This is a genomic window from Burkholderiales bacterium, from assembly GCA_036262035.1.
Taxonomy (GTDB): domain Bacteria; phylum Pseudomonadota; class Gammaproteobacteria; order Burkholderiales; family SG8-41; genus JAQGMV01.
On the sequence record DATAJS010000020.1, the window covers coordinates 1 to 56,550 of the forward strand.

At 67.9% G+C, this 56,550-nt stretch carries 54 protein-coding genes (1 of these 54 only partly in view); 10 read left to right on the forward strand and 44 right to left on the reverse strand.

The annotated features are described in order from the left end of the window. Positions 1–140: IS630 family transposase (locus VHP37_22885; protein HEX2829213.1), on the forward strand; the 140-nt coding region annotated here is incomplete at its 5' end. Between the two features lie 6 nt (positions 141–146). On the opposite strand, the gene VHP37_22890 is transcribed toward VHP37_22885, so the two are convergent. The 4 genes from VHP37_22890 to VHP37_22905 form a co-directional block, all read right to left on the reverse strand. Further along, positions 147–560 (reverse strand): OB-fold domain-containing protein, encoded by a 414-nt coding sequence (locus VHP37_22890; protein HEX2829214.1) that lies wholly within the window; start codon positions 558–560, stop codon positions 147–149. A 114-nt stretch (positions 561–674) separates the two neighbouring features. Then, positions 675–1,874 carry a thiolase family protein gene (locus tag VHP37_22895; protein HEX2829215.1) on the reverse strand — a complete coding sequence of 400 codons (1,200 nt, stop codon included), beginning with the start codon at positions 1,872–1,874 and terminating at the stop codon, positions 675–677. A 119-nt stretch (positions 1,875–1,993) separates the two neighbouring features. Next, entirely contained in the window at positions 1,994–3,367 is a 1,374-nt protein-coding gene (locus VHP37_22900) for a CoA transferase (GenBank protein ID HEX2829216.1), read from the reverse strand. Further along, positions 3,364–4,602 (reverse strand): CaiB/BaiF CoA-transferase family protein, encoded by a 1,239-nt coding sequence (locus tag VHP37_22905; GenBank protein ID HEX2829217.1) that lies wholly within the window; start codon positions 4,600–4,602, stop codon positions 3,364–3,366. The genes VHP37_22900 and VHP37_22905 overlap by 4 nt, the downstream gene beginning before the upstream one ends. Before the next feature lie 128 nt (positions 4,603–4,730). Between VHP37_22905 and VHP37_22910 the strand changes: the two genes are divergently transcribed. Then, entirely contained in the window at positions 4,731–6,110 is a 1,380-nt protein-coding gene (locus VHP37_22910) for an MmgE/PrpD family protein (GenBank protein ID HEX2829218.1), read from the forward strand. A 25-nt stretch (positions 6,111–6,135) separates the two neighbouring features. Here VHP37_22910 and VHP37_22915 read toward each other — a convergent pair whose 3' ends face one another. After that, the gene (locus tag VHP37_22915; protein ID HEX2829219.1) at positions 6,136–6,819 is read right to left on the reverse strand and encodes a DsbA family oxidoreductase; all 684 of its coding nucleotides are present in this window, start codon (positions 6,817–6,819) and stop codon (positions 6,136–6,138) included. A gap of 131 nt (positions 6,820–6,950) precedes the next feature. Here VHP37_22915 and VHP37_22920 point away from each other — a divergent pair, with 131 nt between their 5' ends. Genes VHP37_22920 through VHP37_22930 form a run of 3 tightly spaced genes read left to right on the forward strand, consistent with a single transcriptional unit; the run spans position 6,951 to position 8,875 of the window. After that, positions 6,951–7,445: a hypothetical protein gene (locus VHP37_22920; protein ID HEX2829220.1), complete on the forward strand. Its 495-nt coding sequence runs from the start codon at positions 6,951–6,953 to the stop codon at positions 7,443–7,445. Between the two features lie 22 nt (positions 7,446–7,467). After that, positions 7,468–8,343 (forward strand): 6-bladed beta-propeller, encoded by an 876-nt coding sequence (locus VHP37_22925; protein HEX2829221.1) that lies wholly within the window; start codon positions 7,468–7,470, stop codon positions 8,341–8,343. Positions 8,344–8,374: 31 nt separating this feature from the next. Next, entirely contained in the window at positions 8,375–8,875 is a 501-nt protein-coding gene (locus tag VHP37_22930; protein HEX2829222.1) for a cupin domain-containing protein, read from the forward strand. Positions 8,876–8,922: 47 nt separating this feature from the next. Here VHP37_22930 and VHP37_22935 read toward each other — a convergent pair whose 3' ends face one another. Then, positions 8,923–10,194 carry a PilT/PilU family type 4a pilus ATPase gene (locus VHP37_22935; GenBank protein HEX2829223.1) on the reverse strand — a complete coding sequence of 424 codons (1,272 nt, stop codon included), beginning with the start codon at positions 10,192–10,194 and terminating at the stop codon, positions 8,923–8,925. Between the two features lie 93 nt (positions 10,195–10,287). After that, positions 10,288–11,238 (reverse strand): 2-hydroxyacid dehydrogenase, encoded by a 951-nt coding sequence (locus VHP37_22940; GenBank protein HEX2829224.1) that lies wholly within the window; start codon positions 11,236–11,238, stop codon positions 10,288–10,290. A gap of 162 nt (positions 11,239–11,400) precedes the next feature. Between VHP37_22940 and VHP37_22945 the strand changes: the two genes are divergently transcribed. Further along, entirely contained in the window at positions 11,401–13,191 is a 1,791-nt protein-coding gene (locus VHP37_22945) for an NAD(P)/FAD-dependent oxidoreductase (protein HEX2829225.1), read from the forward strand. Here the strand turns inward: VHP37_22945 and VHP37_22950 are convergent. The 4 genes from VHP37_22950 to VHP37_22965 form a co-directional block, all read right to left on the reverse strand. Continuing rightward, positions 13,145–13,468 carry a hypothetical protein gene (locus VHP37_22950; protein HEX2829226.1) on the reverse strand — a complete coding sequence of 108 codons (324 nt, stop codon included), beginning with the start codon at positions 13,466–13,468 and terminating at the stop codon, positions 13,145–13,147. The two genes, VHP37_22945 and VHP37_22950, sit on opposite strands and share 47 nt — an antisense overlap. 110 nt (positions 13,469–13,578) lie before the next feature. Then, entirely contained in the window at positions 13,579–14,016 is a 438-nt protein-coding gene (locus tag VHP37_22955) for a PaaI family thioesterase (GenBank protein HEX2829227.1), read from the reverse strand. 61 nt (positions 14,017–14,077) lie between these two features. Further along, positions 14,078–14,569: a hypothetical protein gene (locus VHP37_22960; protein ID HEX2829228.1), complete on the reverse strand. Its 492-nt coding sequence runs from the start codon at positions 14,567–14,569 to the stop codon at positions 14,078–14,080. Positions 14,570–14,606: 37 nt separating this feature from the next. Further along, positions 14,607–15,557 (reverse strand): tripartite tricarboxylate transporter substrate binding protein, encoded by a 951-nt coding sequence (locus tag VHP37_22965; protein ID HEX2829229.1) that lies wholly within the window; start codon positions 15,555–15,557, stop codon positions 14,607–14,609. A 69-nt stretch (positions 15,558–15,626) separates the two neighbouring features. Between VHP37_22965 and VHP37_22970 the strand changes: the two genes are divergently transcribed. Continuing rightward, a complete protein-coding gene (locus VHP37_22970) occupies positions 15,627–16,511 on the forward strand; it encodes an ABC transporter substrate-binding protein (protein ID HEX2829230.1) in 885 nt (294 codons plus the stop codon). Between the two features lie 82 nt (positions 16,512–16,593). Continuing rightward, positions 16,594–17,352, forward strand: a complete 759-nt coding sequence (locus VHP37_22975; protein HEX2829231.1) for an alpha/beta hydrolase — start codon at positions 16,594–16,596, stop codon at positions 17,350–17,352. A gap of 47 nt (positions 17,353–17,399) precedes the next feature. Here VHP37_22975 and VHP37_22980 read toward each other — a convergent pair whose 3' ends face one another. From VHP37_22980 to VHP37_23035, 12 genes are all read right to left on the reverse strand, one after another. Next, on the reverse strand, positions 17,400–19,106 hold the full coding sequence (locus tag VHP37_22980) for a PQQ-dependent dehydrogenase, methanol/ethanol family (GenBank protein ID HEX2829232.1): 1,707 nt from the start codon (positions 19,104–19,106) through the stop codon (positions 17,400–17,402). Positions 19,107–19,186: 80 nt separating this feature from the next. After that, the gene (locus VHP37_22985) at positions 19,187–19,414 is read right to left on the reverse strand and encodes a hypothetical protein (protein HEX2829233.1); all 228 of its coding nucleotides are present in this window, start codon (positions 19,412–19,414) and stop codon (positions 19,187–19,189) included. A gap of 254 nt (positions 19,415–19,668) precedes the next feature. Then, positions 19,669–20,355, reverse strand: a complete 687-nt coding sequence (locus VHP37_22990; protein ID HEX2829234.1) for a VTT domain-containing protein — start codon at positions 20,353–20,355, stop codon at positions 19,669–19,671. Further along, on the reverse strand, positions 20,355–21,701 hold the full coding sequence (locus VHP37_22995; GenBank protein HEX2829235.1) for an MmgE/PrpD family protein: 1,347 nt from the start codon (positions 21,699–21,701) through the stop codon (positions 20,355–20,357). The genes VHP37_22990 and VHP37_22995 overlap by 1 nt, the downstream gene beginning before the upstream one ends. A gap of 11 nt (positions 21,702–21,712) precedes the next feature. Then, positions 21,713–23,314, reverse strand: coding sequence for an FAD-binding protein (locus VHP37_23000; protein HEX2829236.1), 1,602 nt, complete (start codon positions 23,312–23,314; stop codon positions 21,713–21,715). Between the two features lie 110 nt (positions 23,315–23,424). Beyond that, complete coding sequence (locus VHP37_23005) at positions 23,425–24,222, reverse strand: N-acyl homoserine lactonase family protein (GenBank protein ID HEX2829237.1); 798 nt, start codon at positions 24,220–24,222, stop codon at positions 23,425–23,427. Positions 24,223–24,232: 10 nt separating this feature from the next. Further along, positions 24,233–26,248: an NAD(P)/FAD-dependent oxidoreductase gene (locus tag VHP37_23010; protein ID HEX2829238.1), complete on the reverse strand. Its 2,016-nt coding sequence runs from the start codon at positions 26,246–26,248 to the stop codon at positions 24,233–24,235. Further along, positions 26,232–27,194, reverse strand: coding sequence for a tripartite tricarboxylate transporter substrate binding protein (locus VHP37_23015; protein HEX2829239.1), 963 nt, complete (start codon positions 27,192–27,194; stop codon positions 26,232–26,234). The genes VHP37_23010 and VHP37_23015 overlap by 17 nt, the downstream gene beginning before the upstream one ends. A 47-nt stretch (positions 27,195–27,241) precedes the next feature. Beyond that, positions 27,242–28,204: a tripartite tricarboxylate transporter substrate binding protein gene (locus tag VHP37_23020; protein ID HEX2829240.1), complete on the reverse strand. Its 963-nt coding sequence runs from the start codon at positions 28,202–28,204 to the stop codon at positions 27,242–27,244. A 62-nt stretch (positions 28,205–28,266) separates the two neighbouring features. Then, positions 28,267–29,814, reverse strand: a complete 1,548-nt coding sequence (locus VHP37_23025) for a carboxyl transferase domain-containing protein (GenBank protein ID HEX2829241.1) — start codon at positions 29,812–29,814, stop codon at positions 28,267–28,269. Next, positions 29,811–31,934, reverse strand: a complete 2,124-nt coding sequence (locus tag VHP37_23030) for an acetate--CoA ligase family protein (protein ID HEX2829242.1) — start codon at positions 31,932–31,934, stop codon at positions 29,811–29,813. Before VHP37_23030 ends, VHP37_23025 begins: the two co-directional genes overlap by 4 nt. A 30-nt stretch (positions 31,935–31,964) precedes the next feature. Further along, positions 31,965–32,738, reverse strand: a complete 774-nt coding sequence (locus VHP37_23035) for an enoyl-CoA hydratase-related protein (protein HEX2829243.1) — start codon at positions 32,736–32,738, stop codon at positions 31,965–31,967. Between the two features lie 58 nt (positions 32,739–32,796). Here VHP37_23035 and VHP37_23040 point away from each other — a divergent pair, with 58 nt between their 5' ends. Next, positions 32,797–33,981, forward strand: a complete 1,185-nt coding sequence (locus tag VHP37_23040; GenBank protein HEX2829244.1) for a CaiB/BaiF CoA-transferase family protein — start codon at positions 32,797–32,799, stop codon at positions 33,979–33,981. 28 nt (positions 33,982–34,009) lie between these two features. Here the strand turns inward: VHP37_23040 and VHP37_23045 are convergent, their stop codons facing one another. From VHP37_23045 to VHP37_23060, 4 genes are read right to left on the reverse strand one after another with little or no spacing between them, the layout of a single operon-like run. Further along, complete coding sequence (locus VHP37_23045; protein HEX2829245.1) at positions 34,010–34,972, reverse strand: tripartite tricarboxylate transporter substrate binding protein; 963 nt, start codon at positions 34,970–34,972, stop codon at positions 34,010–34,012. 37 nt (positions 34,973–35,009) lie between these two features. Further along, positions 35,010–35,798, reverse strand: coding sequence for an enoyl-CoA hydratase/isomerase family protein (locus VHP37_23050; GenBank protein HEX2829246.1), 789 nt, complete (start codon positions 35,796–35,798; stop codon positions 35,010–35,012). A 59-nt stretch (positions 35,799–35,857) separates the two neighbouring features. Next, complete coding sequence (locus tag VHP37_23055; GenBank protein ID HEX2829247.1) at positions 35,858–36,580, reverse strand: GntR family transcriptional regulator; 723 nt, start codon at positions 36,578–36,580, stop codon at positions 35,858–35,860. 56 nt (positions 36,581–36,636) lie between these two features. Next, positions 36,637–37,995 (reverse strand): MmgE/PrpD family protein, encoded by a 1,359-nt coding sequence (locus VHP37_23060; GenBank protein HEX2829248.1) that lies wholly within the window; start codon positions 37,993–37,995, stop codon positions 36,637–36,639. A 70-nt stretch (positions 37,996–38,065) separates the two neighbouring features. On the opposite strand from VHP37_23060, the gene VHP37_23065 reads away from it, so the two are divergent. Continuing rightward, the gene (locus tag VHP37_23065) at positions 38,066–39,301 is read left to right on the forward strand and encodes a CoA transferase (protein ID HEX2829249.1); all 1,236 of its coding nucleotides are present in this window, start codon (positions 38,066–38,068) and stop codon (positions 39,299–39,301) included. Positions 39,302–39,329: 28 nt separating this feature from the next. Here VHP37_23065 and VHP37_23070 read toward each other — a convergent pair whose 3' ends face one another. From VHP37_23070 to VHP37_23150, 17 genes are all read right to left on the reverse strand, one after another. Then, complete coding sequence (locus VHP37_23070) at positions 39,330–40,310, reverse strand: tripartite tricarboxylate transporter substrate-binding protein (protein HEX2829250.1); 981 nt, start codon at positions 40,308–40,310, stop codon at positions 39,330–39,332. Positions 40,311–40,322: 12 nt separating this feature from the next. Continuing rightward, complete coding sequence (locus VHP37_23075; GenBank protein ID HEX2829251.1) at positions 40,323–40,838, reverse strand: acyl dehydratase; 516 nt, start codon at positions 40,836–40,838, stop codon at positions 40,323–40,325. Positions 40,839–40,849: 11 nt separating this feature from the next. Next, positions 40,850–41,377 carry a MaoC family dehydratase N-terminal domain-containing protein gene (locus tag VHP37_23080; GenBank protein ID HEX2829252.1) on the reverse strand — a complete coding sequence of 176 codons (528 nt, stop codon included), beginning with the start codon at positions 41,375–41,377 and terminating at the stop codon, positions 40,850–40,852. 45 nt (positions 41,378–41,422) lie between these two features. Further along, a complete protein-coding gene (gene leuD / locus VHP37_23085; GenBank protein ID HEX2829253.1) occupies positions 41,423–42,043 on the reverse strand; it encodes a 3-isopropylmalate dehydratase small subunit in 621 nt (206 codons plus the stop codon). Continuing rightward, on the reverse strand, positions 42,040–43,470 hold the full coding sequence (gene leuC, locus VHP37_23090) for a 3-isopropylmalate dehydratase large subunit (protein ID HEX2829254.1): 1,431 nt from the start codon (positions 43,468–43,470) through the stop codon (positions 42,040–42,042). Before leuC ends, leuD begins: the two co-directional genes overlap by 4 nt. Beyond that, a complete protein-coding gene (locus VHP37_23095; protein ID HEX2829255.1) occupies positions 43,470–44,432 on the reverse strand; it encodes a tripartite tricarboxylate transporter substrate binding protein in 963 nt (320 codons plus the stop codon). Before VHP37_23095 ends, leuC begins: the two co-directional genes overlap by 1 nt. Positions 44,433–44,562: 130 nt before the next feature. Beyond that, complete coding sequence (locus VHP37_23100; protein ID HEX2829256.1) at positions 44,563–45,321, reverse strand: enoyl-CoA hydratase-related protein; 759 nt, start codon at positions 45,319–45,321, stop codon at positions 44,563–44,565. Between the two features lie 49 nt (positions 45,322–45,370). Continuing rightward, positions 45,371–46,732: an MmgE/PrpD family protein gene (locus VHP37_23105; protein ID HEX2829257.1), complete on the reverse strand. Its 1,362-nt coding sequence runs from the start codon at positions 46,730–46,732 to the stop codon at positions 45,371–45,373. Between the two features lie 2 nt (positions 46,733–46,734). Continuing rightward, a complete protein-coding gene (locus VHP37_23110) occupies positions 46,735–48,873 on the reverse strand; it encodes an acetate--CoA ligase family protein (protein ID HEX2829258.1) in 2,139 nt (712 codons plus the stop codon). Positions 48,874–48,893: 20 nt separating this feature from the next. Then, complete coding sequence (locus VHP37_23115; GenBank protein HEX2829259.1) at positions 48,894–49,310, reverse strand: MaoC family dehydratase; 417 nt, start codon at positions 49,308–49,310, stop codon at positions 48,894–48,896. Continuing rightward, positions 49,291–49,746 carry a MaoC family dehydratase gene (locus VHP37_23120; GenBank protein ID HEX2829260.1) on the reverse strand — a complete coding sequence of 152 codons (456 nt, stop codon included), beginning with the start codon at positions 49,744–49,746 and terminating at the stop codon, positions 49,291–49,293. Before VHP37_23120 ends, VHP37_23115 begins: the two co-directional genes overlap by 20 nt. 2 nt (positions 49,747–49,748) lie before the next feature. Next, positions 49,749–50,513, reverse strand: coding sequence for an enoyl-CoA hydratase-related protein (locus tag VHP37_23125; GenBank protein HEX2829261.1), 765 nt, complete (start codon positions 50,511–50,513; stop codon positions 49,749–49,751). A gap of 4 nt (positions 50,514–50,517) precedes the next feature. Then, positions 50,518–51,885 (reverse strand): MmgE/PrpD family protein, encoded by a 1,368-nt coding sequence (locus VHP37_23130; protein HEX2829262.1) that lies wholly within the window; start codon positions 51,883–51,885, stop codon positions 50,518–50,520. Between the two features lie 19 nt (positions 51,886–51,904). Further along, positions 51,905–53,092, reverse strand: a complete 1,188-nt coding sequence (locus VHP37_23135; protein HEX2829263.1) for an enolase C-terminal domain-like protein — start codon at positions 53,090–53,092, stop codon at positions 51,905–51,907. Next, complete coding sequence (locus VHP37_23140; GenBank protein ID HEX2829264.1) at positions 53,070–55,238, reverse strand: acetate--CoA ligase family protein; 2,169 nt, start codon at positions 55,236–55,238, stop codon at positions 53,070–53,072. The genes VHP37_23135 and VHP37_23140 overlap by 23 nt, the downstream gene beginning before the upstream one ends. Then, positions 55,238–56,218, reverse strand: a complete 981-nt coding sequence (locus VHP37_23145; GenBank protein HEX2829265.1) for a tripartite tricarboxylate transporter substrate binding protein — start codon at positions 56,216–56,218, stop codon at positions 55,238–55,240. The genes VHP37_23140 and VHP37_23145 overlap by 1 nt, the downstream gene beginning before the upstream one ends. 44 nt (positions 56,219–56,262) lie before the next feature. Further along, on the reverse strand, positions 56,263–56,550 hold the 3' portion of the coding sequence (locus VHP37_23150) for an SDR family NAD(P)-dependent oxidoreductase (GenBank protein ID HEX2829266.1). Its footprint extends 630 nt past the window's final position; only the last 288 of its 918 coding nucleotides appear in the window; its start codon lies off the right edge, out of view — the gene reads right to left on this strand; the stop codon is at positions 56,263–56,265.

The window sequence follows — 56,550 nt, forward strand, 5'->3', positions numbered from 1 at the left end:
AAGACCTGATCGCGAAGATTGATTGCTTCGTGCAGCAATACAACAAACACTGCAAGCCATTCATATGGACCGCCACCGCCGACTCGATCATCCAGAAACTGGAACGGCTTTGCAGGCGAATTAACGGGACGGCACACTAGCGGGGTCTACGCGGACGGCGGTCCGAACACCGGCAGGTTGTATTCGCCGAACTTGTCTTGTCCGTCGGTCCAGCGCAGCGAAAGCACCATGCTCTCGCGCAGGTCCTCTACGGCGACGTCGACGGGATAGGAGACGAAGAGCGGTCCTTCGTCGAGCTCGAGCACGATCGTCGTGTGAGGAGCAGGGTACTCGTCGAAGTATTTGCGGCGGAAGGTCGTCCACGACAGCACCTTGCCGCGGCCGCTGACCGGAGCCCACTCGGCTTCCTCGGAGAGACACTTGTCGCACGTCGGCCCGGGCGGCCAGCGGAACTTGCCGCAGTCCGAGCATTTCTGCAGCCTGAGCTCTTTCTTCAGCGTGTAGGTCCAGAACTGCTCGGCATACGGATCCATCGAGCGAATCGGGCGCGCCGTGGCCATCGCTTCAGCCTCCTTTCTGTGCGTCATTGCGAGGAGCGGTCGCGACGAAGCAATCCCGGAGCGTCCGCTTGCGTGCGCCACGAGATCGCTTCGTCACGGCGTTCCTCGCGATGACTATTGCCGTGTATAGATGATGCTCTTGCACTTGCCGGCGACGTCGTGCACGTACTGCGCGACCTCGGCCCCTTTCACCTGTCTTTGTCCGAGACCGCCGCGCAACTGCCGCACCAGCTCGGGCTGGTGGTTCCAGCTCTGCATGTAGCTCTCGGAAAGCATGCCGCCGCTGGTGTTGCACGGCAGCTCGCCGCCGATCTCGATGCGCCCGTCCTGCACGAAAGGACCGCCCTCGCCTTCCTTGCAGAAGCCGAAGCCTTCGAGCGACGCCAGCAGGTGCACGCTGAAGCTGTCGTAGGTGGCGAAGACATCGACGTCCTTCGGCGTGAGCCCTGCCATGGGATAGACCTGCGCTGCCACACCGTGATGCGCGGTGTGATAGAAATCTTTCAGGCGCGGCCGAAGCTGAGTCGCGTCGACGTTCTCCTCGGACCAGCCGATGGCGCTCACCATCACCGGCTTGTGCTTCAGGTCCTTCGCCATGTCGGCGCGGCGCACGATGATCGCCACGCCGCCGTCGTTGATGAGGCAGTAATCGAAGAGGCGCAGCGGCTCCGCGACATACGGCGCGTTCATGTAGTCTTCGATGGTCAGCGGCTTCTGCATCACCGCGTTGGGATTCATGCACGCGTGCTTGCGGAACGCCACCGCGATCGCGCCGAGCTGCTCCTCGGTCGTTCCGTAGAGCAGCTTGTGGCGCTGAAAGAAGAGCGCGTAGAGCGCGCCCTGCGACGTGAGCCCCCACGGCGCGTAATAGAAGTACGACGTGATGCCCCCGCCCGTCACGCGCGCCCCGCCGTAGGCGGTATTCATCGAGCGCTGGGCGTTGCCGTAGACCAGGGCCACCGTCGTGCACAGCCCGGCGTTGATGGCCATGGTCGCCTCGATGATGCACTGGGCGGCATCGCCGCTGCCGCTCCACCCCGGGTTCATGCCCCAGAGCTCGCACGCGCGCTCGCTCGATAAGGTCGGGCCGGTGCAGAGGCCGTCGATGTCGTCCTTGGTCAGCCCCGCGTCGTCGAGCGCCCGTTTCAGCGCGCGCGAGGCGAGCGTGTAATGGTCGACGCGCGCCTCGCCTTTGCCCATGGCCTTGCCGCCGGCGCCGCGATAGTCGGCGCCGTAGTCGGTCTCGCCGACCCCGACGACGGCCACGGTGTCTCTCAGCCGGCCGAGCCGGTCCTGGTCGAAGCGAACTGCCATTTCTCAGGTTCTCCTGATGGATGTCATTGCGAGGAGCGCAGCGACGAAGCAATCCCGGAGCGTCCGATGCGTGCGCCACGAGATCGCGTCGTCGCTGGCGCTCCTCGCGATGACCATTCTCAAATCACTTCGCGTTCGCGCAGCGAGGCGATCTCCGCCGCGCTCATGCCGAGGAGCTCGCCGTACACATAGTCGTTGTGCTCGGCCAGCGTCGGCGCGCGCCCGTGCACGAATGCCGGCGTGCGCGACATCTTCACCGGATAGCCTTCGTACGGACACTCGCCGAGCTCGGGATGACCGATGATCGGGTGCATCTCGCGGTGCTGGAGCTGCGGGTCGTACTCGACGCGATCTTCGGCGCTCTGCACCACTGCGCAGATGATCCCCGCCGCCTGACACTTACGCATGATGTCGTAGCGCCGCCGCGCGCGCGTCCAGTTGCCGATGATACCGTCGAGCTCGTCCTGATTCGTCACGCGCGCCTCGACGGTCGCGAACTTGGGATCGAGTACGAGGCCCGGCTGTCCCATGACCGCGCACAACGACTCGAACTGCGCCTGAGTCTCGCATGCGATGAACACCCACCAGTTCTGGCCGTTGCGGTCCCTTCCCGCGCACCGGTAGGTGTTGTGCGGCGCCAGTGACGGGAAGATCGAGCGATTCCCCGGCGGGAAATCAGGACGCCGCGTGCGCCGGCCGTTCACCTGGTAGTCGAGCATGTAGGTGCCGACCATCGACATCGCGCCTTCGGTCACCGCGTAGTCGACATACATACCCTTTCCGGTCTTCTTCGCCTGGAGCAGGGCCTGGATCAATGCGAGGCCGCCCATCCAGCCGCCCATCACGTCGAGATAGGAGTAGCCCCAGCCGGCCGGCGGTTGGCCCGGCAAACCCGACGCGAGCGAAAGCCCCGATTGCGCCGCGGCGGTCGGTCCGAAGCTGCGATAGCCCTTCCAGTCGCCCGAGTGACCGAAGCCCGACAAGCTCATGTACACGGTGCGCGGATTGAGCGCGTGGATGCGCTCCCAGGTGAGCCCCCAGCTCGTCAGGACCTCGCCGCTGAAGTTCTCGACGACCGCGTCGCACAGGCCGATGAGGCGCTCGACGATCTTCAGGCCTTCGGGATTTTTGGTATTGAGGCTGATCGCGAGCTTGCCGTGATGCAGCGTGTTGAAGTACGGCGCGGCATAGAGCTTCTTCTGTCCCGGGACTTCTCCGGCCGCAGCCTTCTCTTCGCGCAGCGTGTTGAACTGGGCGTCCGCGTAAACCTTCTTCGTGCCCGGCAATTCGGCCGGTTGCGGATCGTCCCTGACGATGCTCGGCACGGCGTTGTAGCGATGGTCGTCGTAGCCGCCCGCGCGCTCGACGTGTATGACTTCCGCGCCGTAATGGGTGAGCAGCCGCGGCGCCCACGGGCCGACGGTCTTCCAGGTGAAGTCGAGCACTCGGATGCCGCTGAGGACGCCGGGCCGCGCGGGAGATTTCGCGCTCATCGTATGACTCCCGATGCCTTCAACGATGCGATGTCCCGATCGCTCAGCCCCAGGTCCTGTCGAAGCACCTGTGTCGTGTGCTCGCCGAGCCGCGGTGCCCTGCCTCGCGGCTCGATCTGCAGCGCATCGCAGGCGACCGGCCCGCGCGGATACGGAATCGTGCGGTCGATCTCGGGATGCTCGACCGGCCGCCAGTAGCCGCGCTGCTGGTAGTGCGGGATGGCGTAGTTCTCTTCGGCGGCATGCACGAGGCCCCACGAGATGCCGTAGCCCTGCGCGCGATGGAAGCACTCCTCGCCGTTGCTGGCCTTGATGAGGCGCGCGATGGCGTCACGCACGACGTTGCCGGTTCGATACTCGGACATGCGGAACGCCTCGTCCTGGTACTTCGGGTCGTGCAGCTCGCCGGTCACGCCTTTCTCGTCCATCCATTTGATGAGGTTGTCCCACACGCGCTTACCGAAGTTCTGCATCACCGCGATCATGTACTTGCCGTCGGCGGTGGGCAGTTGCAGCGGCGGCTGGCGCCTGGGATTGGCGTGCATGCCGGTCTGGCGATACATCGTCTGCCCGTAGTACATCCACTGCGGAACCGCGGCTTCGGTGCCGATCGCGCACGCGTCGTGGATCGAGACGTCGATGTACTGTCCTTCGCCCGAAGTCAGCCGATCGAAGAGCGCGACGGTGATGCCGTGCAGGAGAAAAGCGCAGCCCATGTGCCACGCCTGCTTGCCCTGTCCGCCGATCGGCGTGACCGTCGGGTCGGAGTAGCCCGTGCTCGACATCTGCCCGCCGAGCGCGAGATGGGCGTGGTCGTTCATCTTGTGATCGCGCCAGGGTCCGTCCTGGCCGAAGTCGGTGAGCGAGGCGTAGATCAGCTTTGGGTTGGTGTTGACGTCGTCGTATGCGAGCCCCAGCTTGTTCAGCGTCCCCGGCGCGGTGCTCTCGAGGAAGACGTCGGCTTTGGAGAGAAGCTTTCTCAGAAGATCCTGGCCGGGCTTGCGCGTCACATCGAGCGCCACGCTCTGCTTGCCGGTGTTGTTCCACCAGTAATCGAGACAGCGATCGGGATCGGTCTTGTCGTCGACGAACGGCCCGCACCAGCGCCCGGGGCTGCCGTCGATGGGCTCGATCTGGATGACGCGCGCGCCGCCATCGGACAGGAGCTTCCCCGCCCACTGGTTGCGGCGATCGGCAAGCTCTATCGCTGTGAGGTCTTCGTAAACCCCGCTCATGCGCTGGCTCCGGTGTGCGAGGTTTCGGTTGGTGGAAGTCTCTCTCGCGACGGGATGATGATAGCAGCACGACGCACAACGCGACTCCGATAGAATCCTTTCAACAACACAAACCTCCGGACGCAACCGTGGCGACTAAAAAGAAGACCCCGATCTCGCCCCACATGCGCAAGCTGAGCGAGCATCTGGCGAACGCGGTCAAGAAGCCGCTCAAAAAGGAGCTCGTCGAGCGCGTGAAGCTCCACACCGTCGACACGTTCGCTGCGATGATTTCGGGCACGCGTCTGCTGCCCGGCCAACGCGCGATCCCCTACGTCAAAGCCATCGGCGGGACGCCTGAAGCCGGCGTCGTCGGCACCCGCCTCGTCGTGTCGGCTGCGAATGCGGCGCTCGCCAACGGCATGTTCGGCCACGCGGACGAAACCGACGACACGCATCCGCCGACGCTGACGCATCCCGGCACGAGCGTGATTCCCGCGGCGTTCGCGCTCGGCGAACGCGACGGTTTGCCGGGTGCTTCGATCATCCGGGCGATCGCGCTGGGCTACGACATCTGCGCGCGCATGCTGCTGACGCTCAAGCCGGTCGCCTTTCTTCGATCCGGCCATCACGCCGGTGCGACCGGGCAGCTCTTCGGCGCAGCGGCCGCCGCCGGTGCTCTGCTGAAACTGAACGCCGAAGAGATGCGTTACCTGATGGCCTACACCGGCGAGCACACCTCGGGCCTCTACGCCATGTTCCGCGACCCCGAGCACATCGAGAAAGCGTATGCGATGGGCGGCATGCCGGCGCACAACGGCGTCGCGGGCGCGCTGATGGTCGCTCACGGCTGGACTGGTGTGGAGGATGTGTTCTCCGGCCAGCGCGATTTCTTCTACACCTTCGCGCCCGAGGACGTCGACCGCAACGATCTCGTCGAAAGCCTGGGCGTCAGGCACGAGATGATGCGCGCCTCGATCAAGCGCTGGCCGACCGGAGGCCCCATACAAGGCCCGATGCAGGTGCTGCACGAGCTCATCGAGCGCCACGGCATCAAGGCCGCGCAGGTCGCGAAGGTCGTCATGCGCCTGTCCGACACCGAGCTCGACATCGTCAACGGCCGCGACATGCCGGACATCTGCCTCCAGCACCTGATCGCGCTCATGCTCGTCGACGGCAAGGTCTCGTTCAGGACCACGCACGACTACGCGCGCATGCGCGATCCGAAAATCCTCGCGGTGAGAAAGCTCGTCGAAGTGGTCGGCGAGGAATCGATGCGCGATCCGCAGCGCCGCTGGAACGCAGGCGTAGAGATCCGTCTCAAAGACGGCCGCACCCTCACGAACGAGACCAAGGCGGCCAAAGGCAGCTTCGCGAATCCGATCGAGCGGCCGGAGCTCGAAGTGAAAGCGGTCGACCTGATCGCGCCGGTGCTCGGAAAACAAAAGACCGCGGCGCTGCTTTCGGCGCTATGGAGCCTCGACAAGCTCGACAACGTGAGAAAGCTGAGGAGGCTCTACCAGAAGTAGGACGCGGGCTCGGGATCGTTCCTCATCACGTCGCGACAGGACGGCACGATACGGATGCGGGTTCCGTAGCCTGCGCCATCGCTCCGAGCAGCACCGGCACTTCATGTGCGCCCGCAACGGTGACTTTGCCGTTGAAGACGAAGAACGGCACGATGTCGATGCCTGCATTGCGGGCTTCGAGCTCCAGCCGTTCGACCGCCGGCACGTCGGTCGCGCTCGCCAGGTATTCAGCGACCTGGCGCCAGTCGAACCCCACCGCCGAGGCGAGGTCGGCCAGCGCCTCGTGATCGTTGAGACTGACGCCCTGCTCGAAGAACGCCCTGAACAGCGCTTCCACCATCGCATCCTGCGAGCCCTGCCGCTGCGCGCAGCCGCTGAGCCGATGGGCGTCGAGGGTGTTGGGCTGCACGGTGATGCGATCGAACTCGAACGCGACGCCCAGCCGCCGACCCAAGGCCGTCATCTGTTCCTGCTTTCGCGGATCGGGACCGGCCGGACCGTGCTTGCATTCCTGATGCTCGCGCCGCGACATGCCTTCGGGCGGAATCTCGGGGTTCAACTGGAAAGGCAGCCAGCGCACGATCGGCTCGGGTTCGCCGGCATGCTCTTCCTTCCACACATCGAGCGCGGCTTCCAGCCGGCGCTTCCCGATGTAGCACCAGGGGCAGACGAAGTCGAAAACGACGTCGATGCGCAAGGGCTCGGTCATGTCCATCTCCAGTGCGTGTACGCTGCGCGCAGTTTAAAACAAAGCCCGAGCGCCTCGCTGCTCGACGTGGCAAACTGCAGCCCGGCGACACGATCTCGGCAACGCACTCCGTCAAACCAGGGAGCAGCGTCATGAAAACCATCCTGTCCTGCATGTTCGCTGCATTGTCATTGGCCCCGACATCGCTGGTGGCGCAGAACCCGCGTCCCGCCTGCGTATTGATGGCGGCTGTCGATCTCAAGCCGCTCCTCGGAGCGGACCACGAGGCGCCGGCGCCTTATGGCGACTCGGCCTGCGTCGCGAAGTCGAAAACGCCCGGCCGCCTGGTGCTGCTCGCCGTCATCGACAAGCCGAATGCAGAGCTGAAGAAAGACCTCGCCGCATTCAAGAAGCAGATGAGCGCACCGGAAGCCGCACAGGCAATGACGCTCGCGCCTGCCCCGGAGTTCGGCCCCGAGGCGTACTCCACTCGCGAGAAGGGCGAGCGAAGTGCGGCCGACATCACCGCGCTGAAAGGCAACAAGTCGGTCAACCTGACGCTGAACTGGTCGAAAGGCCCGATCACCGACCCGATCTTCAAGCAGCTGCGCGATCTGATGACGTCGGTCCTCGCCAGGCTACCCTGAGGTTTGTTATAGGAGAACCGTGATGAAAGTCGGATCGAACGACTACACGTACGAGCTCGTCGAGGACTTTGCCAAGCTGCCCGAGGGCGAAAGCTTCGGCCTGATCAGCAGGCTTACGACCGATTCCAAAGGTCGGCTGTACGTGTTCCAGCGCAAGGACCCCGCCGTGCTGGTTTTCGACACGGACGGGAAATTCCTGCGTTCGTGGGGAAGCGGCGAATTCAAGCGCCCGCACGGCTTCAGGATCGTCGACGACCTCGTTTACCTGACCGACCAGACCGATAACGTGGCGATGGTCTACACGCTCGACGGCAAGCTCGTCCGGCAGTTGGGCACGCGCGGCCAGGCTTCCGACACCGGCTGCGAGGACTGGCACAACCTCCCCTTGCGGGCGGCAGGGCCGTTCAACCATCCGACCGAGATCATGCCGGGACCGTCCGGCGATCTCTACGTGACCGACGGCTATCGCAACAGCCGGGTCCATCGCTTCACCAAAGACGGCGAGCTGATCCAGTCATGGGGACAACCCGGCAAGAGCGCGCCGGGCGAGTTCCATCTGCCTCACAGCATGGCGATCTCCCCCGACGGCACGTTGTACGTGAGCGACCGGGCGAACTCGCGCGTGCAGATCTTCACGCCGGACGGCAAGTCGATCGGCATGTGGACCGGAATGGGCGGCCCGAACGACATGGCGAGAGACGAGGACGGAATCTTCTATCTGCTGGAGCAAAAGACCGCGACGAGCGGCCCGTCGGTCAGCGTACGCGACGCCAACGGCGCGGTACTGACCCGCTGGGAGATGCCTCACGCGCACGGCATGGGCATCGATTCGGGCGGCAACATCTATGTCGGACGCACCAAGGAGCTTCGCGTCGACAAGTACGCAAGGGTGCATTGAAGGCTTCCGCCGTTGCCGCAGGAGGGCTGCGATGACTTTACGAGTGAGGCGTGTCGTGACCGGACACGACACGAACGGCAAGGCGGTCATCGCCAGCGACGAGACGCTGACCGCGGTCCCACGCCGCATCGGCGGCAACATCACCGGCTGCGAGATCTGGTCGACCGATCGCATGCCCGTCGACAACTCGCGCGAAGCCGACGCGGCGCAACGGGCGGGCTTTGTCGTGCGCCACAACTACGTGGGCAACGGTCAGGGCACGACGTGCCGCATCACCGAGTTCGCGCCCGGTCACGGCCGTTTTCCCCATCGAACCGAGACCGTCGACTACGCGATCCTGTTGTCGGGCGAGATCGACCTCGAGCTCGACGGCGACGAGGTCGTGCACCTGAAAGCCGGCGATGTGGTCGTCCAGCGCGGCACCCTGCACACCTGGATCAACCACGGCCCGGTACCGGCGGTGTTCGCGTTCATCCTGATCGACGCCAATCCGGCCGAGGCGGACGGGGAATTGTTGCGCACCGTCTATTGAGGCTGTGACTGCGCGCGGTGCGTTATCACGCACCCTGGGGCCGCCGGTTACGGCTCCTCGAGCTGCAGGGTGAGCGGCGCGTCCGGGGCCGCCGCGGGCGCGGGGTTCTGCACCTCGAGCTTTTGCATCCGCGCCTGCTCGAACTCGTTGCGCCGTTCCTCCTGCTTCGCGAGCTCCTCTTGGCGCTGCTTTTCGAGCTCCGCGGCCGCGCGCTCCTGATCGAAAGAGAGCTCCGCGCCGCCCGGCGATGCAGGCTCTCCGCGCTGGCTCTTGAGCTTGATGTTGAGGCGAAGCTCGTTCGTCGAGTCGGCGTTGCGCAGCGCTTCCTCGTAGGAGATCAGCCCGTCGTTGTACAGGTCGAACAGCGCCCAGTCGAAGGTGCGCATGCCGAGCTCGCGCGACTTGCCCATGAGCGCCTTGATCTCGTGAAACTCGCCCTTGAAGATGCGCTCGGCGATCGTCGGGGTGTTGATGAGGATCTCGACCGCGGCGATGCGGCCGTTCCCGTCTATCGTGCGCACCAGGCGCTGCGACACGATCGCGCGCAGGTTCGCGGAGAGGTCCATCAGGAGCTGCTGACGCCGATCTTCCGGAAAGAAGTTGATGACGCGGTCGAGCGTCTGGTTCGCGTTGTTCGAATGCAGCGTCGCCAGACACAGGTGCCCGGTCTCGGCGAACGTGATCGCGTGCTCCATGGTCTCGCGGTCGCGGATCTCGCCGATGAGGATCACGTCGGGCGCCTGGCGCAGCGTGTTCTTGAGCGCCTGGTGCCACGACAGCGTGTCGATGCCCACTTCGCGATGGGTGACGAGCGACTGCTTCGACTGGTGCACGTATTCGACGGGGTCCTCGACCGTGATGATGTGGCCGGCGCTCGTGCGGTTGCGATGGTCGATGAGCGCAGCCAGCGAAGTCGATTTGCCGGAGCCCGTGCCGCCCACGACGAGCACGAGGCCGCGCTTCGCCATGATGATCTCCTTGAGGACCTCGGGCAGCCCGAGCTTCTCGAAGTGCGGGATCTCGTTCGCGATCGTGCGGATCACCATGCCGACGTGCTGCTGCTGCACGTAGACGTTGACCCGGAACCGCGACACGCCCGGGATCGAGATCGCGAAGTTGCACTCGAGCTCTTTCGCGAACTCCTCGCGCTGGCGCTCGTTCATCATCGCGTGCGCGAGCTTGGCCGTGACCTCGCCGGTGAGCTTCTGCTGCGTGAGCGGACGCATCGCGCCGTGCGCTTTCATGCTCGGCGGAAAATCGTGCGAGATGAAAAGGTCCGATCCTCCCGCCTGGCTCATCCCGGCGAGAAGCTTGTGCATGTAGGCTCGCGCCTGTTCTTCCGTGAGTTCCGACATGACCGCAAGATGAGAGGAAACCTCACGCAATAACGGCCGCCGTGCCGGAAACTGTAGCTAGACCGGCGAGAACAGGGCCTTCCCCGCGAAGTGCGCGTTCAGGTTTTTGAGGATGGTCCCGGTCGCCGCGCTCTGCGCTTCGGGCGCGCGGCCGGCGACGTGCGGCGTGATCACCACGTTGTCCAGCGCAAGCAGGTCTTTCAAGAGCGGCGGCACGCCGGGCTCGCCTTCGAGCACATCGAGCCCCGCACCGGCGATCCGCTTGTCGCGCAGCGCATCGAGCAGCGCCCGGGTGTCGACGACGGTGCCGCGGCTCACGTTGACCACGTAGCCTTTCGGCCCGAGCGCCTCCAGCACTTCGGCGTTGACGAGGTGCTTGGTGCCCGCGCCGCCCGGCGTGGAGGACACGAGAAAGTCCGCCCACTTCGCAAGCTCCACGGCGCTCGCGAAATAGCGATGCTCAGAGCCCGCGACCTCCGAGCGGTTGTGATACCCGACCTCCATGTCGAAACCGTCGGCTGCGCGGTGCGCGATGCGACCGCCGATCTTGCCCATGCCGAGGATGCCCAGGCGCTTGCCCGAGATCGTCGGCGTCTCCACGCGCCACTGCTCCTGCCAGCCGCCGTCGCGCACGAAGCGATCGGCCTTCAGCACGTGCCGCGTCGCCGCCATCAGCAGCATCATCGCGGAGTCGGCCACCGCGGGCGCGTTGGTATCGGGCGAGTTCGCGACCGCGATGCCGCGGCTGCGCGCAACCCCCATATCCACCGCCTCGTAGCCGGCGCCGACGGCGCAGATCAGCTCGAGCTTGGGCAGCAATTGCATCTCCGCACCGCTGATGCCGCCGCGGCCGTTGGTGAGCACCGCCCTCGCCTTTTCCCCCGCGGCGCGCAGCGCCTCGTCGCGCGTTGCGTATTTCTTGCCTTCGATCAGCTCGTATCCCGCCGCGGCAAGCGCCGCGGCGCGCTCGGGCGAGATACCCACCAGCGCCAGCACACCGATACCCATGTCCCGCTCCTTTGTTCGCCGCACGAGATTGGCCGCGCGCGCAGCGCCGGTCAAGCGACCACGATGCGGAATGAAACGCCCCGTACGGCGCACGCGTACGGGCAAACGCAGCCCGGATGACGAACTTCGCGGTATAGTCGTCGCATCGCTGGAGGACCATCGATGGACGCCGCACCGCACACCGTTCTCGAAAAAACACCGGCCCTGTCCGAGCGGCAGCTCGTCGAGCAATGGCTCGGCCGCTTCGACGTGGCGCTGCAGAGCGAAAGCCGCGCGTCGCTCGCGCAGCTCTTCGCGGCGGAGAGCCACTATCGCGACCTCGTCGCGTTCACATGGTCCATCACGCCCAAGGCCGGGCCGGCCGAGATCGCCGCCGTGCTGATCGCCAACCAGCCACGGACCGGGGCGCGCGGCTTCTCCATCGCCGAAGAACGCACGCCGCCGCGCCGCGTCGCGCGCGCCGGCACCGATGTGATCGAAGGCATCTTCAAGTTCGAGACCGGGCTGGGACGCGGCTTCGGCGTGGTGCGCCTGCTCGCCGCCGATCCGTCGAAAGCTTTCCAGCTCATGACGAGCCTGCACGAGCTCAAGGGCTTCGAGGAAAAGATCGGCAGCCGCCGGCCGACCGGCGAAGCGTATTCGCGCAACTTCGGCGGCACCAACTGGCTCGACCAGCGCATCGCGGCGCAGCGCTACGACGACCGCGAGCCGACGGTGCTCGTCGTCGGCGGCGGTCAGGCGGGGCTGTCGCTCGCGGCGACGCTCGGCCGCATCGGCGTCGACACGCTGGTGGTGGATCGGCTGCCGCGCGTGGGCGACTGCTGGCGCACGCGCTATCACTCGCTCGCCCTGCACAACAGCACCGAGGTCAATCACCTGCCCTACATGCCCTTCCCGGTCTCATGGCCGCTCTACCTGCCGAAAGACATGCTCGCGGACTGGTTCGAAGCGTACGCGTGGGCGATGGAGATCAACTTCTGGACGAGCACCGAGCTCGCTCGCGCGTCGTACGACGAAGCGCAATCGCGCTGGAACGCGACGGTGCGCAACAACCAGACCGGTGAAGAGCGCACCCTGCATCCGAAGCATCTCGCGTTCGCGAGCGGCCTCGTCGGCTTCCCCTTCAGGCCGGAGCTGCCGGGGCTGAGCGACTTCAAAGGCGCGGTGATCCACACCGCCGAGTTCACCAACGGCGCGGAATGGCGCGGCAAGCGCGCGCTCGTCATCGGCACCGGCACCAGCGGCCACGACGTCGCGCAGGACCTGCACGCCAACGGCTGCGACACGACCATCGTGCAGCGCGGCTCGTGCACCGTGGTCTCGATCAACCCGTCGGCGAAGCTCGTCTACGGCATCTACACCGGCGTCCCGGTCGAGGACGGGGATCTCTTCGCGAGCACCAATACCAAGCCGATCGTCAAGAAGAACCTTCAGATCCTCAACGCGAAGATGCAGGAGTTCGACCGCAAGACGATCGACGGGCTGATCGCGCGCGGCTTCAAGTACGACCCGGGCGAGGACGGCGCCGGGCACCAGTGGAAGGTGCGCACGCGCTACGGCGGCTACTACCTCGATGCCGGCTGCGCGCAGCTCATCATCGACGAGGAAGTGGGGCTGCTCCAGTTCGACCGGATCGAGCGGTTCGTCGAGAACGGCGCGCGGTTGAAAGACGGCACGGTGAAGGAAGTCGATCTGATCATTCTCGCGACCGGCTTCTATGGCCAGCAGGCGCTCGTCGGCGAGCTCATCGGCGAGGACGTCGCCGAGAAGGTCGGACCGGTGTGGGGTTTCGCGCCGGACGGCGAGATGAGCAACATGTGGAAGCGAACGAAGCAGGAAGGGCTGTGGTTCGTCGGCGGCAGCTTCGCCAACTGCCGGACCTACTCGCGGTACGTCGCGATCCAGATCAAGGCGATCGAGGAAGGTCTGCTGCCGAAGGCGCTGGAGCCCTGACCGGCTCGGGCGCGGCGCTCCTCAAGGCGACGACATTGCGCTTCGCCGGCCGCTCGGACACGAGCGACTCGATGCTGTCGCTTACCAATTCGGTGATCACCTGCCGCACCTGACCGTCGGTCAGCACGTCGTCGAGCACGCCCGATGGCCTGCACAAGACGTCCGCGCTGCGGACGATCGCCTTCCAGTCGATCCCGCCCGAACGCCTCGTCCAGACCGCGGAGTAGTCGTAGATGATCCCGTCGCGCTTGATGCTGCCGTTGTAGATGATGTTCATGGGCGCCTCGGGGCCCGTAAAAACCCCCATGCCCCTTAACGGCTCCGCCGCCGCCCTTCTTTAGTGCGCGCCATGCCACGAGCATGCGGCGGCGCATCATCGAAAGCGCCCTACGCGCTCTTGCGCAGCGATTTCCAGGTCGACGTCGCGTAGGCGATCATCTCGCCGTTCGCGTCGACCAGCTCCGAGCGCAGCGCCGAAATGCTCCTGCCATGGCGCAGGAAGCGCGCGGTGCAGGTGAGCAGGCCTACGCGCGCGACGCTGAGGTACTGCACCTTCATCTCCAGGGTCGCACCCGGGCCGCTGCGCCGGTACAGGAGATGGCCCATCGAGACGTCGAGCACGAACGCGATGACGCCGCCGTGCAGCCCGCCCTGCGGGTTGTGCATGAAGTCTTTGACCTCGAAGGTGATGCGGCACTCGTCTTCGGTGTACGCGATGTCCATCCCGTAGAGGCGCATCAGGAAGAACTCGCCGAAGTCCTGCTTGTGGGTGGCCAGCGCGTTCTCGAATGCCTCGCGCGCGACCGCCTCGTTCACTTCCGCCATCGTTTGCCCGCCTTTTCGAAAAGGCGGTAAGACTAGCACCTCGCGGGCGCCTACGCGCCGCTCAGGCCTTGGTCATGATGAGGAAGAACGGACTGTGCGCGCCCGCCGTCGCCCCCGTGACCGCGGTGCCGCCGTCGAGCTTGCCCGCCGCCTGGCGGTCCTGCACCCACGCGTCGTAATGGGTCGGCGTGATGTACATGCGCTTGTTGTGCAGGTCGGCGACGAGGCGCACGTAGCCCGGCTTGGCGAGATTGTTGTCCGCGACGAAATACTCGCGGTATTGCACGCCGTTGCCGGGCGGCGCCGGCAGGTTGCCGTCGCGGTCCTCGTGATCGGTCGGCTGCCGGTAGCCGTTCTGGAGGTCCTTGTCGTTGTCGGTCTTGATCGACCCGATGACGGTGAGCAGCTTGCCGCCGACGACGTCCTTCAACGCGCTCAGGTTCACGTTGTAGATCGGCAGGTTCGACGTGCGGCCGGAGAGCGTGGTCGTGGTCGTGGCGATCTTCTTGATCGCGTTGCCGTTGTTGGTGTTGGCCAGATGGTCGATCGGCATGCGGCGCTCCGTGGTGGGATCGAGCCCCGATCGTAACTCACTGCGCTTCGACGCCCGCCGACTTGAGCGCGGTCTTCCATACCGCGACCTGGTCCTTGATGTACGCGCCGAGCGCCTCCGGGGTCGACGATTTCGCCATGAAACCGTGCCGCAGCATCAGCTCTTTCACCGTGGGCTTGTCGAGGACCGCGACGACCTCCTTGTTCATGCGGGTCACGATAGTCGCCGGCAGCCGCGGCGGCCCGACCAGCCCGAACCACGGGCCGATCGGCAGCTTGGGCTGGCCGACCTCGGCGAACGTGGGCACGTCGGGCATCAGCGGGCTGCGCTCGTTCAGCGTCGTCGCGAGCACTCGCAGCCGGCCCTCCTTCACGTGCGCGGCCGTGTTGGTCGACGTGCCGAAGAGCAGATGCACGCGCCCGGCGAGCAGGTCCGGGATCGCGTCGGGCTCCGACTTGTACGGCACCGCGTGCATCGCGATGCCGTTCGCCGTCGCGAACAGCGCGGTCGCGACGAGCGCATAGGTGTTGCCCGCCGGATAGTTGATCGCATTCGGACGTGTCTTGGCGTGGGCGATCAGCTCGGGAATCGTCTTCGCCGGAATCGACGGATGCACCACGATGAAGAAGGTGTTGTCGCCGAGATAGCTGATCGGCGTGAAATCGGTGAGCGGATCGTACGGCGGGGTCTTGCGCAGGCTGGGCACCACCGCGAGCGCGCTGTTCGAGCCGAAGAGGAAGGTGTAGCCGTCGGGCGCCGCGCGCTTGAGCTCCAGTCCCGACAGCGCGCCGTCGGCGCCGGGCTTGGGCTGCACGACCACCGGCTGGCCCAGCGAGTGCGTGAGCTCATGCCCCGCGATCCGCGCGAGCGCGTCGCTGGCCGAGCCGGGGCCGAAGGAGATGATGAAGCGGATGGGCTTGGTGGGATAAGGCTGGGCGGCGGCCGCAACCGCGGCCAGGGCGAGAACGGCAGCAACCAGGGTTCGCATCGAGAACCTCCGTCAGTACCGCGTGCGGGAGAATAGGATACCCTTGACGGCTACCACGAAGGAGGACGATTGGACACCATCCGCATCCAGTTCACGCTGTTCTCGGCGTTCTATTCCCCGCTCATCTCGACGATGTCGGGCGGTTTCCTGAAAGCCGAAGGTCTCGATCCCGAGTGGTCGGTCGCCAAGCCCGGCGTATCGGCGCTGGCGGCGCTCGAAGACGGCTCGGCGCACGTCGTCCAGTCCGCGCTGAGCCAGGGGTTCACCACGCTCAACAAGGGCGAGACGAATACCGCCCTGCACTTCGCGCAGATCAACGAGATGGACGGCTTCTTCCTCACCGGGCGCGCGGCCGATCCCGGTTTCTCGTGGAAGAAGCTCGAAGGCGCGCAGCTCGTGATGTTCAAGGGCGGGCAGCCGCTCGACATGTTCAAGTACGCGTGCCACAAGGCCGGGATCGACTTCGCGAAGATCGACGTGATCCCGTTCGGCAGCGCCGCGGAGATCGACAAAGCCTTCCGCGAAGGGCGAGGCGCGTATGTCCAGCAGCAGGGGCCGTATCCCCAGCAGCTCGAAGCCGACGGTGTCGGGCACGTCGTCGCCCAGGTCGGGCCGCAGATCGGGCCGGTGGGATTCTCGAGCCTGGCGGCGAAGCGCGAATGGCTCGCATCCGACATGGCGAAAGCGTTCATGCGCGCCTACCGCAAGACCCGCGATTACATGAACGACACGCCCGCCGCCGAGATCGCCCGGGCGCAAAAGCCGTACTTCAAGGACACCGACGAGCGCGTGCTCGCCGACTGCATCGCGACCTACCAGCGCCTGGGCTGCTGGACGCGCCATGCCGAGATCACGCAGGCGGCGTACGAGAAGACGCTCGACGTCTACGAATACAACGGCCTGCTGAAGCAGCGCTGGCCTTACGAGCAGGTGTGCGCGCGACCGCCCGCATGACCTGATCAATCCGATTTAATCCGGGTCAGAGTCACATTTCGCCGGATTAATCTGACTCTGACCCGGATTTTGGGAGGGAACCATGCCGTTCTACGAAAAAGGCAACATCCGCATCCATTACGAGGAAGCCGGCAAGGGCTTTCCGCTGCTCGTGATACCCGGCGGCGGGCTCAATTCGACCATCGGGTGGGTGTCCAACGGCGCCCCGTTCGACGCGATCGCCGAGCTCGGGAACGAGTACCGCGTCGTCACGTCCGACCTGCGTTACGCACCGAGCGGGCAGTCGACCGGACCGCTCGACGTCGAACGGCCGTGGGACTCGATCACCGACGACCAGCTCGCGCTGATGGACCACATCGGTGCGCAGCGCTTCATGGTTCTGGGCTACTGCATCGGCGGGCCGATGATCTGGAACCTCATCCGCCGCGCGCCCGACCGCGTGGTCGCCGCGGTGCTGTCGCAGCCGAGCGGCTGGCGCAAGGAGCTGCCCAATCTTTCCTACGAGAGCAATATGAAAGGCTGGGGACCGGACCTGGTGAAGAAGCGGCCGGAGATCACCATGGAGCAGATCGACAGGTTCCTGACCAGCATGTACCGCGGCCCGCGCCAGGATTTCGTCTATACCGTGTCGCGCGACTTCGTGCGCTCGGTCAAGACGCCGCTCCTCGTCATGCCCGACGATTCGCCCCCGCACCCGTTCACCACCGCGATGGAGTCGGTGATGCTCGCGCCGAATTCGGAAGTGAGCATCTTCCCGTGGAAGGAGCCCAGGGACCGCATCCCGATCGCGGTGCGCCAGGTGCGCTCGTTCCTGCGCGCGCACGCGCCCCTGCCGGCCTGATTGGGGTCAGGTCCACATTTCTTAAATGTGGACCTGACCCCGTTTAATCAGCGGTCGAAGAGCGCGAACGTCCAGACCGAGCCGCCGAGCGGGATGTCCGGCAGGCCGCGGCGCACGGAGTTCGAGCCGCCGAGTCCCGACAGGATCGTCACGTACTGCCTGCCGTCCCTGGTCCACGTGATCGGCTGCGCGTTGATGCCCGATCCGGTCTTGAACGTCCACACCACTTCACCGGTGTCGGCGTCGACCGCGATGAAGTCGCCGCTGTGCTTGCCGGTGAAGAGCAGCCCGCCGCCGGTCGCGAGCATCGCCGAGGCGATCATTTCCCCCTTCAAAGGGGTGCGCCATTTCGCCTTGCCCGTCAGCGGATCGATCGCTTCGATGTGGCCCGCGATCGTCTCGGACGTGACCGGCGAGTTGATGTTCTCCACCGACTGGTAGCGCACGCCCGCCTTGTACGGCTGGTACGGCGTGAAGCGGTAGGTCGAATAGCCGTGGTTGGTGTTCGCGTACAGCAATCCGGTGCTCGGGTTGAACGCCGCGTGCGGCCAGTTCTTCGCGCCGCGGATGCCGGGCCACAGCTCGACGGTCTCGCCCGCGCGCAGCTTCTTCGACACTTCCGATTCGACCGGCCGGCCGGTCGCCATGTCGATGCGGTCGGCCCAGTTCACCTTGGCGAAAGGCTGCGCGGAGATGAGCTGGCCGTTGGTGCGATCGAGGACGTACAGGAAGCCGTTGCGCGAGAGGTTCATCGCGACTTTTCTCGTCTGGCCGTTCACATTGAGATCGGCGAGGATGATCTCCCAGGTGTCCCAGTCCCAGATGTCGTTCGGCGCGAGCTGGTAATGCCACGCGATCTCGCCGGTCCTGGGCTTGATCGCGAGGATCGACGCGACGTAGAGATTGTCGCCGCGGCGGTTCGCCGGGTTCCACGCCCCCGCGTTGCCGGTGCCCCAGTACACGAGATCGAGCTGCGGATCGTACGAACCGGTGATCCACGTGCTCGCGCCGCCGCGTTGATACGAAGTCGGCGGATCCCACGTGTCGTGCCCTTTCTCGCCCGGACCCGCGGTGGTGTAACGCCGCCACAACTTCTTGCCGGTGGCCGGATCCCAGCCGTCGAGGAAGCAGCGCGCGCCGAACTCGGCGCCCGAGCAGCCGGTGATGACCACGCCGTTGGCGACCAGCGGCGCGACGGTGAGCGAATAGCCCTCCTTCCACTCCGCGACCTTCTGCTTCCAGAGCTGCTTGCCGGTCTTCTGGTCGAGCGCGATCACGTGCGCGTCGAGCGTGGTGCGGAACACTTTCCCGTCGTAGATCGCGACACCCTTGTTCGAGACGCCGCAGCACACCACCGACGGCGTCTTCGGGTCGTACTCGACCTCGGTGCGCCAGATCATCCTGCCGGTGACCGCGTCGAGCGCGTAGGTCCAGCGCGCGTTCGAGACGTACATCACGCCGTCGTACACCATCGGCTGCGCCTGCTCGCCCAGATCGTTCTGGAGGGAGACGTTCCAGACCGGCACGAGGCGCTTCACGTTGCCCTTGTTGATCTGCGACAGCGGGCTGTAACGGTTGTGGTTGTAGCTCATGCCGTAGGTCACGACGTCGTCGGTGTTCTTCCCGGCGCCCGTGAGCTCGGCTTGGGTGGGACCGGCCCCGGTCCCGGCGCGCGGCGGCGCCGGTTGCTGTGAATTGTCGGTGGCGGCGCAGGCGGCGAGCAGCAAAAGACTGGCGAACAGCGTGCTTCTCATGATTCCCCCCTTAAAGGAAACGTGACCAGACACTGCTCCCGCAGAGTAGCGCCGCCGAGGCGCAGGGACAACGGGGATCGTCAGCCGGTCACTGTCCGGTTTTTCCCGGCGCGCCGACACCCGAAAAAACAAGGCCGGGTCTCCCCGGCCTTGTTGGTCAACGCATAGCCCTCGAGCGCTTTCTTCCCGAGCTCCACGACAGGCAGCTCCGACACGTTGAGGAGCTGCTGCAACGCCTTGGGGTCGATGTCCTCGGTCCACACTTTCACGGGGACGAGCCCTTGGTCGAACGTGAGCTGTATGCCCATCTCGAATCCTCGAAAAACAAAAAGCCCCGGGACTGAAAGTCGCCAGGGCTTCGTTCGACGGCAGCGCGCCGCCCACTGAGACCTGACCTGGAGATGTGCGCATACGCTCCAGGCCCGGGGGTGTCCTGTGAGCGTCAGCGAATGCGTGGTAGCCGGTTCATCGAATTCCTTTGTTGCACGCACATGCCGTATGCATGGCATGGCGCAAGGTGCGGGATTCTACGGAGCGATCTCGTCTTGTCAAGCGCTTCGTCCTACCCCTGCTTCGCAAACCAGCGGCTGACGCCCCAGGTGATGAGACCGAACACCACGACGATCGCCCCGAGGATCCAGTAGCTGATCTCGTCGGGGTTCTCGATCCAGCGCTTGATCTGGTGGCCGAAGATCGTCGTCGCGAGCACGCCCGGCAGCATCGCCACCACCGTGCCGGCGGTGTAATCCCACAGCTTGATGCGTAGCGCCCCCGCCATGATCCCGTCCAGCGTAAAGGGCGTCACCGGCGTGGTGCGCCAAGCGACGACCGCGAGGAAGCCGTGCTTGCGCAGCTTGGTGCCCATCTGGTCGAGCTTGTCGCCGGCGAGCCGCTTCACCGTCGCCTTCGGCAGCGCGCGGCCGGCGTAGTACGTCGCCCACGCCGCGACGGTGATGCCGAGCATGCTGTACACGAAGCCGAGCCGCGGTCCGAACGCGATCACCGTGAACAGCGTCAGCAGCGGCCGCGGGAACATGACGAACGACGCAGGCACGTACGCGAGCACGACGGCGATCGGCGCCCACCACGTGCCGCCGACCGCTTTCGCCCAGCCGCCGACGCGCGCGGTCGTGATGTAGTCGGAGAGCGGCGTGTAACGCCACGCGGCGCCGAGCGCCGCCAGGAAGACCAGCGCCCCGATGATCTCCGCCCATGCGGGCTTGCGTTTCCGGCGTTGCCGCTGCGGCATCAGCGCCCGCGGGTGAGTTTCATCAGCTCCCCGATGTCTGCGACTTTCTCCAGCGCCATCACCTGCTCCGCCAGCGCCGCCGCGCGCTTCGCGCCGACGACCGGGCCCGCGAGGCTGTCGAACTTGGCGCGCATCTCGGCCTGGGACATCGCGTTCTGGATCGAGCCTTTGGGGTAATCGACCTGCGAGACCAGCGTGCGGCCGTCGCGCATCGTCGCGGTCAGGCGGCACGACACGCCGCGCGGCAGCGAAGCGTCTTCGGCGATCGAGGTCGCGTTCATCAGGCGCTTCACCTCGGTATTGCGGATGTTGCGGTCGCTGTATTGCTTCAGCAGGGCCTGCCCTTCGATCAGCGCCACCGCCACCGAGAACGGCAGCGACACCTGCGCTTCGTGATAGGTGCGCGGCGCCTTGTTCTGGTGGTATTTCGCCCAGTCGGGGTGGCGCAGGAAGTCGATCTTCACCACGTCCTTCGCGGCCGCGCCCTGCGCGCGTACCGCCAGCGCGCAGTCGATCGCGTTGTGGATCGGCCTCGCGCACGAGTACGGCTTGAACTCGATCAGCAGCTCGTACGGCCGCTTGAGGTCGGCGACGAGCGCCTCCGGATCGGTCGAATCGCTGAACGCGGCCAGAAAGCCGCGCTCGCCTTCGAAGATCGTGTCGGCGCCGGTGAAGCCGAGCTGCGCCATGCGGGCGGCGGTCACGCCGTTGCGCGCGGTCGGACCGGGATTGAAACGCTTTTGCATCGAGGGGCCGTACATCTCCATCAACCCGGATGCCTGTGCACCCGCCATGCCCAGCGCGGAGGTGAGCCTGTCCTTGGAGAGCTTGAGGAGCTTGCCCGCGGCGACCGTCGCGCCGAAGACGCCGCAGGTCGGCGTGGTGTGGAAGCCGCGGTTACGCAGGCTGGGATTGGTCGCGCGGCTCGCGCGCTCCATCATCTCGCAACCGGCGGCGAGCGCGGTGAGAAGCTGCCTGCCGTCGGCGCCGGCGTATTCCGCGGCCGCGAGCGCGGCCGAATACACCGGCGGGCTGAAGTGGAAGAGCGCCAGCACGTCGATGTCGTCGAGCTCGATGCTGTGCGAGGAGATCGCGTTGGCGAAAGCGGCCATCGTCACGTCGACGCGCGCGCCGTCCCCGATGAGGCTCGCCTCGCGCTTGCCGCCGTGCTCCCGCGCGAAGCGCTGCGCGATCTCGCCGCTCTCGCTGTGGCTGCCCGCGATCGCGACGCCGAGATAATCCATCAACAGCCGCTTGACCGCCTCGCGAGAGGGCCTGTCGACGTCGTTGAGCTTGAGCTTGCTGAAGCGCTCCGCGAGGCGCTGCGCGTGGGTGGCTTTTTCCATGGCTCGTCCCATCAGCGGCTCGATAGCGCGCTTGCGCTTTCCGCGCGCGCGCTCGCGTGGGGCTGCTCGGCCGCCGCATGGCGGCCCGCCAGGCGGCCGAAGGTGATGCCTTCGGCAAGATTGCCTCCGCCCTGGTACACGAACTGGAACACCGAGCAGATCTCGCCCACCGCGTACAGGCGCGGTATCGGCCGGTCTTCCCAGTCGAGCACGCGGCGCTGCGCGTCCGCGCGCAGCCCGCCTTTGGTGTTCGGACCGCCCGGGTACAGCGGGATTGCGAAGAACGGCGGCTCCGCTACCGGGCCCATCGTCGCGGGCTCGCGCTCGAAATCGACGTCCTTGCGCTCCGCGCACAGGGCATTCCAGCGCTCGACCGCCTGCGTCAGCGCCGCCGCGTCCATCTTCTCCTTGTTGTCGGGGTGCTGCCGGATCTTCTGCGCCAGGATCTCGAGCGTGTCGCCCTGGAGGATCCATCCGTTGCGCAGCGCGTTCAGGTTGTCCTCGCCCCAGTCGATGCCGTTGTATGCCGCCGCGCCCACGCTGACGACCGGTCCGCGACGCATCATCACCGAGTCGAAGATCATCCATGAAGGAATGCGCGGGTAGCTCAGCGACGTGGTGTCGAACTGCAGCGCTTCCTTGTAGAAGATGTAGCGGCTCGGGTCTTTGGTGATGCGCCGCTCGGACGCGTAGCGCCGGCCCTGGTTGTCGACGACGATCTCGTTCGGCTTGCCCACGCCCGAGGTATTGAGGCCGATGCGCAGGCCGTGCCGGCGCTCGGGGATCGCGCAGATCACCCGTCCTGCGACGCTGCCGACGCGGCTCAGCGAGGCGCCGATGCGCAGCGCCATGCGGATGCCGTCGCCGGTGTTGGCGGGCGATCCGTAGAACGCCCAGCCTTCCAGCGCCGGCCCGTCGAGGAAGGCCTTGCGCATGCGCGCGTTGTACTCGTAACCGCCCGAGGCGATGATCACCGCGCGCCGCGCGCGATACGTCACGCGCTGCGACCCGCGCTCTGCGTGCACCCCCACGACCGCGCCGTCGCCGTCCACGATGAGGTCCTTCGCGCTCACACCGTAATGGATCGGGATCCGGCGCGCCTGCACGCCGGTGAGCATGCAGGCGTGAAACGCCTCCCCCGACTGCTTCTCCGCCTTGGCGCTCTCCGCGCTGCGGCCGGTCTTGGCATCCTCGTCGAACTGGCCGGTATACGTGCTGCGCACACAGGCATAGCCCGACTTCGCCGCGCCCGGAAATTCCGGGAACGCAGCGTTCGCCGACACCACCGCCTTGAACGCCGGATCGAGGCCGCGCATGAAGTCGGCGTTCTCCGGGGCATGCCGCGCCCACAGCTCGGCGAGGTCGTCGCCGAACTCGCTCTCGGCCTCGAGCTTCCCCGGGAGGTTGTCGCCGCTCATCATCGCTTTCGAGTACGCCTTGAGCGACTCGAAGTCCGCGCCGGGGTCGGGACTGTGAAACCCGCCCCCGCTCATGCGCGTATTGGAGCAGTGCGACGCTTCCGGCTGCTTCTCCAGAATGATGACGCCCGCGCCCGCGTCGGTGGCCTCGATCGCCGCGCAGCCGCCTGCGGCGCCGAAGCCGATGATGATCACATCCGCCTCGTATTCGGCGGTTTCGTTTGCTCTTGCAGTACTGAATGCTCCATCCATGAATCGAGACTTTCGCTGAGTAAGGTAAATCGGTATGCGGTTGGTGACAGGTATTAACGGCGCGGCATGACGTCGAGCCGCACCGCGATGCCCTCGAGCTCGCCCGAGGCCGCCGGATAGCGCTGCATCACCAGCGGATCGTGCCCCGGCACGATGTGGTCGGGAGAGTCGGCGAGCGCGTACAGGCGCTTGTAACCTTCGAGTACCTGGCCGATGTGGAACGTCGTCGGGAAGACCCGGCCTTTCTCGAAGTGCTCATAGTAATGGCTCGCATCGGACGCGAGCACGACCCAGCCGCGCTGGGTGTGCACGCGCGCGAACTGGAGGCCCATCGTATGGCCGCCGACGCGGTGCACCGTGATCCCCGGCGCGATCTCGTCGTCGCCGTCGTGGAACTGCGCGCGGTCCTCGTAGATCATGCGGATCACGCCGCAGACGTCGTCGACCTCGAAGCTGTGGCGAAGCTGCGGATGGCACATGTGGCGTCCCGTGACGAACGCCATCTCGTCGTCCTGGAGGTGGAACTTCGCCGCCCCGAAATCGGCGAACGTGCCGATGTGGTCGTAGTGCATGTGCGAGACGATGACGTCCTTCACGCCGTGGGAATCCACACCGAGCTTCGCCAGCCCTTCGGCGGGACTGCGCAGCACTTCGCGCTTCCTTTGCGCGCCGACCTTCGCCGTGAAGCCGACGTCGAGCACGTAGCTACGCCGGTCGTTGCGGATGAGCCACACGAAGTAATCCATCGGCATCGGCACGTCGTGCGCGTCGCCGCCGAGGAAGTGGTTGGTGCGCACCGCATTGCGCTGCGCATATTTGATCGCGAAGACTTCGTAAGTGGGCAGGGTCATGACTGCTCCTTCATTGAAAGCGGCGGTCGATCGAGAGCGCGACCATCGCGGCGTCGCGCAAACACGTCAGGAAATCGCCGGGCCTGTTCGCGTCGCCGACGATCGCGTACGGAACGCCGGCCTCCTCGCACAGGCTCGACGCCTCGCGGTCGGGCGCCGGGCCGATCGCGACGATGAGGAAATTGCCGATCTCGAGGCGTGTCGCGGTGCCGTCGGGCGCTTCGAGATCCAGCGCGCCGCCTTCGGCGCCGATGACGCGCGCTTCGGTCAGCACGCGCGTCCCGCGCTCGCGCACGCGCTCGATCAGCTCCATGCGGTTGTTGCGCGCCATGCCTACGGCGACGCCCGCGAGCGTTTCCACCACGGTGCAGCTTACCCCACGCGCGCTCAGGAGGTCCGCGGTCTCCATGCCGACCATGCCGCCGCCGATGATCGTGACCGCGGCGCCACGCGCAACACGCTCGGGCGCAGCGAGGACCTCCCATGCGTGCACGACGGCGATACTGCTGTCGAGCCGGCTCACGTCGAACGGACACGGCCGCGTACGCGCGCCGGTCGCGACGACGACGAAATCGGGCGCATGCTCGCGCAAAGCCTTCGCCGTCGCGGTCACGCCGCACCGGACCTGTACGCCGAGGTTCGCCAGCGACTCGACGCGATACGTCCAGACCGGCTCGACCTCGCGCTTGTCGGGCGCTGCGATGGCGAGCGGGATCTGACCGCCGGGGCGGTCGGCTTTCTCCCAGACCGCAACGCGGTGCCCGCGCGCCGCGAGCACGCGGGCGGCTTCCAGGCCGCTGACGCCGGCGCCGAGCACGAGCACGCGTTTCGGCGTCTTTGCCTGGCGTTCCGGAAAGAGCTGAGGCTCGGCGTATTCGAGCGCCTCGAACTCGGTGCCGATCGTCGGGTTGTGCACGCAGGCCACGTCCTTTTCGAGCGTGAGGCGCTCGAAGCAGACGTTGCACGCGATGCATTGGCGGATCGGCGCTTTCACTTCGCCGAACGCTTTGGCGCACCAGTGCGGGTCGGTATAGAGCGCGCGGCCGATCGAGACGAAATCGGCGCAGCCTTCGGCCAGCACCGCTTCGGCATCTTCCGGCGCCACCAGGCGGCCGGCGACGAACACCGGGATGTTCACCGCGGCCTTGATCGGCCTGGAGTAGTCGGCGAGGCAGCGCCGCGGGAACGACGGCGGCTGTATGCAGTACTTGGAGAGCTGCGGGCTCTCGTTGCTGCCGCCGGAGATGTCGAGCGCCGCGGCGCCGGCGCGCTCGAGCACGCGCGCGAGCTCGATCGTCTCTTCCAGCGGGTAGCCGCCGTCGGTGAACTCGATCGCCGAGAGCCGTATCACCAGCGGGAAATCGGGCAGCTCGTGCTTCAGCCGGGCTATCGTCTCCAGCAGGAAGCGCGACCGGTTCTCGAACGAGCCGCCGTAGCGGTCGGTGCGCTTGTTGATGCGCTTTGTTGCGAACTGCTGGAAGAGATAGCCGTTGCCCGCGTGCACCTCGACGCCGTCGTAGCCCGCCTGCATGAGCCGCCGCGCCGAGGCGACGAAGAGCTTCTGGATCTCGACGATCTCGGGAATGGTCAGCGGGCGCACCGCGTCGCCGGTGTTCGGGTTGTGCCACGGCGACGGGCCGACCGGCTCCATGTCGAGCACCGAGCGGCGCAGGAGCGCGCCGCGATGGTTGAGCTGCCCGCACACGTACGCGCCGTGCGCGTGGATCGCGTCGACGATGCTGGCGAGACCGGGAATGAAGCGGTCGTGATAGCAGCACAGCGAGTTGTGGTGCGGCCTCGCGTGCTCGGTCACCACCATCGCCTCGGTCATGATCATCCCGACGCCGCCGCGCGCGCGCTCCGCGTAGTACTGCTTGTCGCGCTCGGTGGAGAGGCCGTCGGTCGTGCTGTAGTTCGTCCCCATCGGCGCCATGATCACGCGGTTGCGCAATCGCATCGACCCGATGGCGCCGGGTGCGGCGAGATGCGGGTACGGCGCCCGGCTCACTTCAGTCCGCTCTGGCACCGGATTCCCTTGCGACCTTTTCCCACTTGCCGAGCTCCGCGCGCAGAAAGGCCGTGAAAGCGTCGGTCGAGCTTTGCAGGTACGTGTCGACGCCCTGTGCGCGAAGCTGCTCCTTGACGTCCGCCGCATTGACGGCCTGCGCGAGCGCGCCGTACAGCTTGTCGACGACGGGCTTCGGCGTTTTCGCGGGCGCCATGATGGCGAACCAGTTGACGGCGATGAGCCCCGGCATGCCCGCCTCGGCCGACGTCGGCAGGTCGGGCAGGAGCGGCGTGCGTTTCTCGGCCGTGATGGCGATCCCGCGCAGCTTGCCGCTCTTCACGAACGGCGCCAGCGCGGGCATGTCGATGATCATCCCGTGCACGTGGCCGCCCACCAGGTCGACAGCGGCGGGTCCCGCACCCTTGTACGGCACGTGCACCACGTTCACCTTGCCCAGCTTCTTGAACAGCTCGGTCGCGAGATGGGGCAGCCCGCCGTTGCCCGAAGACGCGAAATTGAGCTTGCCCGGCTGCGAGCGTGCGAGGGCCAGCAACTCCTTGAGGTTGCGCGCCGGCAGCGAGGGATGGATCGCCATCATCTCCGGCGTGCTCGCGATGGTCGTGATGCCGGCGAAATCGCGCACCGTATCGTAGGGGATGTTCGAAAAAGTGAACGGGCTGATGACGAGCGGGCTCGCGCTGCCGAGCACGATCGTGTAGCCGTCCGGCGCCGATTTCGCGACGTAATCGGTGCCGATCGTCGCGTTGGCCCCGGGACGATTCTCGACGACGACCTGCGCGCCGAGCAGCTGTGTCAGCTTGGGCGCGATGATCCGCGCGACGATGTCGTTCGATCCTCCGGGCGGGAACCCGACCACCAGGCGTATCGGCTTCGACGGATAGGTTTGCGCCGCTACGCCGAAAGCCAGCACAGACAACAGGACCAGCGATGAGAATTTGAACATGATTTTCCTCTGCGTCCTCTGCGTCCTCTGCGGTTAAAAACGCTTTTCTAGTCCACCTTCGCTCCGGAAGCTTTCACGACCTTGCCCCACCGCTCGTGCTCGCTCTTCATGAGCTGCCCGAACTGCTCCGGCGTGCCGAACGCGCGCGTCTGCCCGAGCTGGGCGAGACGCTTCACCACTTCCGGTGAGTTCAGCGCCTTGTGGATCGAGGCGTTGAGCGTGCTCACGACGTCGCGCGGGGTCGCGGCAGGCACCACGATGCCGTACCACTCGATCACGCTCGAAAGGTCCTTGTAACCCTGCTCGAGCGCGGTCGGCACGTCGGGTATCGCGGGATTGCGCTTGGTGTCCATCACCCCGAGCGCGCGCAGCCGGCCGGCGAGCACGTGCGGCACCGCGCCGGTCGGGTTGGAGAACATGATCGTCACGTTGCCCGCGAGAAGGTCGATCACCGCGGGACCGGCGCCTTTATAAGGGACGTGCAGCATGTCGGTCTTGGTCGTCAGCCTGAAGAGCTCGCCCGCCATCTGCGGTCCGGAAGAGGTCGAAGCGAAGGTGAGCTGCCCGGGATTGCGCCTGGCGAGCGCCTCCAGCTCTTTCATCGACTTCGCCGGCAGCGCGGGATGGACCACGAGCAGGAACGCCATCTCGGTCGCTTCGGTCACCGGCGCGAAATCGCGCAGCGTGTCGTAACCCGGATCCTTGTAGAGATGCGGATTGATCGTCAGCGCGCCCTGGTGGCCGAGGGTGATCGTGTAACCGTCGGGCGGCGCCTTGGCGCCCAGCGAAGTGCCGATGTTCCCCTGCGCGCCGGCGCGGTTGTCGACGAGGACTTGCTGGCCCCACATCTCGGCGAGCCTCGCGCCGAGCACGCGCGCGAGCGCGTCAGTACCGCCGCCGGGCGGGAACGGCACGATGAAGCGCACCGGCTTCGAGGGAAAGGATTCGGCGGCGAACGCAGGTGCGGCGCACGCGCAGGCAAGGGATGCGGCTATCAGCAGCGACTTCACGACTCTCCTCCTCAGGTTGGGGGCCAGACCCCGGCTTCTTCGGGGTCTGACCCCGGTTTGTTTTAAGGGCGATGACCGTAACTCGGCGCTCCGGGCGTCATCGAGCCCGCGGCGACGTTCGCATACTCGCACAGGAGGCGCCGGGTATCGCGCGGATCGACGATCTCGTCGAAGTTGAACGCTTCGGCGGTCCTGAACGGCGAATTGAGGCGCTTGAGGCGCTGTTCGATCTCGGCGAGCTTGCGCGCAGGGTCGGCGGCCGCCGCGAGCTCCGAGCGATACGATGCTTCGAGCCCGCCCGCGATCGGCATCGACCCCCAGCTCGCCGAAGGCCATGCGTAACGCAGCGCATAGCGCGAGTTGTTGGCGTGCGCGCCGCCGCCGATGCCGAAGCACTTGCGCACGACCACCGCGCACCAGGGAATGGTCGACGACAGGATCGCGGCGATCGCCTCCGAAGCGAAACGCATCGTCGAGCGCTGCTCCGCTTCGAGCCCGACCATGAAGCCCGGGCAGTCGACGAGGTGCACCGCCGGCAGGTGGAAGGTCTGCGCGAGGTCGACGAAGCGGCGGATCTTGCGCGCGGCGTCCGCGCTCCACGCCCCGCCGTAGTGATAGGGGTCGCTCGCGAGCAGCGCGACCGGCCAGCCGTCGAGCCGGGCGAGGCCGGTGATGATGGAACGGCCCCACCTGCGGCCGATCTCGAAGAAGCTGCCTTCGTCGACGACCGCGTCGACGATGTCGCGCATCTTGTAGACCTGCCGCTCGTCGCGCGGGATCGCTTCGAGCAGCCAGTCGATCCTGCGATCCGGATCGTCGGTCGGCTCGGTGCGCGCGGGAAGCTCGTGCACCGAGCGCGGCAGGTACGAGAGAAAGCGCCTCGCGCGCGCGAACGCGTCGTGCTCGCTGTCGGCTTCGTCGTCGACCGTCCCGTTGCGCGCGTGGATCGCCGAGCCGCCGAGCTCTTCCTTGTCGTAGGTCCTGCCGAGGCGGTTCACCACCGGCGGGCCGGCGACGAAGATCTGCGAGGTCTTCTTCACCATCACCGAGTAATGCGCGACCGCCGCCTTGGCGGCGCCCCACCCCGCGGTCGACCCGAGCGCGAGCGACACGCAGGGCACGAGCGAGAGATTCTCCACCACGACGTGAAAGCCGTAGAGCGCGGGGCATTTCGCGTAGCCTTCGTCCTCGATGCTGTTGACCGAGCCTCCGCCGCCGGTGCCGTCGACCAGGCGCACGATCGGCAGTCTGAGATCGCGCGCCATCATCTCGGCGCGCACGTGCTTGTCGCGCAGGCCGCCGTGCGCCGCGCCGCCGCGCACCGTGAAGTCGTCGCTCGTGACCACCACCGGCTTGCCCTCGATCGTGCCGCGCCCCATCACCAGATGCGCGGGCGTGAACGACGTCATGTCTCCCGCCTCGTCGTACTTCGCGGAGCCCGCGATGCTTCCGATCTCGCGGAACGATCCCGGGTCGAGCAGTGCGTCGATGCGCTCGCGCGCGGTGAGCTTGCCGGCCGCCTTGTGGCGTGCGACGCGCTCGGGACCGCCGAGCTCGCGTGCGCGCGCCTGGCGCTCGTGCAGTTCCTTGACCTCGCGTTCCCAGCTCATCGTTTCGTATCCTTATCCAGCACCATCAACGCGTCCACCACGCACGCCCCGGCCCCGTGCTCCTGCACGACCAGCGGATTGACGTCCACTTCGAGGATCTCCTGCCGCAGGTCGCACGCCAGCCACGAGAGCCGCACCAGCAGCCCGGCCACCGCCTCGACGTCGCGAGGCGGCGCGCCGCGCACGCCCTGCAGGAGCGGATAGCCGCGCAGCGCACGCAGCAGTCCGTGCGCGTCCTCGTGCGTGAGCGGCGGTATCCCGTAGGCGACGTCGCGCAGCACCTCGACGTGTATGCCCCCGAGGCCGACGGCGACCACCGGCCCCAGCGCTTCGTCGCGCACGATCCCGAGGATCATCTCCACGCCTTCGGGCGCCATCTCCTGCACGAGCACCCCGCGCAGCCGGGCTTCGGGGTGCGTGCGCCGCACCGCGGCGAGGACTTCGGCATGACCGCGACGCACCGCCTCGTCGCCGCTCACGCCGAGCCGCACCCCGCCGGCGTCGGTCTTGTGCGGGACGTCGGGCGAATCGATCTTGAGCGCCACCGGCCGCTCGAGCGCGCGCGCGTAACGCACTGCGTCCTCGGCGGTGACCGCGAGATGCTCGCGCGTCGTCCGGAACCCATAGGCCGCGAGCACGGCCTTGGCTTCGCGTTCGCCGAGCGTGCGTCCCGCTGCCGCGATCACGCCCGCCGCTTTCGACGCATCGATACCGTCCGGTCGCGTCGCCGCGCCGCGCCGCCGCCGCCGCGCGAGATGCGCGCCGAAGTCGGCGGCCGCGCGCATCGCGCGCAGGCACGGGATCGCGTCGCGATACACCGGCACGCCGCGGCCGATCAGGTCGCGCGCGCCGAAGGCGGGCTCGTCGAGACAGCCGCCGACCCACAGCATGGCCGCGGGCTTGTCGCACTCGAGCACGAAGCGCGCGCCGAGCTCGAGGTTGCGGCGCGCCACGCTGACGAATCCCGGCGCGATCATGTCGACGTCCGGATCGGCCGCGATCGCTTCGAGCGCGCGGTTGAAGCGCTCGGGCTCGCCGCGCGCGAGCGCGTTCATGTCGCTCGGATTGCCGACCGTTTCGACTTCGCCGGTGAGGCCGGCGAGCGCGTGCTGGGTCGCTGCGCCGTACTCCGGCCACTCGAGGCCGAAGTTCGAGCCGACGTCGGCGACGTGCACGACGTTGCCTCCGGTCGCCGACACCGACGCCGCGCGCCGGCCCCGCGGCCAGCGCCGGGTGCGCAGCAGCAGGGCGGTCTCATAGAGCTCGTCGCAGTCGGCGACGCGTATCAGGCCGAGCTGCCTGAAAGCGGCGTCCCAGATCTCGTTCTGACCTGCGATCGCTCCGGTATGCGAGGCCGCGGCGCGGCTGCCGGGCTCGGTCCAGCCGTACTTGAGGACGACGATCGGTTTCTCGCGCGCGAGCGCTTCGTCCGCGACCGCCGCCAGCTTCGCGCCGTCGCGGAGGGACTCGACCGCGAGCAGCACGACGTCGGTCTGCTCGCTGCGCAGCATGAAGCGCACGAAATCGAGCGCGTCGAGGTCGGCCTCGTTGCCGCAGCTCGCCTGATAGCTCACGTCCACGCCCGCTTCCTGGGCGCGCCACATGACGTTGATCTGGCCGAGGCCGCCGCTCTGGCTGACGATGCCCACGTTGCCCGCCGGACGGCGCGGCCCCGCAAGACCGCCGGTCGCGGTCATCGCGAAGCCGTCGACGAAGCTGATGACGCCGTTGCAGTTCGGACCCATCACGCGCATGCCGCTCGCGCGCGCGATCTCGAGGAGCTTCGCCTGGCGCGCGCGTCCTGCGTCGCCGGCGGTCTCGGCGAAACCCGGGCTGTACACCGTGGCGAACGGAACGCCGAGCGCGGCGCACTCGGCCAGCGCCTCGAGCGCCTCGTCGGCGCCGACGATGATGCCGACGTGATCCGGCACCTCGGGCAGCGCGCGCAGGCTCGCGTGGCAGGCGATGCCGCGCACGCTCGCCAGCGCCGGGTTCACCGGATACACCGTGCCCGGATAGCCGAAATCGAGGATGCAATCGAAGACGCGCGTCGAGCGCGCACCCGGCTTCGCGGTGGCGCCGACCAGCGCCACCGACGCGGGCGCGAACAGCCGCGTCAAGTCCTCCGCTCGTGCCTCGGCCGACATCCGCTAGCGCCCGACGAACCGCGGCGGGCGCTTCTCGGCGAAAGCGAGCGGTCCTTCGCGCGCGTCGTCGGAAAAGCGCAGCACGCGGTTCCACATCTGCTCGACCCGCAGGCCGGTGACCCAGTCCATTTCCTCTCCGCGGCGGGCGAGCTCCTTGGCCGCCTGCACCGCGAGCGGCGCGTTGGCGGCGATGCGCCCGGCGTAGGCCATCGCCTCTTCCATGAGCCGCGCGGGCTCGACCACCTTGTTCACGAGCCCCCAGCGCTCGGCTTCGCTCGCGCTCATCGCGTCTCCGGTGAGGAGCAGCTCCATCGCGACCGCGTACGGAAGCTGCTTGAGTATCCGCTGCGTGCCGCCGTTGCCGGCGATGCATCCGCGCTTCACCTCGGACAGGCCGAACGTCGCATGCGGCACCGCGACCCGCACGTCGGTGGCCATCAGCATCGTCATGCCGCCGCCGAGGCAATGGCCGTTGACCGCGGCGATCACCGGCTTCCACACCTCGAGCCCGCGGTTGATGATCGGGTCTTTCTGCGTGAGCCACATGTCGGCGAGCGGCGCGGGATTGTTGGCGAACGTCTTCAGGTCGGCGCCCGCGCAGAACGACTTGTCGCCGGCGCCGGTGACCACCGCCACGCGCACCTCGTGATCGTCGCGCACGCGCAGCCACGCATCGGACAGCGCCTTGTAATGCTCGGCGTCGAGCGCGTTGCGTCGTTCCGGGCGGTTGATCGTGATGACCGCGATGTGGTTCGTCAGTGAGAAATCGATGGACATTCGTTATCCCCAATCAGAGAATCGAGCACGCTTGGCGAACAACAACGAGGAGCACATAGTGTCGGAAGCATTACCGCTGTCGGGCGTGCGCGTGGTGGAGTTCGTGCACATGATCATGGGTCCGAGCTGCGGGCTCGTGCTCGGAGACCTGGGCGCCGAAGTGATCAAGATCGAGCCGCTCGAAGGCGACCACACCCGCAAGCTCATCGCTTCCGGCGCCGGTTTCTTCCCGGCCTACAACCGCAACAAGAAGAGCATCGCGCTCGATCTGAAGCAGCCCGAAGGCCGCGAGATCGCGCTGAAGCTCGTCGCGAGCGCCGACGTGCTCACCGAGAACTTCCGGCCCGGCTCGATGGACGCGCTCGGCCTCGGCTACGCCCAGCTCTCGAAGCTCAAGCCCGAGCTCGTCTATTGCTCCCACAAGGGTTTTCTCGCCGGGCCTTACGAGCACCGGCCCGCGCTCGACGAGATCGCGCAGATGATGGGCGGGCTCGCCTACATGACCGGCAGCCGCGAGAAGCCGATCCGCTCGGGCGCTTCGGTCAACGACGTGATGGGCGGCATGTTCGGGGCGATCGCGGTGCTCGCCGCGCTGTTCCAGCGCAACGCGACCGGCAAGGGCCAGCACGTGAAAGCGTCGCTCTTCGAGAACAACGCCTTCCTCGTCGCGCAGCACATGATGGAAGGCCTCATGACCGGCAAGCCGGTGCCCCCGATGCAGGAGCGGGTGCGCGCGTGGGCGGTCTACGACATCTTCTCGACCGCGGACGGCAGGCAGCTCTTCGTCGGCGTGGTGACCGACACCCAGTGGAAAGTCTTCTGCGAAGCGTTCGGCCGCGAGGACCTGCTCGCCGATCCGGAGCTCAGGACCAATCCGCAGCGCGTGGTCGCGCGCCCGCGCATCGTGCCCATCGTGGCCGCGATCTTCGGCGCGCTGACGCAGAGCGAGCTGATCGAGCGCTGCGACACGCTCGGCCTGCCGTACGCGCCGATCAACACGCCCGACGACCTCTTCGACGATCCTCACCTCAACGCATCCGGCGGCATGACCGAGATCACCCTGCCCACCGGGCGCACGACGCGCATCCCGCTGCTGCCGATCGAGATGGACGGACGCCGCTTCGGCGCGCGCCTCGACATTCCCGGGGTGGGCGAGCATACGCGCGAGCTCCTCGCGGGCCTCGGCTACAGCGGCGAGCGCATCGACGCGCTCGTCGCGGGCGGCGTCGCGCGCGGCGACTGAGCCCGGAACGGCGCGCCCGCGGCGCGCCTCACTGCGGCTGGATGCCCGCGGCCTTGATCACCCTGGCCCACTTCGCGAGCTCCGCTTTGACGAGCGCGCTCAGCTCTGCGGGCGTGCTCGTGGATACCTCGATGCCCTGGCTGTCCATGACCGCCTTCGCTTCGGGCTGCTGCATCGCCTGGCGCGTGAGGGTATTCATGCGCTCGATGATCGCCTGCGGCGTTCCCGCAGGCGCAAAGAGCGCGTTCCAGGAGGTCACTTCGTAACCCTTGAGCCCCGCTTCGGCGATCGTCGGCAGCTCGGGCAGCGCCGGCGAGCGGTGCGCGCCGGTCACGGCGATGCCGATGAGCTTGCCGCTCTTCACGTGCGGCACCACCGACGGGCTGCCGAAGTGCAGCGCGATCTGCCCGCCGAGCAGATCGGGGATCACCTGCCCCGAGCCTTTGTACGGGATGTGAACCATCTTCACCCCGGCCATGTAGGCGAAGAGCTCCGCCGACATGTGCGTGCCGCTGCCCATGCCCACCGACGCGTAGTTGACCTGCCCGGGATGCGACTTGGCGAGCGCGATGAGCTGCTTCACGGTGCGCGCGCCGAGCGAAGGATGGGCGACCGCGAAGAACATGTACGACGACATCCTGCCGATGGGCGCGAAGTCGCGGATCGGGTCGTACGGCACTTTCTTCTGGAGGTTGGGATTGATCGTGAGGCTGCTCTGCACCGTGAGCAGCGTATAGCCGTCGGCCGGCGCCCGCGCCACGGTCTCGATGCCGATCGCCCCGCCCGCGCCCGGCCGGTTCTCGACGATCACCTGCTGGCCCAGCTCTCCGCTCATGTACTTCGCGACGTGCCGCGTCACCAGGTCGATCGAGCCTCCGGGAACGAACGGGTTGACGATGCGCACCGGCTTCACCGGATAGGTCTGCCCATGCGCCATGCCGCCCAGCGCCGCCACGCAGGCGGCCGCCGCGGCCTTGTTGTACCACTTCATGTGCTCTCCTCGTGCGGCGGCCTCGGCCGCCTTTTGGTTATTCGCCCTTGAAGCGCGGGGTGCGCTTCTCGCGCCACGCGCGGTGGCTTTCCTTCTTGTCCTCGGTGCCTTCGAGCGCGAGGAAGCGATACTGGTCCAGCAGCGCCGCGTCGGTCAGATGCGGCATGTTGAGCCCCTGGTTCAGCGACTCGCGCGTCATCCGCGCCGACAGCGGCGGATGCGCGCAGATGTGCTCGGCCACTTCCATCGCCTTCTTCATCACGTCCTCGTGCGGCACCACCCACTGCGCGAGCCCGATGCGCAGCGCTTCGTCGGCCTTGAGCGGGAAACCCATGCCGAGCCGCATCGCGTGTCCCTTGCCGACCCAGCGCGCGAGCCGCACGAGCGCGCCCTGCGCCGGCAGGATGCCCAGCCTCACCTGCGGCAGCCGCCATTCGGCCCGATCCGAGGCGACGATGAGATCGCACGAATAAGTGACGATGCAGCCGATGCCGATCGCGTAGCCGTTCACCGCGCACACCAGCGGCTTGGCGAAGTCGTCGAGCACGCGGAAGGCGTGGTGCTTGCGCTTGGGCAGGTTGTAGATGAACTCGGCCGAGGAGTTGAGCGTATGGGTCTTGGGGTTCTTCAGGTCGGCGCCCGCGGAAAACGCCCCGCCCGCCGGATCGCCCGTGAGGACGGCGCAGCGGACGTCGCGGTCCGCTTCGGCTTCCTCGAGCCGCAGGCGCAGCTCTTCGTAGAACTCCTCGCACCAGGCGTTGCGCACTTCCGGGCGGCTGAATGTCAGAACCGCGACCTGGCCGCGCTTTTCATAAAGCAGAGGCATGTAGCCTTACTCCTTCGTATTGCCGCGCCGGCCGACGGCCGGGCGCGAAGATTGGATGATCAGCCGGCGCTGCGTCCCGCCTTCGCCGCGGCCGGCGGCGCAGGCTCGTGCAGCATGGCGAGCGCAGCCCGCTCGGCGTTGCGAACGTGCGTGGCCGCGGCCTGCGCCGCGCCTTCCGCGTCGCGCGCCGCGATGCGCTTGACCAGCGCGTCGAGCTCTTTCAGGCTGGCGGGAAGCCGGCCGGGCTGGGACAGCGACGCGGTGCGCAGCCGGTTGATGCGCGAGAGCAGCGTGCGGAACACGTCGGCGACCACCGAGTTGCCGCAGCCGGCGAGGAGGATCGCGTAGAAGCGCTCCTTCGCCTTGAGCAGGTCGGCGGTGCTGGGCGACCCGGTCGCCTCGCGCAGCCCCTTGAGCTCAGCCCGCAGCGCCTTGACCGCCGACTCGGGCGCGCGCTCGGCGAAGCTGCGCGCGGCGAAGCTCTCGAGCACCACGCGCAGCTCGTACAGCTCGCGGGCCTCCTGATCGCTGACCGCCGCGACCGTCGGGCCCTTGTGCGCGACGATCTCCACCAGCCGCTCGGCTTCGAGCCTGCGCAGCGCTTCGCGCAGCGACGGCCGGCTGACGCCCATCGCCTCGCACAGCTCGCGCTCGACGAGGCGCTGCCCGGGCAGCAGGCGTCCGGACAGTATGGCGTCGCGCAGCTGCTTCTCGACTTTGTGGCGGAGGGTGTCGGGACGCTCGAGCGCGAAGATTTCGCTCAGGGGATCGTTGGGAGGCATCGGTTTATTGTACGACAATCTTGCTGTCTGACGACGATCCGCACACCGCGTTACGCTCAGATCCGCGTCGCCGACACCAGCTCGCGCACGTCGTCGAGCTCGTCGAGCTTCCAGCACAGCTCCAGCAGCCGGTGCACCTGACGCGGCGAGAGCAGCCCGTTGTTGAGACCGGCGAGCTTGCGCTCGAGGTCGGCGTCGGTCACCGGGTTCCTGACGTGGCCCTTGGGGTGATCGACGCTGCCTTCGATCACGCGCCCGTCCTTCAGCGTGATCTCCATGCGGCACGGATTGCTCTGCGGCTGCATCGCGTCGAGCGACTTGTCGTGGATCACCTTGACCTTCTGCATGAGCGCGCGCAGCGCGGGGTCGAATATCCGCGCCTGGGTGAAGGACGAAGGATCGACCTTGCCGTCGAGCAGCGCCGCGCTCACCAGGAAAGGAATGCTGTGATCGGCGGTCTCGCGCGTGGTCGGCGTCCATTTCTCGGGCTCGCTGCCGATCTCGCTCCACGCGAACCAGTAGGTGCGTATCACGATGGATTCGACGTCGCGCGCATCGACCTGCCCGCGCAGCCCCAGCACCGTCTCGATCGGCGACTGCCCGTGGTACTCGCACGGATAGATCTTGATCTGGCTGTCGGCGACCCGGAACGAACGTTCCTTGGGCGCGAGCGGCGGCCATTGGAACTCGCCCACCGCGTTCCAGATGCCCTGCTCGCCTTCGAATACGTGCGGCGGCGCGGTCATCCCCGCCGCGGCGAGGTCCACCGCGAATATGGCGTTGCGGCACGCGTTGCCGCCCGCGCAGCCTTTCCACATCGTCAACTGGCCGCGGCGCGACACTTCGAGCGCCATGTTGGGCGTGAGCGCGAGCGACAGCGCGTTGGCGAGCCGCTCGCGGTCCAGCCCCATCATCTTCGCGATCGCCGCGGCGGCGCCGAGCACGGTGTAGATGACGTGGTCCCAGCCGCGGTTGCGCACGCGGTTGCCCGCGAAGAAGCCGAGGAAGAGCTCGTAGACGATGACGGTCGCGAGGATGAAAGTCCTGCCGTCGGTGCGCTGCGTCTCCGCTGCCGCGAGCAGCGCGCCGAGCGCATCGCTCGGATGGCCGCCGCCACTGCCGGTCGCATCGTTCAGATCGAGGTAGCGGATCATCACCCCGTTCACGAACGCCGCCTGCTCGGGCGATACGCGCTCGAGGCTGCCGAGCACGCGCGCGGAGCGCTCTCCGCCGGTGCCGCGCGCGACCGCGCGCGCGATCTTCGCGGGCTCGGAGGCGTAGCCGCCGAGCGCGCAGGCGAGCGTGTCCAGCACGCGCCGCTTGCATTCGTGTATCGCCTCGGGGGGCAGGTCGGCGTAGCTCAGGCCGAGCGTCCAGTCGGTGAGCTTCTGCAGTGTCGAATCCAGTTCCATCATCGGGTCCTCGTGAGCCATTGCTGACACATTGTAATACAATCAGTCAATTTTACAGCGTAGCGATCCCACCATGACCATGCTCCACAGGCGCGACTACGCGCCGCAGGCGCCCGGCACGCTCGACGGCGTGCGGGTGCTCGACCTGTCGCGGCTCATCTGCGGCAACACCATGACCCAGCTCATGGCCGATTTCGGCGCCGAGGTGATCAAGGTCGAGTTCGGCGACGGCGACACCCTGCGCGCGTGGGAGACCGCGGGCATCGACATCAACTGGAAGTTCTACGGCCGCAACAAGAAGAGCCTGTGGATGGACCTCCGGAAGGAGCGCGCGCGCGACCTCCTGCTGCGGCTGGTGCCCGGCGCGGCGATCTTCATCGAGAGCTTCCGTCCGGGCGCGCTCGAGGAGATGGCGCTTTCCCCGGCGCGCCTGCTCGAGATCAATCCGCGCCTGGTCGTGGTGCGCATCTCCGGCTGGGGACAGGACGGCCCTTATCATCGCCGGCCCGGCTTCGGCTCGATCATCGAAGGGATGTCGGGATTCGCCTCGATGAACGGCTTCGCCGACCGCGAGCCGGTGCTGCCGCCGACGTACCTCGCCGACAGCATCGCCGGCCTCTACGGCTGCAGCGCCGCGATGATGGCGCTGCGCGAAGCCGAGAAAGCCGACGGCCGCGGCCAGGTCATCGACCTGCCGCTGCTCGATCCGCTGTTCACCATCCTCGGCCCGCACGCGGCCGCTCATCGCCTGACCGGCCGGGTGAAGCCGCGCATGGGCAGCCGCTCGGGAAATTCGGCGCCGCGCAACGTCTACCGCTGTCGCGACGGCCGCTACATCGGCGTCGTCGCCTCGATCCAGAAGATGGCCGAGCGCCTGCTGCGCGCCATCGGCGGCGACGCGCTTGCGGCCGACCCGAGGTTCGCCACCAACTCCGATCGCGTGAAGAACGTCGAGGCGCTCGACGCGGTCATCGGCCGCTTCATCGGCGAGCGCACGCTGGACGAGAACCTCGAGTTCTTCGGCGACGCCGACATCACCGCGGGCCCGATCTACGACATCGCGCAGATCGTGCAGGACCCGCACGTCGTCGAGCGCGAGATCGTGGCCGACTATCCCGACGCCGACATGGAATGGTTCCCGATGCACCACGTGGTGCCGCGCCTGTCCGCGACGCCCGGCGCCATACACAGCCCCGCGCCGCGTCTCGGCGAGCACAACCGCGAGATCCTGCGCGGACTCGGCGTGGACGACGGCGCTTATGCCGACCTCCTCGCGCAGGGCGCGCTGCGCGAGAGCGCAGCCGGCTGAGCAGACGAAGCGCCGCATCCGCGCGCGCTCAATCCGCCTTCATCCCGACGCGCTTGATCAGCTCGGCGTTCTGGCGCAGCTCCCGCGCCAGGCGCTGCGCGAACTTCTCCGGGCTGGAACCGACCGGGACGTTCCCGCTCGCCGCAAGGCGCTCGCGCGTATCGGCCTGCTTCAGGCTTTCGGTGGACGCCTGGTAGATGCGATCGACGATGGCGCGCGGCAAGCGCGCCGGGCCGAGAAAACCGCCCCACGGCTCGGCTTCGAATCCCTTGAGACCCACTTCGTCGAGCGTCGGCACCTCGGGCAGGTAGGAGAGCCTGTGGTCGCCCGACGTCGCGATCACCCGGGCCTTCCCGCTCTTCAGATGCGGCATCGCGGCGGGCGCGGTGGCGAACATGAACTGGATCTCGCCCTGGAGCAGCGCGGTCATCGCGAGCGCGCCGCCCTTGAACGGCACCGACGTGATGTTGGTGTGAGTCACCACCTTGAACCACTCGGCGATCAGCGCACCCGAACTGCTCGGTGTGGCGAGCCCGACGTTGAGCTGGCCCGGCTTCGCCTTGGCGAGCGCGATCAGCTCTTTCACCGAAGACGTGCCGATCGAGGGATTGATCGTGAGCAGCAGCGGCTGCGAAGCGACGAGCGTGATCGGCGTGAAATCGTTGAACACGTCGTAAGGCACGCGGCTGAAGATGAACGGCGCGATGGTGTGTGCCGCGTACGCGAAGAGCAGCGTATAGCCGTCCGGCGCGGCTTTCGCGACGACGTCGGTGCCGATCAATGCGCCCGCGCCCGCACGGTTGTCGACGACGAACGTCTTGCCGAGCGCGTCGCCCAGCTTGCCCGACATGATCCGCGCCACGAGATCGGTGCTGCCGCCCGGCGCCACCGGAACGACCACGCGCACGGGCCGCTCGGGGTAGGCCGTCTCGGCCGGCTGCTGCGCCGCCGCCGGCAGCGCGCTCAGGAGCGCGCATGCGGCGAGCGTACGGGTGATTGCGATTGCCATCGACTTTCTCCTCTACTGTTTTTTTGCCAGCGGGCGTGACGCCCACGGGTCCTGTGACGGCGGCGCGAAGGGATACGGCACCGCCGCGCCGTTGCGGTAAGGCAGCGCGACGAGCGCGGAGCCCGTGGTCGTGTCCTTGTCCGCGTTGCGGATGCCCAGGTCGAGCTCGACCAGCCCGTAACCTTCGCATTCGATCTTGCGCTCGACGCGGGCCCAGACCACGAGCGTCGAATCGACGACGTCCATCGCGCGAAACCGAAAGCGCGCTTTCCACGCCCAGCCTTCGAGGCCCGCCCAGTCCTTGAGGAGCTGGACGATGAACTGCTGCTTGAACGAGCCGTTCACCAGCACGCCCGGCAGCTTGTCGTGCTCGACCGCGAAGCGGTGGTCGTAGTGGATGCGGTGCCAGTTCTCCATCGCCGACGACCAGCGCACGAGATGCACCGCGGTGAGCGGCCCTTTGGAAAGCGGCGCGAGCTCGTCGCCGACCGAGACGTCTTCGAACTTCACCTGCTGCGTGTCTGCCATGTCGTGTCCTCTCAGCCCCGTGCCTGCACTTTGGTGAAGCGGCAGATGAGCCCGCCTGCGGCGTCGCGAAAATCGGTCTCGATGATCACGAAGAGCAGCAACCCGCGCGAAGTCTCGCGCTCGTAGATGTCCCTGTAGCGCGACTGCACCCACACCGCCTCGCCGTGCTCGGCGTAGCGGTACAGCTCGACTTCGACCGTGCCGGTGAGCTGCGAGCTGTTCACCAGCGGCAGGCGCGGCAGGCCCAGCGACGTGGTGTCGAGGATGCCGTCGAAATACGCGTTCTTCGCGCGCTCGGTGACGAGGTCGGGCGAGCCGAACGGCGCGCGCAGCATGGTGACCGGGAAGAGCGGCGGCGCGACCGGCTTCCCGTAGCGCGTGTCGCGCACGTAGGCCTCGTCCATGTAGATGGGGTCCGGGTCCATCACGGCCTGCGCGTGGCGGCGCACCGCGCCCTTCTCCACCGGCTCGCACGCGAGCTGCGGCTCGGATTCCAGTCCGATGTACTTCTCGATCTCAGGGGTGAGCAAAGCGCCCATGGCTCTCCTTGTATGGGTTGGGTCGTGCGGCGAAGACGCGGCGCTTCACCGCGCCGCCCACGGTCTGTCCTGCGCGTAGCCGCGCTCGAACGCTTCGATCTCGGCGAGGCGCTCGAGCGTCGCGTCGACCGGATCGAGGCCGCGCAGCAGCCGCTCGCGGCGCCCCGCGTCGATCTCGAACCGGTGGGTCGCGCCGCCGGGCGCGACGACGTGCTGTTTCTGAAGATCGACGGTCATCGACGCGCCCGGCTGCTCGTACAGCCGCGCGGTGAGCTCGCGCACGATCGACTGCCCGAGCGTCACCGTCACGATCCCGTTCAGCGCGCAGTTCTCCTGGAAGATCTCGCCGAAGCTCGGACCCACGAGCGCGCGCACCCCGTAGTCGAGCAGCGCGTACGCGGCGGCTTCGCGCGACGAGCCGCAGCCGAAATCCACGCCCGTCACGAGGATGGGCGCGTTGCGGAACTCCGCGCGGTTCAGCACGAAGTCCGCACGCTCGCGCCCGTCGGCGTCGAAGCGCAGGTCGTGCAGGAAGAAAGGCGCGTAATCGTCGCTGCCGGGAAAGCGTCGCCTGCGCGTGTATCGCGCCGAGATGATCATCCCGGTGTCGACCTTGGGCAGATCGATCGGCGCGGCGACCGCGGTGAGCGCGGTGAACGGCCTCATCGCAGCGTCCTCACGTCGGTCAGCCGTCCGGTGACCGCAGCGGCCGCGGCCATCGCGGGGCTCATGATGTGCGTGCGCGCGCCGCGGCCCTGCCGCCCTTCGAAGTTGCGATTGGTCGTCGATGCGCAGCGCTGCCCCGGCGCGACGAGGTCGCCGTTGGAGCCGCCGCACATCGAGCAGCCCGAGGACAGCCACTCGACGCCCGCGTCTCTGAAGATGCGATCGAGCCCTTCGGCCTCGGCCTGACGCTGCACCGCGCTGGAGCCGGGCGAGATCATGACCGGCACCGCGGCGCGCCTGCCGCGAAAGACCTGCGCGGCGGCGCGCAGGTCCTCGATGCGCGCGTTGGTGCACGACCCGATGAACACGCGGTCGATCGCCACGCTCTCGAGCGGCACGCCCGGCGCGAGGCCCATGTACTCGATCGCGCGCTCGACGCGGCGGCGCCGGTCGGGGTCGGCGAACTGCGCCGGATCGGGCACGCGCGCCGCGACGGGCGCGCAATCTTCGGGGCTGGTGCCCCAGCTCACCATCGGCTCGAACGCGCTGGCGTCGAGCGAGACCTCGCGCTCGAAGCTCGCCGCCTCGTCGCTCGCAAGGGTGCGCCAGTACGCGAGCGCGGCGTCCCACAGCGCGCCGCGCGGCGCGTGGTCCCTGCCGTGGACATACTCGTACGTCGTGTCGTCGGGCGCGATCATCCCGATGCGCGCACCCGCCTCGATCGACATGTTGCACACCGTCATGCGGCCTTCGATCGACAGCGCGCGGATCGCAGGGCCGGCGTACTCCACCGCGTGTCCGGCCGCGCCGGCGATGCCGATGCGCGCGATGATCGCGAGGATCACGTCCTTCGCGGTCACCGCGTCCGGCAGGACGCCCTCGACGGTGATGCGCATGCGGCGCGGACGCTTCTGCCACAGCGTCTGGGTCGCGAGCACGTGACGCAGCTGGTTGGACTGGCCGATCGGGATCGGCAGCGCGCCGAGCGCGCCGTTGGTCGCGGTGTGGGAGTCGCAGCACGTGATCAGCAGCCCCGGCAGCGTGAGCCCCAGCTCCGGCGCGATCACGTGCGCGATGCCCTGCCGCGCGTCGTCCAGGCCGATGAGCTCGGTGCCGAACTCGCGCGCGTTGTCTTCCAGCCGGCCGAGCGCATCCCTGATCTCGGGATTCGCGATCGCCGCCCGCCCCGCTTCGCGGTTCGCGGTCGGCACGTAGTGGTCGGCGACCGCGAAGTTCAGCCCCGGCTTGCGCACCGTGCGCCCTTCGGCGCGCAGCGCGTCGAAGGCGTGGAACGAGCCCGCCTCGTGATAGAAGTTGCGGTCGACGGCGAGCAGCGCCTCGCCGCCGGGCAGCCGCGCCACGACGTGGCTGTCCCACACCTTGTCGAACAGGGTGCGGGCGCTCCCGGGAACGCGCCGGCCGCTCATCAGTTGGGCTGTATTCCCGCCTGCTTGATGACTTTCGCCCACTTCACGAGCTCGCTCTTCACCAGCGCGCCGAGCTCGGCCTGCGTGCTCGGCGTGGCGTCCAGGCCCTGCCGTGCGAAGACCGCCTTGCTCTCCGGATGCGCGAGCCCCTGCTTCACCAGCCCGTTCAGGCGGCTGACGATCGCCGGCGGCGTGCCGGCGGGCGCGAACAGCGCGTTCCACGACGTGACCTCGTAGCCCTTGAGCCCGGACTCGGCGATCGTCGGCGCGTCCGGCACGAACGTGGAACGCTGCGCGCCGGTGACGCCGAGCAGCACGAGCTTCTTGTCGACGACGTGCGGCAGCACCGAGGTGCTGCCGAAGGTGAGCATCACGTGCCCGCCGACCAGCTCGATGATGAGCGGCCCCGCGCCCTTGTACGCGATGTGGGTCATCTTGATGCCGGACATCCAGTTGAAGAGCTCGCCGGCGAGATGGGTGCCGCTGCCGACGCCGACCGAGGCGTACTGGAGCTCGCCGGGACGCGATTTCGCCAGCGCGATGAGCTGCTTCACCGAGCGCACCGGCGCCGACGGATGCGCGACGAGGAAGAACATGTACGAGGACACCTTCGAGATCGGATCGAAGTCCTTGATCGGGTCGTAAGGCACCGATTTCAGAAGGCTGGGGTTGATCGTGATGCTGCTCTGGATCGCGAGCAGCGTGTAGCCGTCGGCGGGCGCCCTGGCCGCGGCCTCGATCCCGATCGTGCCGCCGGCGCCGGCGCGGTTGTCGACGATCACCGGATGCCCGAGCTCTGCGCTCATCGGCTTGGCGAGCGCGCGCGACACCAGGTCGAGCGAGCCGCCGGGGCTGAAAGGCACGATGATCCGGATCGGTTTGACGGGGTAGTTCGCCTGCGCGTGCGCGACTGCGGCGGCCGCGAGCAGTGCGACCGCGACGCATCCCTGCGTGAGCTGCATTGATTGTTCTCCTCGATGTGCGGGGGTGCCCGCCCGGCGTCTTGGAGCGCCGCGTGCGGGTTCGATAACGAGCGGACCTGACTTATTGTATTACAATCTGATGGTCAGGCTGTCAAGCACCGCGCTCCTCTCAGCGCCCTTTCCACACCGGCTTTCTCTTCTCGCGGAACGCGCGCGGACCTTCCTGCGCGTCCTCGCTCGCGTAGAGCGGCACCGCGAGCTGGCGTCCGACTTCCATCGCCGCGTCCAGCCCCATGTTGATCGTGTGGCGCACCATGCGCCGCGCCGCCGCCACCGACAGCGGCGCGCACGCGACGATCTCGTCCGCCAGCGCGGAGGCCGCGGACATGAGCTCCGCGGCCGGCACCACGCGGTTCACGAAGCCGATCTCGTACGCGCGCCGCGCGTCGATCCGGCGCCCCGTGATCATCAGCTCGAGCGCGGTGCGCGTGCCGACCATGTGGATGAGCGGCGGCGACCAGTGCATGCCGCGCCCCACCTTCGCTTCGGCGATGCCGAAGCTCGCGGTGTCGGCCGCGATGCACAGGTCGCACATCTGCGCGAGGATCCAGCCTGCGCCGACCGCCACGCCGTTGACCGCCGCGATGAACGGCTTCTCGGTGTGCACCGTGTCGCCGATCACCGGGATGACCGCGCGCGTGGTCTTGCCCGCGACTTCCTTGAGATCGCGGCCCGCGGAGAACGCGTGCGGCCCCGCGCCGGTCAGGATCGCGACGCGCAGCGCGGCGTCGGCCTCGAAGCGCTGGATCGCGGCGAGCAGCTGCTCGCACACCGCGGTGTCGATCGCGTTGCGGTGCTCGGGACGGTTGAGCGTGATGATCGCGGTCTCGCCGCGCACTTCGTACAGAACGGAATCGGTCGCAGGCATGCGTTCGGGGTCCTCGGAAAAAGATGCGCGGGCGCCGCGCCCGCGCGGGTCAGCGATCGGGCGCGGCGAACAGGCGCATGACCGCGGCGACGTCGCCGGCCTCGTCGATGCGCCACAGCGCGCGCAGCGCCTCGGCGCAGCGGGCTGCGCCCAGCGCGGGCAGCGCACAGCGCGTGAACTTGGCGTCGAGCTCGGCGTCGCTCACCGGGTTGCGCACGTGACCGCGAGGGTATTCGACCTCGGCCCGGACTTCGCCCGACCCCGCCGCTGCGATCACGCGGCACGACGGCGCTTGCGGGTAGCGCGAGGTGTGCGCCGGATCTTCGTGCACCGTCACCTTCGCGGTCAGCGCGGCGATGCGCGGATCGCGCAGCTTCTGCGGCGAGAACGATTCGGCCGTGATGTCGCCGTCCAGCAGCGCGGCCGCCACGACATAAGGCAGGCTGTGATCGGCGGTCTCACGCGTCTCGGGACGCCAGCGCGTGTCGTCGTTCGCCATCGCTTCGATCGCGGCGCGATAGGTCTCGACCCGCACGGCGGTGACGCGCTCGAGGTCCACCCGGCCTCGCAGGTCGAACGCGGCGAAAGCCGCCGAGAGGCCGTGGTAGCACAGCGGCAGGAGCTTGATGTCGGTGAGCGTCACGCGGTGCGGCGAGCGCTCGTCCACGGTGACGGTCCAGTCGTGACGGCCGATCGCGTCCCACAGGCCGGCGCGTCCTTCGAAGATCGCGGCCGGCCCGGTCACGCCTTCGCGCGCGAGGTACGCCGCGAAGACCGCGTTGCGCGAAGCGTTCGCGCCCGCGCAGTTCTTCCACGCCGAGAGCTCGCCGTGGCGCGTCTGGTAGAGAGCCATGTTGGGCGCGAGCGCGAGCGCGACCGCGTGGCCGAGCTGCTCGCGCGTGAGGCCGAGGAGCCGTCCCGCGCCCAGCGCGCATGCGATCACGCCGTAGACCGGCTGGTCCCAGCCGAGCGCGTTCACGTCGACGAGCTCGCAGAAGCTGCCATACACGTCGTACGCGAGGGTCGCCGCCGCGAGCGTGGACGGTCCGTCGGCCTGCACCGCCTCGGCCACGGCGAAGATGCCCGAGAGCACGTCGCTGGGGTGCCCGATCGACTTCACGCCGTAGGTGTCGCTCATGTCGAGCGCGCGCAGCGCCACGCCGTTGGCGAAAGCCGCGGCTTCGGGCGTGACGCGCCCGGAGCCGCACCAGAGGCTGGCCGGTCGGCCGCCGCCCGGCGAGAGCCGCGCGACCGCCTGCGCCATGCGGCTCACCGGCTCGGTATAGCCGCCGGCCGCGCAGGCGAAAGTGTCGACGATGCGGCGCTTGCATTCGTGCACGACGCCGGGCGCGAGCGCCGCGGCATCGACCGATAACGCGAAATCGACCAGGCGCTCCGTCGTCGCGTCCACGCTCAGCCTCCGCGCACCAGCAGGGCGTCGACGATGCGCGCGCCCGCGCCGCGCTCGAGCACCACCACCGGGTTGAGGTCGATCTCGGCGACCTCGCCGGCGAGATCGTGCGCGAACCACGAGAGCCTGACGAGCACGTCGGCGATCGCGTCGACGTCGCGCGGCGCCATGCCGCGCACGCCGTCGAGCAGCTTGGCGCTGCGCAGCTCGCCCAGCATCGCGCGCGCATCGGTTGCGCCGATCGGGGCGGCACGGTACGTGACGTCCTTCAGCACCTCGACGTAAATGCCGCCGAGGCCGACGACCACCACCGGTCCGAACACCGGATCGCGCACCGCGCCGACGATGAGCTCGACGCCTTTGGGCGCCATCTCCTGCACGAGCACGCCGTTGATGCGCGCCTGCGGCGCATAACGCTTCGCCGCGGCGACCACCGCCTCGTACGCCTCGCGCGCCGCGGCCTCGCCGCGCACGTCGAGCCGGATCGCGCCCGCTTCGGTCTTGTGCGCGATGTCGGGCGAATCGATCTTGAGCGCGAGCGCGCCGCCGAAGTCCCGGGCGCACGCCGCGGCCTCCTCGGCGCTCGCCGCGAGGCGCTCCTTCGTGACCGGCAGCCCGTAGCGCGCGAGCACCGCCTTGGCCTCGCGCTCGGTGAGCTTCTCGCCGCACGCCGCCAGCCCGGCGCGCGCGCCTTCGACGTCCACCCCGGAAGGACGCTCGCGCGTGCAAGCGCCGGCGCGGATCGCTTGGGCGAACGCACCGAACTCGATCGCCGCCCGGAACGCGCGTGCGCACGGCGTCGCGTCGCGATAGACCGCGACGCCGGCTTTCACGATGTCCTTGCGCGTGAACGACGGATCGTCGGTGCAGCCGCCGACCCACAGCATCGCGGCAGGCTTCTCGCAGCCCGCGATGAAGTCCGCGCCGCGCTGAAGGTCGGCTTTGGAGACCGACGCATAGATCGGCACCATGAGGTCGACGTTCTCGTCGCCGGCGATGGTGTTGAGCGCCTGCCGGTAGAGTCCCTGCTCGCCGGTCGCGAGCGAGGTCATGTCGGTCGGGTTGGACACCTTGCCGTACCCGGGCAGCAGCCTGGCGAGCGCGCCCTGGGTCGCATCGGACAGCGGCGGCCATTGCAGTCCCTGCCCTGCGGCGCTGTCGGCGAGCTGGACGAGGATGCCGCCGGTGGGCGATACCGCCGCGGCGCCGCGGCCGCGCGGCCAGCGCCGCCGCCGCAAGAGGACCGCCATCTCGTAGAGCTGGTCGCATTCGTCGACGCGGATCACCCCGTACTGGCGCAGCACCGCATCGGCCACGGCGTCGTCGCCCGCGATCGCGCCGGTGTGCGACGCAGCGGCGCGGCTGCCCGCGTCGGTGCGGCCGAACTTCAGCAGCACGATCGGCTTGTCGCGCTCCGCCGCTTCGAGCGCGAGGGCCTTGAAGCGCTCGCCGTCCTTGATGCCTTCGATCGCCATCAGCACGACGTCGGTCGCCTCCGACCTCAGCATGAAGCGCGCGAAATCGAGCGTGTCGAGGTCCGCTTCGTTGCCGCAGCTCGCTTCATAGCTGATGCCGAGCCCGATCTCCTGCGCGCGCCACATCACGTTGATCTGGCCCAGCCCGCCGCTGTGGCTGACCACGCCGACGTTGCCCGGCGCCGCGCGCCGGCCCTTGATCGCCGCGGTCGAGGTCATCGCGAACGCGTCGACGAAGTTGATGAGGCCGTTGCAGTTCGGGCCCATGATGCGCATGCCGGTGCGGCGCGCGAACTCGACGAGGCGCGCCTGGCGCTCGCGTCCTTCCGCGGTCCCGGTCTCGGAAAAGCCGGCGCTGTACACTGTGGCGAAAGGCACGCCGATCGCCGCGCAGTCTTCGAGCACGTCGAAGACCCGCTGCACCGAGACGATGATGCCGACGTGGTCGGGCGCTTCGGGAAGCTCGCGCACGCCGGGATAGCAGCGCAGGCCGTTGATCGAAGCGAGCCGCGGATTGACCGGATAGATCTTCCCGGCAAACCCGAAGTTGGACATCTGCTGGAAAACCCGCCCGCCGAAGGAGGTCGGGTGGTCGGTCGCGCCGACCAGCGCGGCCGAGCGCGGCGCCAGCAGCCTCGTGAGATCGGTGTCGGGGCGTGCCGCCACCGCGGGTTCGGCCGGCGCGCTCAACGTTCCAGCCCGCTCGCGGTGCCGACCATGGTCATCACGCCGTCCTGGTTCTCGCAGCGCACCTCGACCGTGACGCGCGTCGCGTCGCCCTCGGCCTCGCGGCTCTTGACCACGCCGCGCACGGTGAGCGTGTCCCCCTCGACCACCGGCTTGGTGAACGCCACCGACATCCGCCCGCCCCTGACGAAGCCCTCGCCGAGGAACGCGGTCATGAGCTGCGAGACGTACGCCGTCGACATCATCGCCTGTGCGAGCGGCGCCCTGAAGCCTTTCTTCTTCGCCCATTCGGCGTCGGTATGGATCGAGTTCGGCCGCACGCCCGAGAAGCAGTCGATCTGCCGCTGGACGATATGCTTCTCGAACGAAGGCAGCTCCTCGCCGACCTCCACGCGCTTAGCGGTTGGTTGTTTCACGGTGCACTCCGGATTCGGGAAAGATCATCTGTGTGAACTGGCCGCGCACCAGCGGCTGGCCGCTGCCCTCCTCGCGCGTCTCGAACTGCGTGACCATGTAGTGCCGGCCGCGCTTCTCGTACTTGTCGATCACCTTGCCGTGGGTGCGCACGCGCATGCCGACGCGCAGCGGCTCGATGAACTCGAACTGCATCTTGGCATGCAGGCCCGCCGGAACGATGTACTTGCTGTGGCGCATCAGCAGCGCCTGGTTGCCGAGCAGCGTGGGATGGGCGATCGGTCCGCCGAAAGGCGAGTCCTCGAAGAACCACGAGTTGTGGTCGCCCACCGCGTACGCGTAAGTCTCGACGTCCTCGGGCTTGATGACGAAATCCTCGGACATGAATTCCTCGCCCACTGTCACGACCTCGTACGAGATCGTCTTGAACTCAACCATCGTCAGCGTCCTTTCCACTGCGGTTTGCGTTTTTCCCTGAACGCAGCCGCGCCTTCCTTCGCGTCCTCGCTCGCGTACACCGGCACGCAGAGCTGACGTCCGACTTCGAGCGCCGCGTCCAGTCCCATGTTCATCGTGTGCCGCACGATCTGGCGCGTGGCGACGACCGACAGCGGCGCGCACGCGATGATGTCGTCGGCGGTCTCCAGCGCCGCGTCCATCAGCTGCGCGCGCGGCACCACGCGGTTGACGAACCCGATCTCGTACGCGCGCTGCGCGCTGATCGTCCTCCCGGTCAGCATGAGCTCGAGCGCGAGCCGGCTGCCGATCATGTGCACCAGCGGCGGCGACCACGCGGTTCCGCGGCCCACCTTGGGCTCGGTGATCCCGAACGTCGCGGTATCGGCCGCGATGCACAGGTCGCACATCTGCGCGTACACCCACCCACCCGCGATCGCCGCGCCGTTGACCGCGGCGATCACCGGCTTGCTCACGTGCAGGTTGTCGCCCAGCGTCGGGATCGACTTCACCGGCTGGCCGCCGAGCGCGGCGAGCTCCTTCAGGTCGCGCCCGGCCGAAAAGGCCTTGTCCCCGGCGCCGGTGATGATCGCCACGCGCAGCTTCGGATCGGCGTCGAAATCCATGAACGCCCGCTCGATCTGCTCGCAGGCCGCGAGGTTGATCGCGTTGCGCTGCTCGGGACGGTTGAGCGTGATGATCGCGCACTGGCCGCGCACCTCGTAAAGCACTTCCTTCTGCCGGTCCATGCTGTCACTCCTCCACGGTCAGGACGGCGACGATGTCGCGCCGCACGTCGGCATGCTCGATCCCGCGTATCGCCTGGAGCAGCGCCTCGCAGCGCCCGGCGCCCAGTCGCGGTCCCGCCATGTCGCGGAACTTGCGCTCGACGTCGGCTGCCGCCATCGGGCTCTTCGCGTGACCTCGCGGATAGACGATCTCGCGCGTGTGCGTTTCGCCCGACTGCATGCGCACCGCGACGCGCCCGGGCGAGCCTTCGGGATACAGCGACGTGAGCCGCGGGTCCTCGCTCACTTTCACCTTGCGCATGAGCGCCGCGATCGCCGGATCGCGCAGCCGCGCCTGCGCGAACGAGGCGTCGACGACCTCGCCGTCGAGCAGCGCGACCGAAACACAGTACGGCAGGCTGTGATCGGCGGTCTCGCGCGTCTCGGGCGCCCAGCGCGTATCGTCGGCGCCCATCATCATCACCCCGGTCTTGTAACTGTGCACCTCGATCGTCTCGATCTTCGCAGGATCGATCGCCTCGCGCAGCTCGAGCGCCGCCCACACCGGCGACTGCCCGTGATAGCACACCGGCAGTCCCTTGATGTGCGTCTCGGTGATCAGGTGGCGGCCTTCGGGCAGCGGCCACTCGAATGCGCCGCCGGTCGCCTCGAACAGCCCGCCGTTGCCTTCGAACACCGCGCTCGGGCCGGTAAAGCCGTCCCGGGCGAGCGCCGCGGCGAAGAGCGCGTTGCGCGACGCGTTGGCGCCCGCGCAGCCTTTCCAGCTCGACAGCTGGCCGCGGCGGCTTTGCGCGAGCGCCATGTTGGGCGCGACCGCGAGCGACACCGCATGTCCGAGCTGCTCGCGCGGCAGCCCGAGCAGCCTGCCCGCGCCGAGCACGCAGCCCAGGATGCTGTACACCGGCTGGTCCCAGCCGCGGCTGTTGAAGTCGACCGCGTCGCAGAAGCTGCAATAGACGTCGTAGGCGAGCACCAGCGCGCTCACCAGCGCCTGGCCGCCGGCGCCGGCCGCCTCGGCCGCCGCGATGAGGCCCGAGCTCATGTCGCTCGGGTGCCCGCGGCTCTTGCCGAGATAGGTGTCGCTGATGTCGAGGAGCCGCACCATGACCCCGTTGGCGAACGCCGCGGCTTCGGGCGTGGTGACGATGCCGCTGCCCCAGACGTGCGCCGCGTCGTCGCCGCGCGTGCGCGCCGCCACCTTGCGCGACATCGCCGACAGCGGCGCGTCGTAGGCGCCCAGCGCCGAGGCGAAAGTGTCGATCAGGCGCAGCTTGCACGCCTCGACCACTTCACGCGGCAGCGCCTCGAAGCTCGCGCGCCCGGCGTAGCGCACCAGTCGTTCGGTCGTCGCATCCCATTGCAGGTCGGCCATGTGGTTCTCCTCGGCGGCTTCAGAGCACTTCGCGGGCGAGCTGGTGGCGCTTGACGAAATCGGCGTCGATCTCGAAACCCAGCCCCGGTCCGGTCGGGATGGTGCAGTACCCGTCCCGGATGTCGATCGGGCGATTGGTGATCATCTCATCGACCCACACCGCCGGCAGCCCCATCATGAACTCCGCGCCGAACGCGTGGTTGGGCAGCGAAGCGCACAGATGCGCCCCGGCGATGGCCTCGATGTAGCTTCCGTTGGCGGTGCCCGCGCAGTTCACGCGCGCCCCGCCCGCGTCGGCGACGATCGCGATGTCGCGGCTGCGGCGCATCCCGCCGCACTTGTAGAGCTTCATGCCCAGCACGTCCGCGGCCTCGGCCTCGATGATCGCGCGCGCGTCGGTCGCGGTGTACACCGACTCGTCGGCCATCACCGATACCTTCGCACGATCGCGGATCCAGCGCATGTCGCGCAGCGAGCGCGCCGCGACCGGCTGCTCGAAGTACGTGATGCGCACGTCGGCGCGCTCCACGAGCTGCACCGCGCTCACCGCGTCGTACGTCGTGTTCGCGTCGACGCCCAGGTGCACGTCCTCGCCGATCGCCTTGCGGATGGCGCGCAGCACCTTGATGTCCTCTTCGAGGCGCTCGACCGGACCGACCTTGACGCAGACGTACTGCACGCCGTGCTTTTCGATGACGTCGGTCGCCTCTTTCGCCATCGTGGCGGTGTCGGCGAGGCCCACCGACCATTCGAGCGGAATGCTTTCCCTGCACGCGCCGCCCAGCAGCACGTGCGCGGGAACCCCGAGCGCCTTGCCGACCAGGTCGTGCAGCGCCATGTCGAGTACGGCGAGCGCCGCCGGATTGGCCGGCAGGTGGTTCTCGCACGCGCGCAGGATGCTTTCGATCCCGAGCGCGTTGCGCCCGCGGACAAGCGGGCCGTAGAAGTCGCGCAGCGCGGCGAACATCGCCGATGCGGTCTCGCCGACGAACGGGTTGATGGGCCGCACCTCGCCCCAGCCGGTATGGCCGCCGGCGCTCACGCCCAGCAGCATCGCGCGGCCGACCCAGCTTCCCGCGCCGCCGAAGTTGTGCGGCCCGGTGGGTATCCGGCGCTTGGTCGGCGGGACCGTGTCCAGCGGCACGATTTCGATGCGATCGATCGCGAGCGTACCGCCCGCGGGCTTAGTGTCCGGCGCGTTCGCCATGGGACGTGTCTCCTTGCGTTTCGGGAAGCGTGATCACCAGCGCGTCGACGATGGACAGGCCGCGCTCGTGCACGATCACAGGGTTCAGGTCGATCTCCTCGACGAGGTCGGCGTGCTCGGCTGCGAAGCGCGAGAGCCGGGAAGCGAGCGCCGCGAGCGCCTGCACGTCGACGGCTGGGCTGCCGCGCACGCCTTCGAAGATGCGCGCCGCGCGCAGCGAGCGCACCAGCTCGAGCGCGCGCGCCTCGCTGATCGGCGCCGGCGCCATCACGACGTCCTTCACCAGCTCCACGAAGATGCCGCCCAGCCCGATCATCAGCATGGGACCGAGCTGCGGATCGCGCATGACGCCGAGGATCACCTCGACGCCGGGCGCGGCCATCTTCTGCACCAGCACGCCGCGCAGGGTATCCCGGGCTTGCGCCGGCACGCGCCCCAGCACCTCGGCATAGGCGCGGCGCACCGCGTCGGGACCGTCGAGCCGCAGCACGACCGCGCCGGCCTCGGTCTTGTGCAGGAGGTCGGGCGACTGCGCCTTGAGCGCGACGGGATAGCCGATACGCTCCGCCGCGCGCACCGCCTCGTCGGCGTCGCGCGCCAGCGTTTCGGCGAAGCGCGGGATGCCCGCCTCGGCGAGCACGTCCTTGGCGTCGGACTCGCAGAGCACCGTCCCCGCGGCGCGCAGCCGCGCCGCGAGCGGCGCGGCGTTGTGCGGCGCCTCGAGCAGGTCGCGATCGCGTTTCCAGCGGCGCTGGAACGCGCCGTAATCTGCCAGCGCGCGCAGCGCACGGGCGCAGTCGGGCATCGACGTGAACACCGGAATGCCGACTTCGGCGAAGAGCTCGATCGCGCGCGCCGAGCTCGACGAGTAGGTGCAGAAAACCACCGGCTTGCCCGTGGCGACCGACAGGTCGAGCAGCGCCTGGCGGTCCTTCTCGATGCCGTAGGTGTACGCGAGCGAGCCCACGACCACGATCATGTCGACGGTCTCGCACTTCCTGACGATGTCGATGATGCGCGCGTAACCGACGTCGCGGATCGCGTTCGCGGTCACGTCGACCGGGTTCTGGGCGCTGCCGTACGCCGGCAGGAACGATTTGATCTCGGCTTCGGTCTTCGCATCGAACGGCAGCAGCTCGAGACCCGCGGCGCTGAGCGAATCGGACATGAGCACCGCGCCGCCGCCCGATGCGCTCACCAGCCCCACGCGATAGCCTCGCGGCGGGCGGCAGTACGAGAAGGCGTTGGCGGTCGCGATCATGCCGTCGATGTCGTCGGCTTCGACCACGCCGTGCTCGCGGAACAGCGCACGATACGCGGCGGCTTCGCCGCCGAGCGCACCGGTGTGCGAAGCCGCGGCGCGCCGGCCGACGTCGGAACGTCCCGCCTTGAGCACGATCATCGGCTTGCCGGCGTCCGCGGCTTTCGCGGCCACGCGCCTGAAGCGCTGCACGTCGCCCACCGACTCCATGTACATGAGGAAAAGATCGGTGCGCCCGTCGTCGAGCATGAAGTCGACGTAATCCACGCCGGCCAGGCACGCTTCGTTGCCGCTGCTCACCATGGTGCTGTAGGCGATCGGGCGGCCCTGCGTGCGGCTGAGGAAGGCGAACGTGAAGCCGCCGCTCTGCGAGGTGACGCCCACCCGCCGCCCGCTGTGGACCGGCGGCTCCAGCACGACGGTCTTGTTCTCGACGGTCGGGCTGAAGCACGCGGCGAGCGACGTGAAGTTGTTGAGGAAGCCGGTGGAGTTCGGACCGCACACCGCCATGTCGTGGCGGCGCGCGATCTCGCGCATGCGCGCCTGGAGCTCGCGGCCCTGGCCTCCGCTTTCCTCCGCGAACCCCGAGGCGATGACGAGCGCCGCACGGATGCCGTGCTTGCCGCAGTCTTCGAGCACAGCGGGGACCGCGTCCGCCGGCGTGCACACGATCGCCATGTCGGGGCGCTCGGGCAGCGAGCCGAGGTCGGGATAGGCCTTGAGGCCGCGGACTTCCTTCATCCTGCGGCTCACCGGATACACCGCGCCGGCGTATCCGCGCTCGAGCATGACCTGGAGCAGACGCCCGCGTATGGTCTTCGGGTCGTCCGAGGCGCCGATCACCGCGACGCTGCGCGGCGAGAGCAAAGGCGCGAGATCGGGCATCAGTCCGCCCTCATGCCGACGGCCTTGATGACCTTGCTGTTGAGCGCGAGCTCGCGGTTGATCATGTCGCCGAACTCCTTGGGCCCGAGCGCGACCGGGTCGGTGCCCTGCGAAGCAAAACGCTCGCGCACGTCGGGCATCTTCATGATGGCGGCGATGTGGTTGTGCAGGTAGGCGATGATCTCGCGCGACGTTCCGGCAGGCGCGAGCAACCCCTGCCACGGCGCGGTGTTGAAGTCCTTCACGCCGGATTCCGCGAGCGTCGGCACGTCAGGCAGGTACGGCACCCGCGTCTTGCCCGAAGTCGCGACGACTTTCACGCGGCCGCTCTTCAGGTGCGGCATGACGGTCGGAGGCGTCGTGAAGATGAGCTGGACCTCGTTCTGGATCAACGCGGTCAGCGCGAGCGCGCCGCCCCTGAACGGCACCGAAGTCATGTCGGTTTTGGTGATGAGCTTGAAGATTTCCGCGGCGAGCGCGCCCGAGCTGCTCGGCGTCGCCCACGCGACGTTGAGCGAGCCGGGCTTGTCGCGCGCGAGCTTGATCAGCTCGGCGACGCTGTCCGCCGGGACCTTCGAGCTCAGCGCGAGCAGCAGCGGCTGCTGGCCGACGAGCGTGATCGGAGCGAAATCCTTGTACACGTCGTACGGGATCTTCGTGCCCTGGTAGATGAACGGCACGATGGTGTGCGCCGCGTACGTGAAAAGCAGCGTCTGGCCGTCGCGCGGCGCTTTCGCAACGATCTCGTTGCCGAGCAGCCCGCCGGCGCCCGGACGGTTGTCGATGATGAAGTTGCCGCCGGTCGCGTCGGCGAGCTTCGTCATCACGATGCGCGCGATGATGTCGGTGCCGCCCGCGGCGGCGACCGGAACGATCACCCGCACCGGACGGGTGGGATAGTTGTCCGGCCCCTGCGCGGCATGGGCGGCGGTGGCGACGAGGGCGAGCGCGCTCAGCGCGCCTGCGAATAAGCGTGTCATTTCAGGTTCCTCTTGGTGTACGGCGCGCGCGTGAAGCGCGCGTTTCAGATCGGGTCCCAGCCGACGACGTCGGCGGAACGGTCGAGCGGGTAGAAATGCTTCTGCATGGCGGGCACCGCGATCTCCGCGATCGCCTCGGGCGTCCACTCCGGCGTGTGATGGACCGAGCGGACCGGACGCGGCTGGCTGAAGAGCATGATCTCGTTGGCGCGCACGCCGAAGATCTGCCCCGTCACCGACGCGGCCGCGTCGCTCGCGAGATACACCGCCATCGGCGCGATCTTGCGCGACTCCATACGCTTGAGCTTCTCGACGCGGTCCTTCTCCTCGGG

What these genes read in the sequence shown, in the direction of transcription:
- VHP37_22890 (HEX2829214.1), bottom strand. Translation starts at nt 560, where the DNA reads ATGGCCACGGCGCGCCCGATTCGCTCGATGGATCCGTATGCCGAGCAG.
- VHP37_22895 (HEX2829215.1), bottom strand. Translation starts at nt 1,874, where the DNA reads ATGGCAGTTCGCTTCGACCAGGACCGGCTCGGCCGGCTGAGAGACACC.
- VHP37_22900 (HEX2829216.1), bottom strand. Translation starts at nt 3,367, where the DNA reads ATGAGCGCGAAATCTCCCGCGCGGCCCGGCGTCCTCAGCGGCATCCGA.
- VHP37_22905 (HEX2829217.1), bottom strand. Translation starts at nt 4,602, where the DNA reads ATGAGCGGGGTTTACGAAGACCTCACAGCGATAGAGCTTGCCGATCGC.
- VHP37_22915 (HEX2829219.1), bottom strand. Translation starts at nt 6,819, where the DNA reads ATGACCGAGCCCTTGCGCATCGACGTCGTTTTCGACTTCGTCTGCCCC.
- VHP37_22920 (HEX2829220.1), top strand. Translation starts at nt 6,951, where the DNA reads ATGAAAACCATCCTGTCCTGCATGTTCGCTGCATTGTCATTGGCCCCG.
- VHP37_22925 (HEX2829221.1), top strand. Translation starts at nt 7,468, where the DNA reads ATGAAAGTCGGATCGAACGACTACACGTACGAGCTCGTCGAGGACTTT.
- VHP37_22930 (HEX2829222.1), top strand. Translation starts at nt 8,375, where the DNA reads ATGACTTTACGAGTGAGGCGTGTCGTGACCGGACACGACACGAACGGC.
- VHP37_22935 (HEX2829223.1), bottom strand. Translation starts at nt 10,194, where the DNA reads ATGCACAAGCTTCTCGCCGGGATGAGCCAGGCGGGAGGATCGGACCTT.
- VHP37_22940 (HEX2829224.1), bottom strand. Translation starts at nt 11,238, where the DNA reads ATGGGTATCGGTGTGCTGGCGCTGGTGGGTATCTCGCCCGAGCGCGCC.
- VHP37_22945 (HEX2829225.1), top strand. Translation starts at nt 11,401, where the DNA reads ATGGACGCCGCACCGCACACCGTTCTCGAAAAAACACCGGCCCTGTCC.
- VHP37_22950 (HEX2829226.1), bottom strand. Translation starts at nt 13,468, where the DNA reads ATGAACATCATCTACAACGGCAGCATCAAGCGCGACGGGATCATCTAC.
- VHP37_22955 (HEX2829227.1), bottom strand. Translation starts at nt 14,016, where the DNA reads ATGGCGGAAGTGAACGAGGCGGTCGCGCGCGAGGCATTCGAGAACGCG.
- VHP37_22960 (HEX2829228.1), bottom strand. Translation starts at nt 14,569, where the DNA reads ATGCCGATCGACCATCTGGCCAACACCAACAACGGCAACGCGATCAAG.
- VHP37_22965 (HEX2829229.1), bottom strand. Translation starts at nt 15,557, where the DNA reads ATGCGAACCCTGGTTGCTGCCGTTCTCGCCCTGGCCGCGGTTGCGGCC.
- VHP37_22975 (HEX2829231.1), top strand. Translation starts at nt 16,594, where the DNA reads ATGCCGTTCTACGAAAAAGGCAACATCCGCATCCATTACGAGGAAGCC.
- VHP37_22980 (HEX2829232.1), bottom strand. Translation starts at nt 19,106, where the DNA reads ATGAGAAGCACGCTGTTCGCCAGTCTTTTGCTGCTCGCCGCCTGCGCC.
- VHP37_22985 (HEX2829233.1), bottom strand. Translation starts at nt 19,414, where the DNA reads ATGGGCATACAGCTCACGTTCGACCAAGGGCTCGTCCCCGTGAAAGTG.
- VHP37_22990 (HEX2829234.1), bottom strand. Translation starts at nt 20,355, where the DNA reads ATGCCGCAGCGGCAACGCCGGAAACGCAAGCCCGCATGGGCGGAGATC.
- VHP37_22995 (HEX2829235.1), bottom strand. Translation starts at nt 21,701, where the DNA reads ATGGAAAAAGCCACCCACGCGCAGCGCCTCGCGGAGCGCTTCAGCAAG.
- VHP37_23005 (HEX2829237.1), bottom strand. Translation starts at nt 24,222, where the DNA reads ATGACCCTGCCCACTTACGAAGTCTTCGCGATCAAATATGCGCAGCGC.
- VHP37_23015 (HEX2829239.1), bottom strand. Translation starts at nt 27,194, where the DNA reads ATGTTCAAATTCTCATCGCTGGTCCTGTTGTCTGTGCTGGCTTTCGGC.
- VHP37_23025 (HEX2829241.1), bottom strand. Translation starts at nt 29,814, where the DNA reads ATGAGCTGGGAACGCGAGGTCAAGGAACTGCACGAGCGCCAGGCGCGC.
- VHP37_23035 (HEX2829243.1), bottom strand. Translation starts at nt 32,738, where the DNA reads ATGTCCATCGATTTCTCACTGACGAACCACATCGCGGTCATCACGATC.
- VHP37_23045 (HEX2829245.1), bottom strand. Translation starts at nt 34,972, where the DNA reads ATGAAGTGGTACAACAAGGCCGCGGCGGCCGCCTGCGTGGCGGCGCTG.
- VHP37_23050 (HEX2829246.1), bottom strand. Translation starts at nt 35,798, where the DNA reads ATGCCTCTGCTTTATGAAAAGCGCGGCCAGGTCGCGGTTCTGACATTC.
- VHP37_23055 (HEX2829247.1), bottom strand. Translation starts at nt 36,580, where the DNA reads ATGCCTCCCAACGATCCCCTGAGCGAAATCTTCGCGCTCGAGCGTCCC.
- VHP37_23060 (HEX2829248.1), bottom strand. Translation starts at nt 37,995, where the DNA reads ATGATGGAACTGGATTCGACACTGCAGAAGCTCACCGACTGGACGCTC.
- VHP37_23065 (HEX2829249.1), top strand. Translation starts at nt 38,066, where the DNA reads ATGACCATGCTCCACAGGCGCGACTACGCGCCGCAGGCGCCCGGCACG.
- VHP37_23070 (HEX2829250.1), bottom strand. Translation starts at nt 40,310, where the DNA reads ATGGCAATCGCAATCACCCGTACGCTCGCCGCATGCGCGCTCCTGAGC.
- VHP37_23075 (HEX2829251.1), bottom strand. Translation starts at nt 40,838, where the DNA reads ATGGCAGACACGCAGCAGGTGAAGTTCGAAGACGTCTCGGTCGGCGAC.
- VHP37_23080 (HEX2829252.1), bottom strand. Translation starts at nt 41,377, where the DNA reads ATGGGCGCTTTGCTCACCCCTGAGATCGAGAAGTACATCGGACTGGAA.
- leuD (HEX2829253.1), bottom strand. Translation starts at nt 42,043, where the DNA reads ATGAGGCCGTTCACCGCGCTCACCGCGGTCGCCGCGCCGATCGATCTG.
- leuC (HEX2829254.1), bottom strand. Translation starts at nt 43,470, where the DNA reads ATGAGCGGCCGGCGCGTTCCCGGGAGCGCCCGCACCCTGTTCGACAAG.
- VHP37_23095 (HEX2829255.1), bottom strand. Translation starts at nt 44,432, where the DNA reads ATGCAGCTCACGCAGGGATGCGTCGCGGTCGCACTGCTCGCGGCCGCC.
- VHP37_23100 (HEX2829256.1), bottom strand. Translation starts at nt 45,321, where the DNA reads ATGCCTGCGACCGATTCCGTTCTGTACGAAGTGCGCGGCGAGACCGCG.
- VHP37_23120 (HEX2829260.1), bottom strand. Translation starts at nt 49,746, where the DNA reads ATGGTTGAGTTCAAGACGATCTCGTACGAGGTCGTGACAGTGGGCGAG.
- VHP37_23125 (HEX2829261.1), bottom strand. Translation starts at nt 50,513, where the DNA reads ATGGACCGGCAGAAGGAAGTGCTTTACGAGGTGCGCGGCCAGTGCGCG.
- VHP37_23130 (HEX2829262.1), bottom strand. Translation starts at nt 51,885, where the DNA reads ATGGCCGACCTGCAATGGGATGCGACGACCGAACGACTGGTGCGCTAC.
- VHP37_23135 (HEX2829263.1), bottom strand. Translation starts at nt 53,092, where the DNA reads ATGGCGAACGCGCCGGACACTAAGCCCGCGGGCGGTACGCTCGCGATC.
- VHP37_23140 (HEX2829264.1), bottom strand. Translation starts at nt 55,238, where the DNA reads ATGCCCGATCTCGCGCCTTTGCTCTCGCCGCGCAGCGTCGCGGTGATC.
- VHP37_23145 (HEX2829265.1), bottom strand. Translation starts at nt 56,218, where the DNA reads ATGACACGCTTATTCGCAGGCGCGCTGAGCGCGCTCGCCCTCGTCGCC.